This is a genomic window from Nonomuraea composti (assembly GCF_012034275.1).
Classification (GTDB): Bacteria; Actinomycetota; Actinomycetes; order Streptosporangiales; family Streptosporangiaceae; genus Nonomuraea; species Nonomuraea composti.
The window spans coordinates 340,084-397,489 of sequence record NZ_JAATEP010000001.1; the positions used below are offsets into that span (position 1 = coordinate 340,084).

Genomic DNA, 57,406 nt, shown 5'->3' on the forward strand with positions numbered 1-57,406 from the left:
GTCGCGCTCAAGGCCACGCTGGAGTCGATGCGCATCCACGGCGGGTACGGGTACTCGCAGGAGTACGTGGTCGAGCGGCTCTACCGCGACGCGCCGCTGATGGCGATCGGGGAGGGGACCAACGACGTGCAGCGCATGGTCATCGCCCGCGCGCTCGTCTCCGGCAAGGGCAAGGTGGGCTGGTAGGCCCTCCGTTCAGTCGTGGCGGGGCAGGCCCGAGACCTCGTGGTCGGCGTGGAACAGCGCCTCGGCGATCAGCGCCCGCACGTGCGCGTCGCGGGCGCGGTAGAGCACGCGGCGGCCCTGCCTGCGGGCTTCCACCAGACCGGCCAGCCTGAGCTTGGCGAGGTGCTGGGAGACCGACGGGCGGGGCACGCCGATCGCCTCGGCAAGTGAGTTCACATCGCGCTCCTCCGACGACAGCAGCCACATGAGTCGCAGGCGGGTGCCGTCGCTCAGCATGCGGAAGGCGTCCACCGCCGCGTTCACCTGCGCCGGGGTGGGCTCTGGGGCGCCGGAGGTGTTGTCGCGTGCGTACATGACTACATATCCTGGCCAAAAGGGACATAGTGCGCAAGTGAGGGATGCCATGTCTGACCAGCGAGATCCCGCTTCGACCCCTTCCCACAGCCACGGCCACGGTCACGGGCACGGGCACGGGCACGGGCACGGTGACCACCGGCCCGCGCACGGGATCAAGGCGGCGCTGGGCCGGATCACGCACGCCGTCAAGCCCCACAGCCACGACACCAACGACAAGACGGACAGCGCGCTGGAGGCCAGCAGCCGGGGCATGCGCGTGCTGGCCATCTCCTTCGCCGCCCTCATGGTCACCGCCGCCGTCCAGGCCGTCATCGTCGTCGCCTCGGGCTCCGTCGCGCTGCTCGGCGACACGCTGCACAACCTCGCCGACGCCCTCACCGCCGTGCCGCTGGCCATCGCGTTCTCGCTCGGCCGCCGCGCCGCCACCCGCCGCTTCACCTACGGGTACGGCCGCGCCGAGGACCTGGCCGGCATCGTCATCGTGCTGCTCATCACCGCCTCGGCCGCCCTGGCCGGGTACGAGGCCGTCCAGCGGCTGCTCGACCCCCAGGAGATGCGGGCCGTCGGGTGGGTGGCCGCGGCGGCGGTAGTCGGGTTCGCCGGGAACGAGTGGGTGGCCCGCTACCGGATCAAGGTGGGCAAGGAGATCGGCTCGGCCGCGCTCGTCGCCGACGGCCTGCATGCCAGGACGGACGGCTTCACCTCGCTGGCCGTGCTCCTCGGCGCGGGCGGCGCCGCCCTCGGCTTCCCCCAGGCCGACCCCATCGTCGGGCTGCTGATCACGGTGGCCATCTGCTTCGTGCTGCGCGACGCGGCCCGCGAGATCTACCACCGCCTCATGGACGCCGTGGACCCCGGCCTCGTGGACGACGCCGAGCGCATCCTGGCCACGGTGGAGGGGGTGCGGCGGGTGGGGTCCGTACGGCTGCGGTGGATCGGGCACACGCTGCACGCCGAGGTGGAGATCCTCGTCGATCACGACATGTCCGTCGTGGCGGCTCACAAGGTCGCCGTCGAGGCCGAGCACCGCCTCATCCACGACCTGCCCCGCCTGCGCGCCGCCACCGTCCACACCGACCCGGACGGCCCGGACGGCGCCGACCACCACGCCACCCTCACCGCCCACCGCACCCCCTGACCCCTTTCACGGAGGCATCACCACGGCCGGAAAGGGTAAGTTGAGGCGAGTGTCCGCAGCCGCCCTTCCCGCCGCCGCCCCCTCCGCCGCGCCCGCCGCGCGGCTCGCCTGGCTGGACGCCCTGCGCGGCATCGGCGCGCTCGCCGTCGTGGCCGAGCACCTCCTGCCGTGGTTCCTGCCCGCCCTGCGGCCCTACTGGTTCAGCCTGGGCGTCTACGGCATCCTCGTCTTCTTCCTGGTCAGCGGCTACATCATCCCGACGTCCCTGGAGCGGCACGGCGACGTCAGAGCGTTCTGGATCAGCCGCTTCTTCCGCCTCTACCCCCTCTACCTCGGCGTCATCGCCCTCGTCCTGGCCCTGGCCTGGTGGGTGCCGGTGCGCGGGGAGGTGCCGCGCGACGGCAGCGCGGTGGCGGCGCACGCGACCATGCTGCTCGACGTCGTCAGCGTCGGCGGCGTCGCCGACACCATGTGGACGCTGTCGTACGAGATGGTGTTCTACCTGCTGGTCACGGCGCTGTTCCTGACGCGCGGGCACGGCCGCAGCGGGCTGCTGTCGATGGCGTTCGCGGCCGGCGCCGTGGTGGTGGGGCTGGTGGCGTCGGGCGCGGTGGTCAAGGGCGGCTGGCCGGCGTACGTGTCGTGCGCGGTGTTCGTCGTCGGGCTGGCCGGGGTGCTGCTGGGCCGGCTCCGCACGGTCGCGGCCTGCGTGCTCGGCCTCATGGCGGTGACCCTGCTGGTGCTGAGCAGCCGGGTGCCGTGGCTGGGGGTGGCGGTGCTGGCGGTGATGTTCGCGGGCACGGCGATCCACCGGTGGGAGCGCGGCACCGGCGGCCTGTGGCCGGTCGCGGTGACGGCGGCGCTGGTCGCGATCGCGCCCCTGTGGGCCATCGAGAGCGGCTGGTGGTGGGTGGAGGCCGACGTGTGGATCACCACGATCGCGCTGGCGGCGGCCACGTTCGCGGGCGGGATGGCGCTGCGCGGGCGGCGGCTGCCCCGGGCGCTGGTGTGGTTCGGGCTGATCAGCTACTCGCTCTACCTGGTGCACCACCCGCTGCTGAAGTACTTCGTGCAGCTCTCAGGCGACCTGCGGCGGGCCGACCTGCCGGTCCAGCTCGGCATGGCGGCGCTGGCCGTGGCCGCCGTCGTCGGCGTCAGCGCGCTGACCTACCGCTACGTCGAGCGGCCCATGCAAGCGCTGGGCCGGCGCGTGTCACGCCGATGCCGTCGCGGGCTCCAGGGCGGCGGCGACCAGCGGGTGGCGGGCCAGCACACCCGACACGACCGGGTCCTCGGCCATCAGGAACGCCAGGTGCCTGACCGCGTGCGCGACCACGTTGGCCAGGGCGATCCGCTCGGGTGACGGCGTCGCCGGAGCCTGGCCCCGGGCGATCTCCAGCACCGGCACCTCGACGGCGGCCCGCCAGGGCTCGGGGTCGGGGCAGATCGCGTACGTCAGCACGATCCTCCCGTCCGGCTCGTGCCGCCAGCTCGTGGAGTGCACCACGACGCCGGGGTCGCCGGCCGTGACGCCGGCCAGCCTGCGGGCGGCCGCGTCGGGGCTCTCCCCGCGTAGTGGCTGGGTAATGGCATGGCGGTACGCCCACCGGCGGCCGGTGCTCACCCGTAGCATGAGCGTCTCAACCGAGACCACGTGTCTCCCCGTCACCGACGACAACTTACTGCCAATCATATGCAACTGCATCTGTGAGGCATGTCTGTCCTGCTCTTGAAAGTTCATGGCGGGCCGGGGTGTAGTCGAGGGCGTGCGAGAGAGAGGCTCACACTCATGCCCGGTTTGCTGGTGCTGATGGGGTCGGGCGAGACGAGCCCGACCATGGTCGAGATCCACCGCGCCGCCGCGCGGACGCTGCGCGCGGGGGCGCGAGCCGTGCTGCTCGACACGCCCTACGCCTTCCAGGAGAACCGGGCCGACATCTCAGCCCGCGCCCGCGGGTACTTCGCCCAGAGCGTCGGCCTGGATGTCGAGGTGGGCTCCGCGATCGCGGGCGCCGACTGGGTGTTCTCCGGGCCCGGCAGCCCCACGTACGCGCTCGACCGGTGGGCCGCCTCCGGCCTGGCCGGCGACCTGCGCGCCAGGATCCGCGCCCGGGAGGGCGTCACCGTGCTGGCCTCGGCCGCCGCCTGCACCGCCGGCCTGGCCACCGTGCCGGTCTACGAGATCTACAAGGTCGGCGCCGAGCCCCACTGGCGCGAGGGCCTCGACCTGCTGGAGCCGCTCGGCCTGCGGGCGGTGCTCATCCCGCACTTCGACAACGCCGAGGGCGGCACCCACGACACCCGCTACTGCTACCTCGGCGAGCGCCGGCTGTCCCGCATGGAGCGCGAGCTGCCGCCCGGCACGGCGGTCCTCGGGCTCGACGAGCACACGGCCCTGGTCATCGACCTGGAGAGCGAGTCCGTACGGGTCGCCGGGCGCGGCGGCCTGACCGTCCGCCTGCCCGGCTCGCACACCGTCCTGCCCACCGGCACCCGCACCAGCCTCGACGAGCTGCGCCGCCTCGCCGAGGGCCGCGCCGGCACCCCCGTCCCGCCCCCGCCCGCCGACCCCCGGCTCGGCGCGCCCGCCGAGGTCACGCTGGAGGAGTCGATCCGCTCGTGCGAGGAGCTCTTCAAGACCGCCGCCGACCGCCCCGACCTGGTGGCCGCCGCGCAGGCCGTCCTCGACCTGGAGGCCGAGATCGTCAAGTGGGCCGCCGACACCGAAGAGGACGCGGGCGGGGTCGAGCAGGCCAGGGAGCTGATGCGGCTGCTCATCGCCCGCCTCGGCGAGCTCGCCCAGACCGCCACCCGCCGCGCCGAGGGCCTGCCCGCCCTGGTGGAGCCGCTGGTGGAGCTGCGGGCCGAGCTGCGCGGCAAGGGCTGCTACGACGTGGCGGACGCCCTGCGCGAGGCGATGGCACGCGGTGGGGTCTCGGTGGAGGACACCCCGACCGGCCCCCGCTGGTCGGCGCTCTCCTGACCGTCGGCGTCGCTAGAACGTCCGGGCGATCTCGCGGGCGCGCTCGTCCGCCTGCTTGCGCTCGTGCTCGTACGAGCCCGTCAGCGTCGGGTGATGCCGGACGGACTGGACGTCGGCGATGCCCGCCCACCTCAGCCACTCCTCGAAGAACGTGGACTGGAAGTCGAGCCCGAACTCCGGCCCCAGCCCCGGCCCCCACACGGCGCTGGTGTAGACGACGGCGGCCCGCTTGCCCGTGACGAGGCCGCGGTAGCCGGTCTCGGGGTGCACGTCGAAGACCATCGCGGGCTGGCTGACGACGTCGATGAACTGCTTCAGCTTGTACGGCACGCCCGAGTTCCACATGGGGACGCTGAACAGGTAGCGGTCGTAGGAGTCGAAGCGCTCGAAGGTGCGCACCGCCGCCGCCCACGCCTGCGCCTGCTCGCCCTGCGGGGTGCCGCCGCCGAACACGGTCATCTTGGCGTGCGCGGCGGCCGGGCCGAACTCGGGGAGGGTGCCGTCCCACAGGTCGAAGTGGTCGACGGTGGAGCCGGGGTGGGTGGCGAGGTACTCGTCGGTGAAGGTGCGGGCGATGGCCAGGGAGATGGACTCCGCTCCGCGCGGTGAGGCGGAGATGTGCAGCAGGCGGCTCATGGTGCCGGGTTCCTTTCGCGTCACGTACGGACTGTGGTCCGTTTATGTGAGAGACGATACGGACTGTGGTCCGATTACGCAAGCGAAAGAAGGGCCGGGCACCGTCGAGGGTGCCCGGCCCGAAGAGATCAGGGGGTCAGCGGCGGGGTGGGTCGATGCGGGCGCCGTCCAGCGTGAAGATCATGATCCGGGACAGGTCCACCCCGACCTTGGCCGCGTCGCCGGCCCGCCAGATGGGCCGGTTGCCGAGCCGGACGATCAGGTCGGAGCGGCGGTGGATGCCGCTGCCGGCGTGCGCCCCCACCTGCTCCTGGTCCTGCCACTCCTGGTCGTGGCGCGGGAACAGCCGCCGCACCAGGCCCGACAGCTTGCCCGAGCCGTTCTTGTCGCCGCCCGCGCGCCGGGTGCGCGGGTCCGGCGGCTCGGGCACCGGCACGGCCGGCATCCCGCACTCCAGGTACGCCAGCCACTCATGCCCGTGGTACTCCAGCGCCCGCACCCGCCCGAAGAACGACGGCCCCTCGTACGACTCCGGCACCGGGGCGAGCCCGTCCGGCCGCATGCCCACGAGGACCTGCCCGCCGGTGTGCTGGGAGATGGCGTACGCCCTGGGATCGCTCCACGGCATCGTGAGCCGGTGCGGGCCGAAGTCGAGCATGACGTACTGGTTCTGAGGCGTCCTGACATGCGCGGCCAACAGGTTCAACTGCTGGGAGTTGAGGAAGGCCGCGACGAAGGCCGTCGCTGGATCGTTGTAAATCTGGGCCGGAGTTCCGACGTCCTGGAGGACGCCGCGGTTGAGTATCGCGATCCGGTCGGCCAGGGTCAGCGCCTCGACCTGGTCGTGCGTGACGTAGATGGTGGTGACGCCGAGCGACCTGACCAGCGCGGAGATCTCCATCCGCAGCTCGGTGCGCATGCCGGCGTCGAGGTTGGACAGCGGCTCGTCCATGAGGAACAGCTTGGGCTGCCGCACGATCGCCCGCCCCATCGCCACCCGCTGCCGCTGCCCGCCGGACAGCGTGCCGGGGCGGCGGTCGAGGGTCTCGTCGATGTGCAGCACCTTCGACAGCTCGGTGACGCGCTCGCGCACCAGCGCCGGGTCCGACTTGGCGATCTCCAGCGGGAAGGCGATGTTCCCGCGCACCGTCCGGTGCGGGTAGAGGGCGCCGTTCTGGAAGACCATGGCCACGTCGCGGTCACGTGGCGCCAGGTGGTTGGCCAGCTCGCCGTCTAACCAGAGCTCGCCTTCGGTGATCTCCTCCAGCCCTGCGATCATGCGCAGCAGCGTCGACTTGCCGCATCCGGAAGGGCCGAGGAGGACGAGGAACTCGCCGTCTTCCGCCCGCAGGCTCAGCCGGTCGACTGCGAGGTAGTCGCCCGGATACACCTTGGTCACTTTATCGAGAACGACCGAGCTCATGGGCCCACACCTTGCGCGCGTGTCACCTGTGACGAGGCTGATTGAAGAGGTAGTACATCGCGCCTTAACGCCGCATGTCCACCCTTGACATAAAGAATCTCCTTCGTGGGTGTTTCGGCTGGGGGTTTTGGGCATCCGAACGCCTAAATTTCCGGATCTGAGTGGCGTGGAAGGACTTGCGTAAAGTTGCGGAAAGGGCTTTCATAGTCGAGACCTACGGGGGATGAACACGGGGGAGCCCATGACCGCTTGGTGGCGGAACGCCGCGATCTACCAGGTCTACGTGCGCAGTTTCGCCGACGGCAACGGCGACGGGATCGGTGACCTGATCGGCGTTCGCGATCGCCTGCCGTACCTGGCCGGCCTGGGGGTGGATGCGATCTGGCTGACGCCGTTCTACCCCTCGCCCATGGCGGACTTCGGCTACGACGTGGCCGACCACCGGGACGTCGACCCGCTCTTCGGCACGCTCGCCGACGCCAAGGCCCTCATCGACGAGGCCCACGAGCACGGCCTGCGGGTCATCGTGGACATCGTGCCCAACCACACCTCCTCCGCCCACCCCTGGTTCCAGCAGGCGCTGCGCGGCGAGCGACGCGATCGGTACATCTTCCGCGACCGGCCGAACGACTGGGAGTCCATCTTCGGCGGGCCCGCCTGGACCCAGGTCGAGGACGGGCAGTGGTACCTGCACCTGTTCGACCCCGCCCAGCCCGACCTCAACTGGGACAGCGAGGAGGTGCGCGGCGAGTTCCTGTCGATCCTGCGCTTCTGGCTCGACCTGGGCGTGGACGGCTTCCGCGTGGACGTCGCGCACGGCATGGTCAAGCCGGCCGGCCTGCCCGACATCGGCCGCGGCGACCAGGCCAGGATGGTCGGCAGGGAGCCGGTGCCGTTCTTCGACAACGACGGCGTGCACGAGATCCACCGCGCCTGGCGGCGCGTGCTCGACTCCTACCCCGGCGAGCGCATCGGCGTGGCCGAGGCGTGGGCGCCGACACCCGAGCGGCTGGCCAGGTACGTCCGCCCCGACGAGCTGCACCAGGCGTTCAACTTCCACTACCTGTTCGCCCCCTGGGACGCCGCCGAGCTGCGTACCGTCATCGACTCCTCGCTCGCCACGGCCGGCTCGGTCGGCGCGCCGACCACCTGGGTGCTGTCGAACCACGACGTCAAGCGGCACGTCACCCGCTACGGCAGCCTGGCGCGCGCCCGCGCCGCCGCGCTGCTCACGCTCGCCCTGCCCGGCTCCGTGTACGTCTACAACGGCGAGGAACTGGGCCTGCCCGAGGTGCTCGACCTGCCCGAGGAGCTGTGCCAGGACCCGCAGCGGCTGCGCGACCCCGACAGCGGCCGCGACGGCTGCCGCGTGCCCATGCCGTGGACGCGCGACGGCGGCTGGACCGACCCGTGGCTGCCCATCCCGGACTCCTGGGCCGAGCTGAGCGTGCAGGCCCAGCAGGGCGTGCCCGGCTCGACGCTGGAGCTGTACCGCGCGGCGCTGCGGCTGCGCCGCGCGCTCGACGGCGACCTGGCATGGCACGACTCGCCGGAGGGCACGCTCGTCTTCTCCCGCGGCCCGTTCGTCTGTACGGTCAACCTGACCGGCGAGCCCGTGGACTTCGGCGTCGCCGGAGAGCTCCTGATCGCCTCCGATGTCCCTGGAGCAGCGGATTCGGCGGCCTGGTGGAAAGTAAAGTAAGTGCCATGAACGGTCACGCTCGCCTAGCCGACATCGCCGCCCAGGCCGGGGTGAGCGAGGCCACGGTCAGCCGGGTTCTCAACGGGAAACCCGGTGTCTCGGCCGCCACCCGCCAAGCGGTCATGACCGCGCTCGACCTCATGGGCTACGAACGCCCGCCCCGCCTGCGGCAACGCAGCAACGGCCTGGTCGGCCTGGTCACGCCCGAGCTCGACAACCCGATCTTCCCCGCGTTCGCGCAGGCCATCGAGAAGGCGCTGACCCAGCACGGCTACACGCCCGTGCTGTGCACCCAGCTTCCCGGCGGCGCGCCCGAGGACGAGTTCACCGAGCTGCTCGTCGATCGCGGCGTCAGCGGCATCGTGTTCGTCTCCGGGCTGCACGCCGACACCACCGCCCGGATGGACCGCTACACCCGCCTGACCGACCGTGGCCTGCCGATCGTGCTGGTCGACGGCTACAGCGAGCACATCGACGCGCCCTTCATCTCGCCCGACGACCGCATGGCCGCGCGGCTGGCCGTGCAGCACCTCGTCGACCTCGGCCACGAGCGCATCGGGCTCGCGCTGGGGCCGCGCCGGTTCGTCCCCGTGATCAGGAAGATCGAGGGCTACCGGCAGACGATGGCCCAGCTCCTCGGCGCGACCGACGTCGACGACCTCGTCGCCCACTCGCTGTTCTCCGTGGAGGGCGGGCAGGCCGCCGCCGCGCAACTGCTCGCCCGCGGCTGCACCGGCATCGTGTGCGCCAGCGACCTGATGGCGCTCGGCGCGATCCGCGCCTGCCGGGAGAAAGGGCTCGCCGTGCCCGGGGAGGTGTCGGTGGTCGGGTTCGACGACTCGCCGCTGATCGCGTTCACCGACCCGCCGCTGACCACGGTGCGCAAGCCGATAGGAGCGATGGCGTCGGCCGCCGTGCAGACCCTGCTGGAAGAGGTCAACGGCGCGCCCGCCAAGCACGTCGAGCTGATCTTCCAGCCGGAGCTCGTCGTCCGCGGCTCCACCGGCTCCGGCCCGCTGGTCAACCGGTGAGCGCCCGCCTTCTCGCGCCCGGAAGATCCGGCTCACGGGCCGGCCGGTGCGTCTGGCGGGCCGGCCGGTGCGCCTCCTGGGGCGGCCGGTGAGCGCCGACGTTCTCGTGCTCGGCGGGTCCGGGGTCGACACCACCGTGTACGTGCCCGAGCTGCCCCTGCCGTACCGCGACACCTACCACGTGCCGCCGGTCGTCGACCGGATCGGCAACACCGGCTCCGGCGTCGCCCTCGGCTGCCACGCGCTCGGCCTCGGCGTCGTCTTCGCCGACCTCATCGGCGACGACCCGCAGGGCGCGCTGATCCGCCACGCGCTGCGCGACCTCGACTGCCGCTGGGGCACGGCCGCGGCCGGCACCACGCGCAGCGTCCTGCTCGTCGGCCCCGACGGGCGCCGGCTGTCGCTGCACGACCCGAAGGCCACGCCCGGCGAGCGCCTGCCCAGGCACCTGTACGCCGACGTCGACGCAGCCCACGTGCACGTGTCGATCAGCGACCGCTGCCGCGACGCCTACCCCGACCTGGAGGGCAGGTCCGTCTCCACCGACCTGCACGACTGGGACGGCGTCAACGACTACCACAAAGACTTCGCCTACCGCTCCGACCTGGTGTTCCTGTCGTCCACCGCCCTCCCCGCCCCGGCCGCGACGATGCGCGACATCATCGCGCGCGGGCGCGCCCGCACGGTCGTGTGCATGCGCGGCGCCGACGGCTGCCTCGTCCTGACCCGCGACGGCGGCGACGTGCGCGCCTTCCCGGCCGAGCCGCTGCCCGGCCCGGTGGCCGACAGCAACGGCGCGGGCGACGCGTTCGTGTCGGGCTTCCTGTACGGCATGCTGCGCGGTCGCCCGCTGGAGGAGTCGGTACGGCTGGGCGCGATCGCGGGGGCGCACGCGTGCACAGTCGCCGGCACGCACGAGTCACCGATCACCGAGCCGCTGCTCCTGGCCAGAGCCGAGACACCGGCGGGGTGAGGGCTCAGGCGCAGGCCGGGTGACGGGGCCTGGGGCGCCCGACCGCGGGACCTCAGGCGTCGGCTCGCTGGGACCGGTCCAGCTCGCGCCAGGCCCGGCCGACGAAGGGCGGCAGCGAGATCAGCAGGTAGACGCAGGTGAAGGCGAACAGGGTGGGGCCCAGGCCGACGACCTCGGTGAGCGCCCCGGCCGCCAGCCCGCCGAGCGGCATCCCCGCGTACGCGGCGGCCGTCATCGCGCCGATCACCCGGGCCCGCAGCGGCGCGGGGATCCGGCCGTACTGGAGGATGGCCAGGATCGGGTTGATCGCCCCGGCCGCGAAGCCGGACACCGCCGTGACGGCGAGCGCCACGGGGAACGGCGCGCCCATGGCCAGCACCAGCACGCGCGGCACCCCGGCCATGAGGAAGGCCCACCCGTAGGTCAGGCGCATCGGCAACCGGCCGCCGGCCGTCCCGTACACGATGGTCCCGGCCACCGCGCCCGCGCCGAGCGCGCCGGTGAGCAGCCCGAACGCGCGGGGATCGCCGGCCACCTCGCGCGCGTACAGCGCCAGCAGCACCTGGGTGACGCCGGTGTCGAGCAGGTTGACCACCACGATCATGGTGGTGGCGCTGAGCTGCAGCCGGTCGCCCCACAGGAAGGTCAGCCCGGCCCGCAGCCCGTCCAGGTACCCGCCGGGCTCGCGCCGCCCCCGACGCACGCGCGGCACCCCGGCGGCGATCAGCGTCGCCGACAGCAGGAACGTCACCCCGTCCACGAGCAGCAGCATGCTCGGCCCGAGCCACAGGATCAGCACCCCGGCCAGCGGTGCCCCCACCATCGCGGCGCCCCGGTAGACGCCGTCGTAGGCGGAGGTGGCCCGCTCGATCCGCACGCCGGCCGCCGTGGACAGGTCGGGCAGCATGGCCTTGCGCGCGGTCTCGCCGGGGGTGGCCGCCAGCCAGCGCAGGAACAGCAGCACGAGCAGCAGCGGGTAGCTCAGCCCGGTCGTCAGGAACAGCACCGGCACGGCCAGCACGATCAGCCCGCTGGCCAGGTCCGACAGCACGCTCGCCGCGCGGAACCCGAGCCGGTCCACGATCGAGCCGCCGAACGCGGCGGAGATGACGGTGGGGAACGTCGTGGCGAACGAGGCCACCCCCGTGAGCACGGCGCTGCCGGTGGTCTCCAGGACGAACCAGGGGACGGCGAGGATGGACAGGATGTTCCCGGTGACGGAAAGGGCGTTGGCGGCCAGCAAGGTGATGAATGGACGCCTCACGCGTAATGCCCCCGGGGCCACGATCTCCAAGTGTCAGCGTTCCTCATGGGCGGCTTGTGGTCAAGAGAGCCTATTTGATGGCCGTTCTAACGGCATGTCGTAAATAAGGTGATTTAATAGTACGATTCCGGACGTGAAGAGTCCTCTGTACCGGTGGGAGCTCGTCCAGGCCGTCACCGGGCAACGGGTGTTCGGGATCGTCAGGAGCGCCGGCCCGCAGGAGGCGGTGGCCGCCGCCGAGGCCATGCTGGACGCCGGCCTCAATGCCGTCGAGGTGGCGCTCACCACGCCCCGCGCCCTCACCGCCGTCGCGCGGCTGGCCGAGCAGCGGCCCGACGCCCTCATCGGCGCCGGCACCGTGCTCGACGAGGCCGCCGCCCGCGCCGCCGTCGAGGCCGGGGCGCGCTTCCTGGTCTCACCCCACCTCAACCCCGGCGTGATCCGCACCGGCCACCGCTACGGCGTGCCCGTCTTCCCCGGCGCCGCCACGCCGACGGAGATCGTACGGGCCCTGGAGGAGGGCGCCGACGCCGTGAAGCTCTTCCCCGCCTCGGCCGTGACGCCGTCCTGGCTGCAAGCCGTGCGAGCCGCGATCCCGCAGCTGCCCGCCATCCCGACGGGCGGCGTCACCATCGACGACGCCCCCGGCTGGATCGCCGCCGGCGCCATCGCCTGCGGCATGGGCTCCGCGCTGACCTCCGGCGGCGCCCAGGCAGCCGAGCGACGCGTCACGACCCTGCTCACCCGCCTCGCGCAGGCGAGCTCCCCGGCATGACGCCGCAGAGACCGCAGGGGCGGGTGGCGGGGTGAAGCTCCAGGGCCTGCACGGGCAGGTGGTGGACGGGCTCGGGCGTTCGCTGGCCGCCGGTGAGCTGGGCGCGGGGGAGGTGCTGCGGCTGGAGGACGTCCAGGAGCGGTTCGGCGTCTCCCGCACGGTCGCCCGTGAGGCCGTACGCGTGCTGGAGTCGAAGCGGCTGGTCAGCAGCCGCCCCCGGGTCGGTGTCACCGTGCGCCCGATGAGCGCCTGGAACCTCTACGACCCCCAGGTGATCCGCTGGCGCCTCACCTCGCCGGGACGCGAGACTCAACTGCGCGAGCTGGCCGAGCTGCGGGCCGCCGTCGAGCCCGCCGCCGCCGCGCTGGCCGCCCGGCACGCCGATCCCGCCGCACGACAGGACCTGCTGGCCGCCGCCCACGCCCTGATCGCCGCCGCGCGGGCCGGCGACAGGCACGGCTTCGTGACCGCCGACGCCGCCTTCCACCGGGTGCTGCTGGGCGCGTCGGGCAACGGCATGTTCGCCCAGCTAGCCTCGGTCACCGAGGAGCTGCTGGTGGCCCGCCGCGACCTGCTCCTCCTGCCCGAACGCCTGGACAACCCGGCCGTCCGCCGCCACCTCGACGTCGCCGCCGCCGTCACCGAGGGCCGCGCCGAGGACGCCGCCCTGGCGACGGCCAGGATCGTGGCGGCGGCCCACGACGAGGTCAAAAGCCTCCTGGAGGGTACGGCCTGCCCGCTCGTGACGTGAGCCGACGAGCGCCCGGCCCCGGCCTGGCCCCGGTCGCGGGTCAGAGTCCGGTTCCCGCTGCGGTCGCGCGTCCGGCCAGTGCCGCCAGCTCGTTCGCGATCGACGGCCAGAGCCCCGGCGGCAGGTCGTGGCCCATGCCCGGATACACGACCAGGCGCGCGTCCGGGATGGCGGCGGCCAGCTCCCTGGCCGAGCGGAGGCGCACCATGGGGTCCGCCTCGCCGTGCAGGACGAGCGCCGGGGCCGTGATGCCGCCCAGGCGCGGGAGCAGGTCGCCGGTCGCGTTCAGGGCGGCGGCCTGGCGCATCGTGCCCGGCCCCGGCTCCGGGCACCGGTCGAACATCGTCAGGGCGATCCGCCGCCACAGCTCCTCCTCCAGCGGGTACTCGGCGGTGGTGAGCGGCCGGACGGCCTCGACGAACCTCCGCGCGTAACCGTCCCGGCCGGGCGCGGGGCGCCGCAGTCCCTTGGCGAGCATGCGCAGCAGCGCGGCCGGCCGCATCCGGCTCAGGCGCCAGCCCGCGTACGAGGCGGCCAGGCCGAGCGTGCGGACCCGGTGCGGGTAGCGCAGCGCGGTGAGCTGCGCGATGACCCCGCCCGCCGCCGCGCCGAAGAGGTGGGCGCTGTCCCAGCCGAGCGCGTCCATGACCGCGACGGCGTCGTCGGCCAGGTCATCCAGCGTGTACGCCGGCTTCCTCCGCCTCCCGAACCGGCCCGGGGCCTCCGCCTGCCCGATCTGTGACGAGAGCCCGGAGTCGCGGTTGTCGTACCTGACCACCGCGAACCCCCTGGCCCCCAGCTCGGCGCACAGCCCGTCCGCCCAGGCGACCATCTGCAGGCCCGTGCCGACGACGAGCAGCAGCGGCTCCCCGTCCGGTGCGCCCACCCGCTCGTAGGCGAGGCGCACCCCGCCGTTGTGCGCGAACTCGATCCGCATGCGCTGCCCTCCGTTTCAATGCACTTGCATTGTAAAGGAGAAAGGCCGTTTTACAATGCGGTCGCATGAAAAAAGAGTCCCGTGCTATCCGGACATCGCGGCCGATATATGCTCACTCGTGATCAACGTGCTATGACCGGGAGGCTGCCCCGATGACCGTCGCCGTCCACGTCGGCCCCGAGCCCGTGCCCGCGCTCATCGACGCCGTCCGCCGCGCCGGCGCCCGCGTCGTGCCCCTGGCGGAGGCCGAGGCGATCGTCTACTACGGCAACGACGACCCCGGCGAGGTGCGCTCCATGCTCCACGAAGGCATCCGCTGGGTGCAGCTCCCGCACGCCGGCGTCGAGCGATGGGCCGACGCCGGCGTCATCACCGGGCATCCCGTCTTCACCGCCGCCACCGGCTCGTACGGCCGGCCCGTCGCCGAGCACGCGCTGGCCCTCATGCTCGCCGCCGCCCGCAACCTGCACCGGCTGGCCAGGGCCACCACGTGGCTGCCCAACACGTCCAGGGAGCTGACCGGCTCGACCGTCGCGATCGTGGGCTGCGGCGGCATCGGCCGGGCGCTGATCGGGATGCTGGAGCCGTTCGGCTGCCGGATCGTCGCCGTCAGCGACCGCGGCGCGGTGCCGGGCGCGGACGTCGTGCTGCCGCGCGCCCGCTACCGCGAGGCGCTGCCCGAGGCGGACTACGTGGTCGTCGCCGCGCCCGCCACGCCCGGCACCAGGGGGATGTTCGGCACGCACGAGTTCGGGCTCATGCGGCAGGACGCGTGGCTGGTGAACGTCGCCAGAGGCGGCCTCGTCGTCACCGCCGACCTGGTCGAAGCGCTGCGCTCGGGCCGCATCGGCGGGGCGGCGCTCGACGTCACCGACCCGGAGCCGCTGCCCGACGGCCACCCGCTCTGGACGCTGGAGAACGTGCTCATCACCCCGCACTCCGCCAACCCGCGCCCCGCCTACTGGCGCGGCCTGGCCGAACGCGTCACCGAGAACGTGCGCCGCTTCCGCGACGGCGAACCCCTGGAAGGCGTGGTCTCCCCGGCACAGGGCTTCTGACCCCTCAAAGCTGCTCGGCCGCTACGGGAGGTTGAGCCGGGCTCCGGTGCTCAGACCCGAGTCGTGCACCTCGAGCCCGACCGGGTCGAGCCCCTTCGGCAGCTCGAACACCAGCGCGCCCACGAACGACGCGCCCGCCTCGATCCGGATCGGCGTGATCTCCTTGCCGCCCTTGTCGAGCAGCTTGGTGCCGCCGTGCAGCTCGTCGTCCTCGTCGATGAGCTTCTGCTGGCCGGGGTAGAGCACCCTGGCCTCCGCGCCGACGTTCCTGACCTGCACGCCGATCTGGCACGTGCGCTCGTCCGCGTCCTTGGCCGGCTTGGCGCACTTGGCGCTGGTCACGGCGAAGCGCAGCTTGCCGTCCTGGACCGGGCCGTCCTCGCCGACGGCGGGGGAGCGGAACACCCACGCCAGCACCGCGAGCAGCACCACCATGAGCACGACGGCGATCACCAGCGCCGTCAGGCAGCCGGCGAGCAAGCCCCGCTTGGGCCGGGCGGCGCCGTAGCCGGGCAGCGGCGCCTGACCGGTGGCCGTGTGGTCGGGCAGCGGCCCCTGACCGGTGGTCGAGTGGTGCGGCAGCGGCGGCTGCCCCGCCGGGGGTTGCAGCGGGAACTGGCCGGTCTGGTGCGGTAACGGCATCCGGCCACCACCGGGCTGCCGCCCCCGCGACGAGCCGGGCGTCGGCCCCGTGCGCTCGGCGGGCGGCGGCTGCGGCGCCACGTGCCCGGTGCCCGGCACGCCCTGCGGCCCCCGCGCGGACCCGGGCGTGGGGCCGGTGCGCTCGGCAGGGGAGGGCGCCCGGCTCGCCCCGGGCGTGGGGCCCGTGCGCTCGGCCGGATGCGGCTGCTGCGCCATGCCGTGCGGAGGCCCCGTGCGCTCCGCCGGGTGCGGCTGCGCGACCCCCGCCGGGGGCCCGGTGCGTTCGGATGGAGGCACCGGCTGGGGCCCGCGCGACGAGCCGGGCGTCGGCCCGGTGCGCTCGGCGGGTGGTGGCTGCGGGGCGCGGGAGGAGCCTGGCGTCGGGCCCGTGCGCTCGGCCGGAGGCGGCTGAGGCGGCCGGTGCTGCTCCCCGTGCCGGTGCTGCTCCCCATGACGGGGCGGCATCGGAACGTGGCCGGTGCGGTCGGGCGGCGGCATCAGGGGGCCGAACTCCGACGGGTTCCACGCGTTCGTCAGATGCTTGGTGGCGGCGAGCTGCGCGGCCGGCTCGTCGGACGCCTCCACGAGCTCCAGCAGGAGCTGCCGGGCCGTGGGCCGGCGCGCCGGGTCGGGGTGGATGGCGGCGGCGACCAGCCGGTCGAGCGGCGTGGGCAGCCCGCGCAGGTCGGGCGGCGCCTGCCGGGCCCTGGCCGCCATGACGTACGCGTCGCCCTCGCCGAACGGATGCCCGCCGAGCCCCGCGTACGCGATCAGCGACCCCCACGCGAACACGTCGCCCGCCGGGCTGGAGACGCCTTCGAAGACCTGCTCGGGAGCGATCCAGCCAGGGGTGCCCATGACCATGCCGGCGTTGGTGTGCCGGGAGTGCACGTGCGTCGAGCGCGCCAGCCCGAAGTCGATCACGCGGGGGCCGGCCAGCGTCAGCATGACGTTGGCGGGCTTGAGGTCGCGGTGGACCAGCCCGGCGGCGTGGATGGCGGTGAGCGCGGCGGCGACGCCGACGGCGGCGGCGTGCAGCACGGACGGCGACAGCGCCCCGTGCTCGATGAGGTGGTCCTCCAGGGAGATGCCGTCGATGTACTCGGTGACGAGGTAGAGGACGCCCCGGTCTTCACCGTGGTCGAGCACGCGCGCGGTGCAGAACGAGGCGACCTTGCGCGCGTTGGACACCTCTTCGTGGAAGCGGGCCCGGTAGACGGGGTCGGCGGTGTAGTCGCGCCGGATCGCCTTCAGTGCCACCCGTGAGCCGTCGGCGGCCTTGTCGATGGGCACGGCGAGGTAGACGACGCCCATGCCGCCGGAGCCGAGACGGCCGATCAGCTCGTAGGGGCCGATCGCCGGCGGATCTTCCGGCTGCAGAGGAGTGCCTGTGGAGCGCCCCAACGTCGCCGTCCTCTCGCCGTCGTCATCCCGTCTCAATCCGAACCGATCCTCCCGCCGGTTCGTCCTCTGGCAACCCCGAATGGCAACCCGAACCGTTCCGCCGCCCGGCATCCCGTTTGTACCCCAGACTCTAACGGAGGAAGGGCCTGCCCGTTGGCCACTAGCCCCCAGGAGGGTCGCGCCGGAGCGGCCTCATGGTGACCCGCAGCCGCGACAGGTCGATCGCGTGGGGGAGCGGCCGGTGCTGGGAGATGAGCCGCCCGACGGGCTTGGGACGGGCCGCGCCGAGCACGGCCGCGAGGAAGGCGGTGCCGACGGCGAGCGTCAGGTGCACGCCGCCGCAGCCGGGCCGCGCCCACCACTCGTCGGCGGCGGTGCCGTCGAGCCAGATCTCGGGGGCGAACGTGTTCGCGTACGGCAGGCGCGGGCTGCGCTGGTGCGCCGCGATCGGCACGAGCACGGTGGTGCCGGCGGGCAGCGGGCTGCCGTACCACTCGGTCTCGGTCGTGGTGATGCGGGCCAGGGCGGGCACGGGCGGCCACAGGCGCAGCCCTTCGCGCAGGCAGGCGCGCAGGTGCTCGGGGTTCTTGCGGGCCGCCTTGCGGTGGGCGGGGTGGGCGGCGAGCAGGGCCAGGGTCTGCGTCAGGCCGGCCGCGCTGGCGCCCAGCCCCATCAGCCAGAACGCGGCCTGCATCAGCGCCCGCGACTCGCTCTCCGGTGTCTCGGCGATCAGCCCGGCCAGGCTGCCGGGCTCGGCGCGGCGCAGGTGGTCGATGATGCGGGCGTCGTAGCGGCCGGACAGGATCTCCTGGCGCCGCCTGGCCCGCCACCGGCCGGCCCGGGTGACGCCTTCGAGCAGCCGGGTGAGCTCCTCGTCGTCGGCCGCGCCGTCGCCGTAGACGCAGCGCCTGGCCACGCGCTGCCAGCAGGCGTTGAGGCGGGCGTGGTCGACCACGCCCTCGGTGAGCGCGGCGGCCTCCTCCCTGGCGATCTCGATGAAGCGCGGGCGCAGCACGTCGGTGGGCAGGCCGAAGGGGCGCTCGTCGAGGGTGGGGGCGTAGGCGTCGTCCTCGGTCAGGACGCGCACGGCGTCCCGCTTGGACAGGATCAGCAGGACGCGGCCGCGCAGGCCGCGCACGAGCACGGGCCGGCCGCCGTAGCGGGTCTCCAGGGTGGCCAGCAGCGCGCGGGCCCGCAGCGGGTCGCGCCCGCGTGTCACGTGCGGCGTGCCCGGGGGGACGAGCGTGGCCGCCAGGCGCAGGCTCTCCAGCAGGGTGGCCCTGGGCAGTCCCCTAGGCACGTGTGACCTTCCGCGCTCTCATGCGTCGATGTGATCGCTCGCGGGGCCGCGTTCGCAATGCGGGGTTTCGGTCAGTGGAACACTTCCGGTCGCAAGATCGGTAGGCGTTCCGTTGACCGGAACGGAGTCACGCGGCAAGCGGCGCGGCCGGGCACGGAGTCACGCGCCGAGCAGCACGGCGGAGAACGGGATCACGCGCCGAGCAGCGCGGCCGAGATCGCCTGGGCGGCGCCGCGTACCGAGATGCCCAGCTTGGCCAGCGGCGCCAGGTGGGCGGGCGCCGCCACCCCGACCGCCATGCAGATCCGCCCGCCGGGGCCGAACACCGGGGCCGCCACGCACGCCACCCCCTCGGTGAACTCCTCCTGCGAGTAGGCGATGCCGTGCCGGCGGACCTGCGCCAGCTCCCGCTCCAGCCCGGCCAGGCTGGTGATCGTGCGGCGGGTCAGCCGCTCGAACGTGCCCCGCGCCAGCAGCTCCTGGCGCAGCTTCGGATCGAAGGCCAGCAGCGCCTTGCCGGTGGCCGTGCAGTGCAGCGGCGCCCGGTCGAGGCCGTCGGAGCGCGAGCCGACCCGGTTGTGGCCGTACAGGCGCTCGACGTAGCGGATCTCCAGGCCGGACGGCACGGCCAGGTTCACCGTCTGCCGGGTCGTCTCGAACAGGTACAGCAGGTACGGCAGGACGACCCGGCGGGTGCCGGGCACGCGCGCCCGGGTGATGCCGGCCATCGACTCCAGCAGCTCGCCGGGCAGGTACGCGTTGCCCACCCGGCGGGCCAGCTCGCGCGAGCAGAGCACGCCGAGGATCCGGTGCGCGGTCGACTTGGGCAGGCCCGTGCTGCGGCACAGCTGCGACAGCGTGACGGGGCGGGAGGCGGCGCTGAGCGCGAGCAGGAGGTCGATCCCGCGCTCCAGGCTGCCGGGCTGCGACGCCGGACGCTCGTCCGGCGCCGCCTGCGCGGGGCCGACCGTCGTCGCCGCGTTCGCCGGCCCGCGGCTGGTCGTGGTCGCGTTCGCCTGCGCGGGGCTGGTCGTGGTCGCGTTCGCCGGCGCCTGGCTGACCGTCGTCCTCGCCTGCTCTTGGCTGACCGTTTCCGTGCTGACCGTTTCCGTCGGCATTGACATCCCTCTCGCTCGCCGGACAGCGGAAGGGGCTCCCGGGGCTGCGGCTTTACATGTCCTGGCCTACCCGGTCACCGCTCGCCGATACCTCCGTCCGGCGCAGCCCGACGATCTCCGCGTACACGGATACGGCCACCTCACCGGGCGTTCTGGCCCCGATGTCCAGACCTGCGGGCACGTGGACGCGTTCGCCTCCCTCCACCCGCGCCAGCACCGCCGCGCCCCGCCTGCGGCTGGCGATCAACCCGACGTACGGGACGCCGGCCGCCAGCGCCTCGCGCAGCACCGGCTCCTCGCCCACGCCGTGCGAGGCCACCAGCACGGCCGTCGTGTCGGCCGCGATGGGGCCGGGGCCCGGCTCGACCGCGTACCCCATCGCCTGCCCCACGGCGGTGAAGGCGCGGGCGATGGGGCTGTCGCCGTGCACCCGCACCAGCGCCGGCGGCGAGACGGCCTCCAGGAAGATCTCCAGCGTGCCGCCCGACAGGCACGGCTGGCCCACGGCGACCAGGCCCTCCTCCTCGCGCGGCGCGTCTTGCTCCGGGGTGATCCGCAGCAGCGTGGCCCCGCCGGTGCCCAGCAGGCGCAGGCCCTGCGCGCGTACGGTGTCGGTGGCGCACACGCCGCCCACGAACCCCTCGATCGTCCCGTCGGCCAGCACCAGCGCGCGATCGCCGGCCTTCGCGCTGGTCGGGCGCTGCGCCCGCACGACGGTGGCCAGCACGTACGGCTCCCGCCCCGACCGCAGCCGCGCCACCCTCGTGTCGAGGTCGGCGGCCGGCCGGGGCCGGGCGGCGGGCATGCCCAGGAACTCGGTCATGGCACGGCCAGGTCCGTGCGGAACGGGTTTCCGTTGACGACCCGCCACACGTTCGCGGGGGTCAGCGGCATGTCGGCGTGCCGTACCCCGTACGGCGCGAGCGCGTCCACGACGGCGTTGACCACGGCGGCGGGGGAGCCGACCGTGGCCGACTCGCCGACGCCCTTGGCCCCGATCGGGTGCGTCGGCGAGGGCGTGACGGTCTCGCCGAGCTCCCACGACGGGCACTCCATCGAGGTCGGCAGCAGGTAGTCCATGAACGAGGCCCCGAGGTGGTTGCCGTCCTCGTCGAACGCCATCACCTGCATGAGCGCCATGCCGACCCCGTCGGCCAGCCCGCCGTGGATCTGCCCCTCGACGATCATCGGGTTGATCCGCACGCCGCAGTCGTCCACGGCCACGAACCTGCGCACCTTCACCTGCCCGGTGCCGGGGTCGACGTCCACGACGCAGATGTAGGCGCCGAAGGGGTAGGTGAGGTTCGGCGGGTTGTAGACGGTGACCGCGTCGAGGTGGCCCTCGACGCCTTCGGGCAGCTCCAGGTTCGAGTGGGCGGCCAGCGCGATCTCCGCCAGCGACTTGCCCGCGGACGGGTCGCCCACCACCGACCACCTGCCGTCGGCCCACTCCAGGTCGTCCGGGGAGGCCTCCAGCATGGCCGCTGCGACGATCTTGGCCCGGTCGCGCACCTTCCTGGCCACGATGGCCGTGGCGGCGCCCGAGACGGGAGTGGAGCGCGAGCCGTACGTGCCGAGGCCGAACGGCGTCTGGTCGGTGTCGCCGTGCACCACCTCCACGTCGTCGGCCGGGATGCCCAGCTCCTGCCCGACGATCTGCGCGAACGTCGTCTCGTGCCCCTGCCCCTGCGACTGGCACGACACCCGCAACACCGCCTTGCCCGTCGGGTGCACGCGCAGCTCGGCGCCGTCGGCCATGCCGAGGCCGAGGATGTCCATGTGCTTGCGCGGGCCCGCGCCGACCGCCTCGGTGAAGAAGCTGACGCCGATGCCCATCAGCTCGCCCCTGGCCCGCTTGTCGGCCTGCTCGGCGCGCAGCTTGTCGTAGCCGGCCATGTCCATGGCCAGGCGCAGCGCCTTCGGGTAGTCGCCCGAGTCGTACTCCCAGCCGGTGGGGGAGGTGTAGGGGAACTGCTCGGGTTTGAGCAGGTTGCGCAGGCGCAGCTCGGCCGGGTCCATGCCGAGCTCGGCGGCCAGCACGTCCACCATGCGCTCGACCAGGTAGACGGCCTCGGTGACGCGGAAGGAGCAGGCGTAGGCGACGCCGCCGGGCGCCTTGTTCGTGTAGACGCCGGTGACCTCGCAGTGGGCGGTCTCGATGTCGTACGAGCCGGAGAAGACGTGGAAGAACCCGGCGGGGAACTTGGTCGGCTGCGCGGTGCCGTTGAAGGCCCCGTGGTCGGCCAGCACCTTGACGCGGATGCCCTGGATCCTGCCGTCGCGGGTCGCGGCGATCTCGCCGCGCATGTGGTAGTCGCGGGCGAAGGCGGTGCTCATCAGGTTCTCGGAGCGGTCCTCCATCCACTTGACGGGCTTGCCGGTGACGATCGAGCCGACGATCGCACACACATATCCCGGATATATCCCGACCTTGCCGCCGAAGCCGCCGCCGATGTCCGGCGAGATCACCCGGATCTTGTGCTCGGGCAGCCCGGCCACCATCGCGTACAGCGTCCGGTGGGCGTGCGGCGCCTGCGTCGGGCACCAGACGGTCAGCTTGCCCGTGACCTTGTCGAAGTCCGCCACCGCCCCGCACGTCTCCAGCGGCGCCGGATGCACGCGCGGGTACAGCATGTCCTGCGCGACCGTCACCTCGGCCCGCTCGAACACGGCGTCCGTGCGCGCCCTGTCCCCGGCCTCCCAGTCGAAGATGTGGTTGCCGGTACGCCCCTCCAGGTCGTCCCTGATCACCGGGGCGCCCGGGGCGAGCGCCTTCCGCGCGTCGATGACCGCGTCCAATGGCTCGTAGTCGACGTCGATCAGCTCCAGCGCGTCCCGCGCCGAGTACGGGTCCTCCGCCACCACGAACGCCACTTCCTGCCCCTGGAAGCGCACCTTGTCCGTGGCCAGCACCGCCTGGATGTCGTTGGACAGCGTGGGCATCCAGGCCAGGTTCAGCCCGGCCAGCGTCTGCCCGGTGATGACCGCCCTGACCTTCGGATGCGCCTCGGCCGCGCTGGTGTCGACGGAGACGATCCGCGCGTGGGCGTGCGGGCTGCGCAGGATCGCCCCGTACAGCATGCCGGGCAGGCGCACGTCGTCGGTGTAGGTGCCGCGCCCGCGGATGAACCGGGCGTCCTCCTTGCGATGCATCCGGCCGAAACTCATCTGCTCGCCTCCGCGGCCCATCTGATCGAACGCACGATGTTCTCGTAGCCGGTGCACCGGCACAGCTGCCCCGAGATCGCCTCCCGGATCCGCGCCTCGTCGGGGTCGGGGTCGCGGTCGAGCAGCGCGCGGGCGGTCAGCAGCATGCCCGGCGTGCAGAAGCCGCACTGCAGCCCGTGGCACTCCACGAACCCCTTCTGCACCACGTCCAGCTCGCCGTCCCGCTCCAGCCCCTCCACGGTGGTGACCTCGTGCCCGTCGGCCATGACGGCCAGCACCGTGCACGACTTGACCGGCACGCCGTCCAACCGCACCGTGCACACCCCGCAGTTGGAGGTGTCGCAGCCCCAGTGGGTGCCCGTCAGGCCCAGCTCGTCGCGCAGGAAGTGCACGAGCAGCAACCTCGGCTCGACGTCCCTGGTGTACGCCTGCCCGTTCACGGAGACCGTGATCCGCATCCTCAGCTCCTCCCCGCCGCCCTGACCAGCGCGCGCCGGGTCAGCTCGGCGGCCAGGTGACGCTTGTAGTCGGCCGGGCCGCGCTGGTCGGCGTGCGGCGCGCAGCCCTCGGCCGCGATCCGGCCGGCCTCGGCGAACGCCTCCTCGCCCGGCGCCCGTCCTTCCAGGTAGGTCTCGGCCTCGGGCGCGCAGAAGTGCGGCGCGCCGACCGCCGTCAGGCCGATGCCGGCCTGGACGATCGTGCCGCCCTCGATCCGCAGCACCGCCCCGGCCGCCGCCACCGGCCAGTCGCCGGCGCGCCGCTCGACCTTCTCGTACGCGCTGCCCGTGCCGGCCGCGACGGGCACGCGGAGCTGGATCAGCAGCTCGTTCGGCGCGACCGCCGTCTCGTACGGACCCTGGTGGAACCGCCTGACCGGCACCGTACGGACCCCGCCCGGCCCCTGGACGACCGCGGTCGCGCGCAGGGCGGCGAACACCGCGGCCAAATCCTCGGAAGGATCCCCCTGACAGAGAGAACCGCCAACGGTCCCCCGATTTCGCACAATTGGGTCGGCAATAACACGCTCCGCATCCCGAAATATCGGGAAAAGGTCGGTGGCGGTCACACTCTCCAGCAGCTCCGTGTGCCGCACCATCGCCCCGATCGCCAGCTCGTCGCCCTCCACGGCGATCCGCCCCAGCTCGCCGGCCAGGCCGTTGATGTCGATCAGGGCCTCCGGCTGGGCCAGCCGGAGCTTCATCATCGGGATGAGGCTGTGCCCGCCGGCGACGACCCTCGCCTCGGGCCCGTAGCGCTCCAGCAGCTCGAGCGCGTGCGGAACGCTGTCCGCTCTCTCGTATGCGAATGTCGCGGGAACTTGCATGAGAGCACATAAGCGGTTACCGATTTGTCGCGACAATCCGCAAATAAGACTTTCCTTAACACCGGGCGGACAACTAAAAAGAGGGGTGTGACTCTCAGCCAGCTCGGCGCGTTCGTCTTCGTCGCCCGCCTCGGCTCGGTCAAGGCCGCCGCGAAGGCGCTCGGCGTCAGCGAGCCCGCCGTCTCCCAGTCACTCGCCCAGCTCCGCCGCCACCTCGGCGACGCCCTGCTGACCCGCTGCGGCGACCGCATGGTGCTCACCGAAGGCGGGCGGCGCCTGCTCGGCATCGCCTCCCAGATGGTCGCCCTCGGCGCCCAGGCCGTCGCCGCCGTCCAGCCCGGCCGCCCCTCCCGGCTGCACGTCGTCATGGACGCCGGCCTGGCCGAGTACGTCGCCGGCCCCCTGCTCTGCCTGTTCACCCAGCGCAAGCCCGCCGACGCCACCACCGGCGTGGCCGCCACCGCCGAGACCCCGCTGCTGCTCACCAGCCGCCTGGCCGACGTCGCGCTCGGCGCCCAGCTCACCGGCGAGGGCCTGGTCAGCCGCCCCGTGCTGCGTTGCCGCCTCATCGTCGTCGGCTCGCCCCGGGGCCGCCGCGACCACTGGCTCGTCGGCCCGTCCGGCACCGACCCGGCCAGCGACACCAGCCGCCTGCTGAGCCTCCTGCGCGTCCAGGAGTCCCAGGTCCGCGTCTTCGCCAACCAGACCGCCGCCTGGAAGGCCGCCGCCGAAGGCGCCGGCGTCGCCCCCGCCACCGCCCACCTGGTGTCCTCGCAGCTGCGCCGGGGCGAGCTCGTCCCCATCGAGACACCCGCCACCCCGCTGCCCGCCTACTGGTACGCCACCACCCTGGAGCCCGCCACCCGCTCCGCCGCCGCCGGCACCTTCCTCGACTTCCTCACCACCCCCGCCGCCACCCAGGTCATGCGCACCCCCGACGAGGGCATCCCGCGCAGCCGCTTCCGCCCCCCGGTGCACGTGTCGATCTGGAGCTGACAGCTCACGGGCGCCCGTAGGCGGCGTGCTCCGAGATGTCGATCTTCGACCGGTCCGGCAGCGCCAGCGTGGCCGCGAACCCCACCACCGCCCCCGCCACCATGAAGACCGCGATGGCCGGCCAGCCGTAGTCGTGCAGCAGCCACGTCGCGATCAACGGCGCCGGGCCGCCCGCCACGACCGAGGCCAGCTGGTAGCCGAGACCCGCGCCCCCGTACCGCAGGCTGGTGGGGAAGCTCTCCGCGATGAGCGAGGCCTGCGGGCCGTACTCCATCGAGTGCTGGATCTGCGTGACGATGACGGTGGCGAAGACGACGGCGACGATGCCGGTGTTGAGCAGCAGGAAGTACGGGAACGCCACCACCGCCAGCAGCGCCGCCCCGGTCGCGTACACCAGGCGGCGGCCGACCCGGTCGCTCAGGTGCCCGAAGAACGGGATGGCCGCCAGCTCCACCGCCGCCGCGCAGGTCACCGCGGCCAGCGCGACCGTGCGCGGCAGGTGGAGCTGCTGCGTCAGGTACGCGATGGCGAACGTCGTGAACAGGTAGAACGGCATCTGCTCCGACACCCGCAGCAACGCGCTCAGCACCACCTCCTTGGGATGCCGCCGGATCACCTCCAACACCGGCAGCCGCACCACGTCGCCGCGCTCCACCACCCGCGCGAACATCGGCGTCTCCAGCACCTTGAGCCGCACCCACAGCCCCACCGCGACCAGCACCAGGCTGGCCAGGAACGGCACTCGCCAGCCCCAGTCCCTGAACGCGTCGCCGGCGGTCGCGGCCAGCAGCGACATGGCGCCCGTGCCCAGAATGAGGCCGATCGGCACGCCCACCTGCGGCCAGCTCGCCATCAGCCCCCGCCGGCGCTGATCGCCCCACTCCATCGACAACAGCACCGACCCGCTCCACTCACCGCCGACCGCGATGCCCTGCACGATGCGCAGCACCACGAGGATGATCGGCGCCGCCACCCCGATGGACGCCGTGCCCGGCAGCACGCCGATCAACGCGCTGGCCACCCCCATGAGCAGCAGGGTGACGATGAGCGTCGCCTTGCGCCCGATGCGGTCACCCCAGTGCCCGAAGATCGCCGCACCGACCGGGCGGGCGGCGAACCCCACGAAGTTCGTCGCGAACGCCGCCAGCGTGCCCGCGTACGGGGTCGACTCCGGGAAGAACACCTCGGCGAAGACGACCGCGGCGGCGGTGTTGTAGAGGAAGAAGTCGTACCACTCGATGGCGGTGCCCACCACGCTCGCGGTCGCCGCCTTGCGGACCTGAGCTCTGTGCTGCGCCGACGTCGGCTCGCTCATTCGCGCCTCCCGGGAGTGCGGCCCCGGCCTCGTGGATCGTCCCTACGACTGCTCTACTCCGATCCCCGGCCGTTGACCAGCCCCGCGCCTTCGCGAGCCGCCGCTCACGCCCGCAGGACGGTGACCTGACGGCCCGACGGCGTGGTCGCCTGCTCGAAGCTCCCGCGCTCCTTCCAGGCCGGGGCTTCGGGGCGGCGATCGAAGATCACCAGCACGCCGGTGGGCAGGGTGAGCCGGTCCAGGTAGCGGTCGAGCTGGGCGAGACCCTCGGGTTCCGGGTCCTCCGCGCCGGGCCGCCACACCTTCAGCTCCATGGCCTCGCGCTGCACCAGCCGGTCCCCGTCGGGGCCGGTGTAGGGCCAGCGGACCAGCACGTCCAGGCGCTTGGTGCCGGCCGCGTACTCGCGGTCGAGCTGGCCGCCACCGTTGACGAGGCGGTGCAGGAAGGCCATGAGGATGATCTGGCAGGCGGCCTCGTGGTAGCCCTCCTGCCGGATGAGCACCTCACCGTGCTCGCGCCAGAACAGCACGAACTCCTCCAGCAGGCGCGGCAGGTCGAACCGGCCGTCCGGCAGCACGAGACTCCGTGGTGAGACCGTGACGTAATTCTCCGAAGCGGCGCCGAGCACGCGCAGGATGACCTCGCGGTAGATCGGGTTCGCGACCTCCAGCGGGGGTTTCTCCTTGATCAGGCCCAGGTCGCGTGCGTAACACAGGTCGTCGGAGAAGGTGAAGTCGATGTCGGGGAAGGTGCCGGCCAGCACGGGCTCCAGCACCCGCTTGACCCGGGGCTCGCGGAGCCGCTCCATCAGGGAGTCCAGGTGGGTGGCTCGCGCCCGGATCAGCCGTTCCTTGGCCTCTTCCACCTGGCCGACGGTGATGGAGCCGGTCACGCCCATCTTGAGGACGACCTCACGGGCGAGGGCGTTGACCAGCCACGGCTGTCCTTGGGTCAGCTCGAAGACCCGCTCCACCGCGTCCTTGGTGAACTCCTGGCCGGTCGCCTCGGTGTGCTGGCCGTACAGCTCGGCGATCTCGTCGGCGGTGAAGTCACCCAGGCGCAGAGACTCGGCGACGATGTTGAACGGGCTGGCCGGGTTCGACCCCTCGGAGGCACTGCCCGAGGCGACCTTGTAGTCACGCACGTCGCGCAGCCCGCACAGCACCACGGACGCGGGGAACGGAAGCCCGAACGGCCGCGCGTTGTGGCCATCACGGAGCTGGCTGAGGATGCTGACCATGCTGTTGCCTCGCAGGGCGTCGATCTCGTCGAGGAACAGCACCACCCGGCGCGGGCTGCGATGGCACCACTCAGACAGCGCCGAACTGAACCGGGTGCCGGCCGGGGCCTCGGGCCAGGGATCCGGCGGCAGCAGTTCCGCCGGCCATCGCGACCGACCGGCGGCCTGGCGCAGCGACTTCAGCAGGATCTCCTCTGCGGCGGCGTAGTCGTCACCGGCGGACTTGGCGCGTTCGCAGGAGAACATCAGAGCGGTGATGTCGCCCTCTGCGGTGAGTTCGGAGGCCAGGGTGCCGAGCGCGGTCGTCTTGCCGGTCTGCCGCGGAGCGTGCAGCACGAAGTAACGGTCCATCTCGATCAGCACGCGTGCCTCGGGGAGCCGTTGCGTAGGAGACAGCATGTAGTGCTGATTCCGGTCGCACGGCCCGGTGGTGTTGAAGTATCTCGCTCCGGGTGCACGCATGATGGCATTGTGTCATCGACCGGCTACGGAGACACACCGTTCCCGTCGCTCACACGCCCGATGCGACACCGGCCACGAAGCCGGGGCGTGATCGCCGCCCCGGCTCATGTCGCATGGGCTACCTGAGCGCCGCCGCCTCCGCGGCGAGCTTCTCCACGCGCCCCCAGTCCCCGGCCGCGATCGCGTCGGCCGGGGTGAGCCAGGTGCCGCCGACGCAGCCCACGTTCGGCAGGGCCAGGTAGTCGGGTGCGGTGGTGACGCGGATGCCGCCCGTCGGGCAGAAGCGGACGTCGGGCAGCGGGCCGGACAGCGACTTCAGGTACGGGACGCCGCCGGCCGCCTCGGCCGGGAAGAACTTGAGCTCCTTGATGCCGCGCTCCGCCAGCGCCATGATCTCCGAGACGGTGGCCGCGCCCGGCAGGTACGGCACGCCGCTGGAGTCGAGGGCCTCGACCAGCGACAGGGTCGTGCCGGGGGAGACGAGGAACTTGGCGCCCGCCGCCACCGACGCCGCGATGTCGTCGGTGGTGCGGATGGTGCCCGCGCCGACGGTGGCCTCCGGCACCTCCTCGGCGATCCTGGCGATGGCGTCGCGGGCGGCGGGCGTGCGCAGGGTCACCTCGATGACCGGCAGGCCGCCGGCCACGAGGGCGCGGGCCAGGGGGACGGCGGTGGCGGCGTCCTCGATCACCACGACCGGGATCACTGGGGCGAGATCGAGCAGGCTCATGGGGTCACTCTCTCCTCGTCGGCCGTCGCGACGGCCGTCGTCTTGTCTCGTACAACGTGCTCACCTGCCCAGGGCGGGCTCAGCTCACCAGCTCGGTGCGGGCGTGCTGGCTCAGCCAGGCGGCCGCGCCGGTCATGCCGGGCTGGGCGGCGACGATCAGCACGGTGCCGATGCCGGCCAGGTAGGCGGCCATGTCGGGGTTGTCCTCGAAGCGGGTGCGGAACGCGCTGGCCCGTACCCGCTCCACGATGCGCGGCAGCACCCCGCCGGCCAGGTAGACCCCGCCGCGGGCGCCGAGCGTGAGCGCGACGTTGCCGGCGAAGGTGCCGAGCATGCCGCAGAAGACGTCGACCGTCTCCGCGCACAGCGAGTCGTCGACTCTGGCGACGATGTCGGAGGCGGTCAGCTCGGGGGCGGTGACGCCGTTGACCAGGGCGAGCGCGCGGTGCAGGCGGACCAGCCCGGGGCCGGACAGCAGGTGCTCGGCCACGACGTGCGGCAGGCCGTGCGCCTGCAGGGCCTTGACGACCTCGATCTCGCGCGGCTCGAACACCGGCACGGTGGCGTGCCCGCCCTCGCCGGGGACGGCCGTCCAGCCGCGCTCGGTCGGGACGAGGCCGCCCACGCCGAGCCCGGTGCCGGGGCCCAGCACGGCCTTGACGCCGTGGCCGGGCGCCGGGCCGCCCAGGGACACCAGCTCGTCGCCCTCCAGGTGCGGCAGCGACACGGCCAGCGCCTCGAAGTCGTTGAGCAGCCGCGCGTAGGGGACGTCGAGGTCGCGGATGGAGCCGGACCAGTGCGAGTTCGTGAGCTTGTAGTGCTCACCGTCGATCGGGCCCGCCAGCGCCAGACAGGCCGCCCCCGGTCGCACTCCGCCCGCGTGCTCCGCGAGATAGGCGGCTACGGCTTCGGGGAGGGTGGGGTAGTCGGCACCGGGCAGGACCGCGACGTTCGACGGGCGCGCGCCCGGCGAGGTGACCAGGCCGAACCGGGCGTTGGTCCCCCCGATGTCGGCGACGAGCCACGGAAGGTCAAAGGCACTCACGGATACCTCCGGCATTCGGGGCGGCGTCAAGATCGCTCGCCATACACCGAAGGATCCCACGGTCGTTCACTTTTCCCCAGGCGGGGTGGTGCGGACGTACGGGCTCTGGAGCGTTCAGCGCGCGCCAAACGGACATAAAGCACCGTACCGGCAAATAGCCCGTCACCGGACCAGCGCACCGACCGGTGCGCCCGTCTCAAGGTGGGAGTTGCCCGCCTCCGCGGGGAAGCCCAGGCCGGGGCCGTGGTGCGGCGACTCGGCGCCGCTCACCCCGAAGATGCCCGCGCCCTGCTCCGCGTGCCCCGCCATCCGGCGGAAGGCGGCGAACAGCTCGCGCCCCGTGCCGACCCACTGCGCGTCGCTCAGCGGCCGGCCCTCCGGCGTGCGCCGGGCCAGCTCCTCGGCCGGCACCAGCAGCTCCAGCGTGCCCGCCGCAGAATCCAGCCGGATCACGTCGCCCTCGCGCACCAGCGCGATCGGCCCGCCGTCGGCCGCCTCCGGCGACAGGTGGATGGCCGCCGGCACCTTGCCCGACGCGCCCGACATGCGGCCGTCGGTGACGATCGCCACCCGCTGCCCCCGGTCGAGCAGCACCGCCAGCGGCGAGGTCAGCTTGTGCAGCTCCGGCATGCCGTTCGCGCTCGGGCCCTGGTAGCGGATGACCGCCACGAAGTCCTGCCCGTCCAGCTCGCCCGCCTCGAAGGCCTTCAGCAGGTCGAGCTGGTCGTGGAAGACCTTGGCCGGCGCCTCGATCACCAGGTGCTCCGGCTTGACCGCCGAGACCTTGCTGACCGCGCGGCCCAGGTTGCCCTCCACCATGTGGATGCCGCCGTCGGCCGAGAACGGGTCGGCGGCCGGGCGCAGCACGTCCAGGTCCTTGCTGCCGCCGGTGACCGGCGACCAGACCAGCTCGCCGTCCACCAGCTCCGGCGCCTCCCGGTAGCGGTCGAGGCCGGGGCCCGCCACGGTCAGCACGTCCGCGTGCAGCAGGCCCTCGTCCAGCAAGTCGCCGATGAGCACCTGCATGCCGCCGGCGTCGCGGAAGTGGTTCACGTCCGCCTGGCCGTTCGGGTAGATCTTGGTCAGGGACGGCACCACCCGCGACAGGCGGGCCAGGTCGTCCCAGGTCAGCACGATGCCCGCGGCGGCGGCCATGGCGACCAGGTGCAGCGTGTGGTTCGTGGAGCCGCCGGTCGCCAGCAGCGCGACGCACGCGTTCACGATGGACTTCTCGTCGACCAGCTCGCCGATCGGCGTGTACTCGGCGCCGTGCGCGGTGATCTCCACCGCCCTGCGCCCCGCCGCCTGGGTGAGCGCGTGGCGCAGCTCGGTGTGCGGGTTGACGAACGTCGAGCCCGGCAGGTGCAGGCCCATGACCTCCATCAGCGCCTGGTTGGAGTTCGCGGTGCCGTAGAAGGTGCAGGTGCCGGGCGAGTGGTACGACTTGGCCTCGGCGTCGAGCAGCTCCTCGCGGCCGACCTTGCCCTCGGCGAAGAGCTGCCGGGTGCGGGCCTTGACCTTGTTCGGCAGGCCCGACGCCATCGGGCCGGCCGGCACGAAGATCGCGGGCAGGTGCCCGAAGTGCAGCGCCCCGATGAACAGGCCCGGCACGATCTTGTCGCACACGCCCAGCAGCAGCGTCGAGTCGAACATGTCGTGCGACAGCGCGATCGCGGTCGCCATCGCGATCACGTCCCGGCTGTAGAGCGACAGCTCCATGCCCGCCCGGCCCTGCGTGATGCCGTCGCACATGGCCGGCACGCCGCCCGCCACCTGCGCGACGCCGCCCGCCTTGCGCACCGCCTGCTTCAGCTCCGGCGGGTACGTCTCGTAAGGCTGGTGCGCCGACAGCATGTCGTTGTAGCTGGTCACGATGGCCACGCCGGGCTTGGCGGAGCCGCGCAGCGCCGGCTTGTCCTCGGCCGGGGCGCCCGCGAAGCCGTGCGCGAGGTTCGCGCAGCCCAGGTGCGCCCGCGCCGGGCCCTTCTCCCTGGCGGCCGCGCCGTCGCGGCGGATCCGCTCCAGGTACGCGGCGCGGCTGGCGGCGCTGCGCTCGGCGATGCGGTCGGTGATCTCCTGGATGATCCTGTTCACATGTCCTCCTCGTGCCAGGCGCGACCGCTGCGGCCGAGCAGTTCGTGGGCTCCGGCGGGGCCGGTGGTTCCTGCGGGGTAGGGCTCGGGCAGCGCCGGGTCGGCCGCCCAGGCGTCGAGGATCGGGTCGATCCACCGCCAGGCCGCCTCGACCTCGTCGCGGCGCATGAACAGCGTCGGGTTGCCGGCCAGCACGTCCATGAGCAGCCGCTCGTACGCCTCCGGCACCCGCGCGCTGAACGTCTTGCCGAAGCTCAGCGACAGCGGCACCGGCTTCAGCGTCGTCTCACCCGCGCCCGGCTCCTTCGCCATGATGTGCAGCTCGATGCCCTCCTCCGGCTGCAGCCGCAGCACGAGCCGGTTCGGGGCGCCGCCGGGGAAGATGGAGTGCGGCACGTCCTTGAACTGCACCACGATCTCCGAGCGCCGGTACGGCATGCGCTTGCCGGTGCGCAGGTAGAACGGCACGCCCGCCCATCGCCAGTTCTTGATCTCGGCGCGGATCGCGGTGAACGTCTCCACCCGGCGCGAGGCCTCGTTCGGCGGCGTGGAGGCGGGCTCGTCGAGGTAGCCCACCATGCCGCCGGCCTCGGTGTACTGGCCGCGCACGGTGAAACGTTCCACCTCGCCGCCCACGATCGGCCGCAGGGCCTGCAGCACCTTGACCTTCTCGTCGCGGATGGCCTCGCGGTCGTTGCGGGCCGGCGGCTCCATCGCGGTCAGCGTCAGGAGCTGCAGCAGGTGGTTCTGCACCATGTCGCGCAGCGCGCCCGCGTGGTCGTAGTAGCCGCGCCGGCCCGGCGTGCCGACCGTCTCGGCGGCGGTGATCTGGACGTGGTCGATCCAGAGCGAGTTCCAGATCGGCTCCAGGAACGCGTTGGCGAAGCGCAGCACCAGCAGGTTCTGCACCGTCTCCTTGCCCAGGTAGTGGTCGATGCGGAAGATCTGGCGCTCGTCGAAGATGGCGCCGACCTCGTCGTTGATGCGCTGCGCGCTGGCCAGGTCGTGGCCGAGCGGCTTCTCCAGCACCACGCGCGAGCGCGGCGTCACCAGCCCCGCCTGCTCCAGTTCGCGGCAGAACGGGCCGAACGTCCTCGGCGGGCTGGCCAGGTAGAAGACGCGATCGCGCTCCTCGTACCCGGTCAGCAGCTCGGCCAGCGCGCCCCACCCGGAGGAGTCGGCGCGGCCGACGTCCACCGACACGTGGTGCAGGCGGGACAGGAAGCGCTGCCACTGGCTCTCGTCGTCCACGGGGAGCTGGTCGCGTACCTCGGCGTCCACCTTGCCGCGGAAGTCGGCGTCGGTCAGCCCGCCCCGGGACATGGCGATGACGCGGGTCTCCGGGGAGAGCCTGCCCTCCCTGTCGCTGTGGTACAGCGCCGGGATCAGCTTGCGCATGGACAGGTCGCCGGTGCCGCCGAACACGACGAGGTCGGCGGTGTGTGCAGGGGGGGCCGGGGTGGAGGTGGACACGGTAAGGGGCTCCGATGATCTACCAAGCAGGGACAGAACGGACACTAACGAGAGTTTGGGTCGTACACAAGCGGAGTTTTGGCATTTGAGATGAAAAAGTCGTGACTTTTCATGACACAACCGCATGTGGTTCACTTAGCCGATGCCTCGACGTACCGCTGCCGCCCTCGCCACCAGTGGCGAGGTGCTCCGCCTCATCCGCACCGGTGAGGCCGTGACGCGGGCCGACCTCGGCCGGGTGACCGGCCTGTCGCGCCCCGCGGTGCAGCTGCGCGTCGGCGAGCTGCTCGAACGCGGCCTCGTCGTCGAACGCACCGACGCCCCCTCCACCGGCGGCCGGCCACCCGTCCGGCTGGAGTTCAACGCCGCCGGCGGCGTCGTGCTCGTCGCGGCGCTCGGCGCCTCACGCACCCGGGTCGCCGTCTGCGACCTCGCCGGGGCCGAGCTGGCCGGGCGCGAGTTCGCGATGGACGTGGAGCAGGGCCCCGACATCGTGCTGCCCCTGCTCATGGACACCTGGGACGACCTGCTCGGCGACCGGCCGCGCGCCATGATCCGGGGCGTCGGCATGGGCGTGCCCGCCACCGTCGAGTTCGCCCAGGGCCGCACCGAGAGCGCCCGCGTCATGGCGTCCTGGACCGGCGTCGTGATCCCGCCCATCATCCGCGAGCGCTTCCCCGTCCCCGTCCTCGTCGACAACGACGTCAACGTGCTGGCCATCGGCGAGCACCGCGGCGCCTACCCCGACCTCGACGACCTGATGTTCGTCAAGATCTCCACCCGCATCGGCGCCGGCGTCATCGCCGGCGGCGGCATCCTGCGCGGCGCCCTCGGCGCCGCCGGCGAGATCGGGCACATCCCCGTCCTGGACGGCGGCGGCGTCCTGTGCCGCTGCGGCAACCACGACTGCGTCGACTCCGTCGCCAGCGGCACCGCCCTCCTGCGCGACCTGCGCGCCCGCGGCAAGGACGTCAAGACCATCGCCGACGTCACCGCCCTCGTCCGGGCCGGCGACGCCGAGACCATGGCCACCGTCCGCGAGGCCGGGCGCCGCATCGGTGAAGTGCTGGCCGGCGCGGTCAACATCCTCAACCCGTCCGTCGTCGTGCTCGGCGGGGACGTGGCGGAGGCGTTCGGGCCGCTGGTGTCCAGCATCCGCGAGGTCGTCTACCGCCGCTCCACCGCCCTGGCCACCCGCCGCCTCCGCATCGAGCCGAGCCGGCTGGGGGCGGGGGCCGGGATCAGCGGGTGCGCGGTGATGGTGCTGGACCACGTGCTGTCGCCGGAGGCCGTGGACGAGACCATGACGCTCACCACGCTCCGCCGCGACCGCCTGCCCGCCACCGAAGCCAGCTGAACCGATCGGATCAGGGGCCCCAGCCCCCGGCGGAGACCCCAAGCTCCGGTGAGGCGGGCTGCGTCAGAGACCGGGCCCCGGCGACGCCCGCCGGTCAGAGATCCCAGCGGGGCGTGTCGCTCTCGCGTACCAGCCCATCGGCCCCGAAGATCAGGTACCGGTCGAGGTCGTCGGCGAACCACCGGTCATGGGTCACCGCCAGCACCGTGCCCTCGAACCCCGCCAGCCCCGCCTGCAACGCCTCCGCGCTGGCCAGATCCAGATTGTCCGTCGGCTCGTCGAGCAGCAGCAGCGTCGCGCCCGACAGCTCCAGCAGCAGGATCTGCAGCCGCGCCTGCTGCCCGCCCGACAACGTCTCGAAGGGCTGCCCGCCCGCAGGCGCCAGCTCATAACGCGCCAAAGCCGCCATCGCCTCGTTGCGGGTCAACGCGTGCTCTGTCATCACCACCTCGACGGCAGGCCGCCCGTGCAGGTCGGGCCGCAGATGGGTCTGGGCGAAATGGCCCGGTGAGACGCGCGCGCCCAGGCGGGCGGCACCAGTGTGCGCGATCGGCTCGCCCGCCAGCAGGCGCAGGAAGTGGGACTTGCCGGTGCCGTTCATGCCGAGCACGCCGACGCGCTCGCCGTACCAGATCTCCGTCGAGAACGGCCGCAGCAGCCCGCTCAGCTCCAGCTCCTCGCACACGACCGCCCGCTTGCCGGTACGGCCGCCGCGCAGCCGCATGCGGACGTTCTGCTCCTTGGGGGCGCGCTGCGGCGGCCCCGCCCGCTCGAACCGGTCCAGCCGCGTCACCGCCGCCTGGTACGCGCCCGCCAGCGCGTCGTTGTTCGCCGAGCGCTGCCGCAGCAGGTGCACCAGCCGCCGCAGCCTCGCCCGCTCCTCCTCCCAGCGCTGCCGCAGCTCCTCCAGCCGCTCCTTGCGCCGCCTGCGCGCCTCCGCGTAGCCGGCGAACCCGCCGCCGTGCACCCACACCGAACGCCCCTCCACCGTGATGATCCGGTCGGCGGCCTCCGCCAGCAGCCGCCGGTCGTGCGAGACGAGCAGCACCGTCTTGGCCGAGCTCCTGATCGCCCGCTCCAGCCACTGCTTGCCGCGCACGTCGAGGAAGTTGTCGGGCTCGTCGAGCAGCAGCACCTCGTCGGGGCCGCGCAGCAGCGCCTCCAGCATCAGCCGCTTCTGCTCGCCGCCCGACAGCGTGGCCAGGCTCCGGTCCTTGATCTCCTCGTACGGCAGGCCGAGTGCCTCGGTGGCGCACACGTCCCACACCACCTCCAGCTCGTAGCCGCCGGCGTCGGCGTAGTCGGCGATCGCCTGCGCGTAGGCGAGCTGCCGCTCCTCGTCGTCGCGCGCCGCGATCGCCGCCTCCGCCCGATCCAGCGCCGCCCACGCCTCCCGGACCGGGCGCGGCGCCACACCCAGCAGCAGGTCCCGTACGGTGCCCGCGCCGAGGAACTGCCGCATCACCCCGATGCCGCCCGTGGCCGCCACCCGGCCCTCGTCCGGCGCCAGCTCGCCCGCGACGAGCCGCAGCAACGTGCTCTTGCCCGCCCCGTTCGGCCCGACCAGCGCGGCCTTCGCGCCGTCCCCCACCTTGAACGACACCTCCAGCAGGAGCGGACGCCCGTCGGGCAGCAGGTACGTCACTCCGCTCACCTCGACATGCCCCACCCGAGCCCTCCTCGCGCGCCACTCGACCACCGATCGAGCCACCGGACCAACGTTCCACCCACTAGACCATCGATCCGGTTCCCGTACAACGTATTATCCCGGGGTGGACAACGTGTGGTCGCGAACCCAGAGACCCCCCAGGCAGACCCTCACGCTGGAGCGGATCGTGTCGGAAGCGGTGGCCCTGCTGGACGAGGAGGGCGTCGGCCGCCTGACGATGCGCCGCCTCGCCGAACGCCTCGACACCGGCTCGACCACCCTGTACTGGCACGTCAAAACCAAGGACGACGTGCTCGACCTGGCCCTGGACGAGATCTTCCGCGAGGTCCGCCTGGACGACCTCACCCCGCCCGGAGGAGGCCGAGGCGTGGGACGCGCCCTCGGTGAGGGCGTAAGCGGCGGGCGCGGCCCCGGTCAGGGCACGAGCGACGGGCGCGGCCAGGGTGAGGGTCTGAGCGGCGGTCGCGGTGGTGAGGACATCCAAGGCGAGCGCGTGGGGCGCGGAGGTGCCGTCGGCGGAAGCCGAGGCCCGGGCGCGAGCGATGGTCACGGCGGCGAGGGCGCTTACCGCGAAGGTGTGGGGCGTGGGCGTGTTGTGAGCGAGGCGGTGGTGGGTGAGGAGTGGCGAGGGCCGGTGCGGGGGTTGATGCGGCGGTGGCGGGGGGCCCTGCTGCGGCATCCCTGGTCGGCGACGCTCCTCGACCGCCCGCTCATGGGCCCGCACGCGCTGGAGCGCACCGAGTTCCTGTACGAAAGCCTGACCGCCGCCGGGTTCACCGCGCCGAAGACGGCCGCCTACAGCCTCTCGAACTACGTGATGGGGTCGGTCATCATGCAGGTGACGTGGGAGCGGAGCGGCGGCACCGACACCGGCCACTTCCTGCGGGAGCGGGCCGACCGCTATCCGGCGCTGGCCGAGCACGGGCTGGAGCACGACTGGGACGCCACGTTCGACGAGGGCCTCGGCTACCTCCTGGAGGGCATGGCCCGCTCACGCCAGTAGGCCGGCCGCCCCGCTCGGAGGTGGGCCACCCCGTTCCTGGGCCGGCCACTCCGCTGGTAGGTCGGTTGCTCCGCTCGGAGGTCGGTCGCCCCGTTCCCGGGCCGGCCACTCCGCTGGTAGGCCGGTCGCCCCGTTCCCGGGCCGGCCACTCCGCTCGTAGTCGGGCACCTCGCTTCTACGTCGGCCAGTTGCGCGGAGTTCGGTCCTTCGCTTCCAGGCCAGGCCGCTTGCCGGCCGCCCGCGCTGGCCGTCCTCGGTGCCGAGCGACCACCATCAGGAGCCAGGGGTCTTGCGGCGGCGTGTGGGCGGAGGTCGCAAGCCTCGCGCCGAGGTCCGATTCGACGGCTGCGGCTGCTGGGGTGCGGTCGCCGCGTGCGGCTCGGGCGTCGGGCCGGAGCCGGGGGCCGGTTCGGGTCACCGCTTGGGGCCGTGGGTCTTGTCCTGGCCGCCTCTCTGGGGCTCCTTGGTCTGGCCGGGGGGCCTGTGGTCGGTCGCGTTCGCGGTCGGTGATGTGGTGGGCGCGACGGGGGTCGTGCTCGGTGCCGCCGTCGGGGCGGGTCTCGTCGCGGGGGTCGTGGCGGGTCTTGAGGGGCGGATCGTGCCGGAGGGGGTGACGGCGCCGGCCGGACTGGTCCTGGTGCGGGCGGGTGTCGGCGTGGCGGGGGCCGAGCGGCGTGTCTTCGGTGTGGTCGTGCGGAGGAGGCGGGCGGTCGGCGAGTTGGTCGCCGGCTCCTGGGAGGACGGCGGGGCCGTGGCGGACGCCGAGGGGGCGTCGCCGCCCGGCCGGTTGACGGCGTCGAGCCGGGTGCCGTTGAACGTGCCGCCGATCAGGACCGCCGCGCAGGCCAGCGTCAAGGTGCCGCCCAGGGCAGCGACGATCATCAGTGCCCGCCTGCGGCGGCTGTTCTGGTCGGCGAGCACGGCGGTGCCGGTCGTCCGATGCGCTCCACTCACGGGTCAGCATCGTAGGGACGGCGGCACGCTCGCCTGGCCGATGTGGCGATTTGTCCGAACAACTGTGATCAACTCGGGTTGTCACCAGCCCGGACATGGCGGGGTCAGCATGTGCGCGGCGGCCCGGACATGGCGGGGTCAGCACGTGCGCGGCGGCCCGGGCATGACGGCGTCGGCACGTGCGCGCCAGCCGGGACATGGCGGGGTCAGCACGTGCGCGGTACCCGGACGTGACGGCCTCAGCACGTGCACAGCAGTCCGCGTAGTGCCGTCTCCAGGCACAGCTCCGAGCGGGCCGGGGTGGGCCAGGGGAAGCGGACCAGCGACTCGTCCACGCGCACCGTGGCCCCGTACCGGTCCAGCTCCCACAGCCACACGTCCCCGGCCGGTTCGCCGAGCTGGCGGGCGACGCCGGCGGCGAGCTGGGCGCGGTGGGAGGAGTTGACGTGGGCGAGCACCCGCTCCGCCGTCTCGGTGAGCGGATCGGGTGCCGCCCCCAGGTAGTCGTCGGCGTCGAGGACGCCGGACTCCTGCCCGGTCAGGTACACCACCTGCCCCACGTCGAGCCGCAGCAGGCGGGGTGCGTGCGGGTGTCCGAAGCGTTCCAGGGCGTCGAACAGGCTCTCGTCCGCGAGGTGCGCGGCCACTGCCACGGCGGCGGAGCGGGCCTCGGCCTCCGGTACGGCCTCCGCCCAGCCCTGCACCTCGATCAGCCCGCGCGGGTGGGTGACGGCGCCCAGTTGGCGCATCGCGGTGAGGTTCACGGCCACGACGGCGTCGGCGCGCAGGCCGTGCAGGCTCTCGCCGGGGCGGACGAGCAGGACGGGCCGGCCGCGCTCGTCCACCCCGCCGCGCGCGGGGGAGGGGGCGCCGTCGACGGAGAGTTTGGCGACGTCGGCCGTGGCGGCGAGGGTGCGGACCCTCTCCGGGATCGGCAGCATGGCCCGTTCGGGGATCGGCAGCATGGCGCCTCCTTGAGAGCAGCAGAAGTGGTAGGTTAGGCTTACCTAAGTAAGGATTACCTAATCACATCGAGGTGAACGTGCGCTACACCGGCCCGAAGGTGCGACTGTCGCGTCGCGCGGGCGTCCCGCTGACCAGGAAAGCCGTCCGCTACTTCGAGCAGCGCCCCTACCCGCCGGGCGAGCACGGACGCAAGACGAACCGGCGCAACACCGGCGACTACGGCCTGCGCCTGATGGAGAAGCAGAAGCTGCGCTGGTACTACGACGTGTCGGAGCGGCAGCTGCGCCGCTACTGGGACCTCGCCGTGCGCAAGTCCGGCGCCTCGGGTGCCGAGCTGGTCACGATCCTGGAGAGCCGCCTGGCCTCGCTCGTGCTGCGCGCCGGCCTGGCGCCGTCGATCTACGCGGCCCGGCAGTACATCAGCCACGGGCACATCGCCGTGGACGGCCGCAAGGTGGACATCCCGAGCTACCTGGTCAAGCCGGGACAGGTCATCTCCGTGCGGGAGCGTTCGCGCAGGATGCAGCCGTTCGTGGCCGCCTCCGAGGGGGTGTACGCCGACGACCGCACCGCCGCCTACCTGTCGGTGGAGCTGCCGGAGCTGCGGTTCACGCTGGTCCACCGGCCCGAGCGCGAGCAGATCGCGATCCCGGTGGACGAGCAGCTCGTGGTGGAGTTCTACTCCCGCTGACGGGAGTCACCAAGGCCCGGGGGCAGCGGTCATGCGGACCGTGACCGCTTCCCCCGGCCCTTCTTCACGCCCGCAGCGGGGGACGGAGCGGGGGACGGAGCGGGGGACGCGGCGGGGGACGGGGACGGTTCGCGCAGCGCGCGGAGCTCCGCGACCTCCTTGCGCAGCTCGGCCAGCTCGTTGAGGATCTGCTGGGTGTGGGACCTGGTGTCCTCCATGATGTGCGCGGTGCTGTCCTCCAGCGCCGCCCGCTCCTCGGCGTTCTCCTCGTCCATCGCGCTCACCACCACCGCGAGGAAGAGGTTGAGCACGACGAACGTGCACACGAGGATGAAGATGGTGAAGAAGATCCACGCCGTCGGGTGCCGGCTCATCACCTCGCGGGCGATGTTGCCCCAGTCGTCGCCCGTCATCGTCTGGTAGAGGGTGAACAGCGAGGTCGGCAGGCTGCCGAAGCGGTCCGGCGCGGTTTGCCCGTACAGTTTGGTGGCCATGACGGCGGCGACGTAGAGCACCAGCGACAGCAGCACCACGATCGAGCTCATGCCGGGCATCGCCCGCAGCAGCGCCGAGACCACGCGGCGCAGGCTGGGCACCACCGACAGCAGGCGCAGCACGCGCAGGATGCGCAGGGCGCGCAGCACCGACAGGCCGCCGTTGGTGGAGGCGAAGGCGATGGCGACGATGAGGGTGTCGAAGACGTTCCACGGGTCGCGGACGAAGGCGGAGCGCTCGACGTACAGCTTGGCGGCCAGCTCGGCGGTGAAGATGTAGAGCGCCACGTGGTCGATGACGGTCAGGAGCGTGCCGTACTTCTCGACGACGGCGGGGAAGGTCTCCAGGCCGAGGGTGGCCGCGTTGACCAGGATGACGCCGATGATGAACCGCTGGAAGTGACGGTGGGCGAGCAGGGCTCGGGTGCGTTCACGCACGGGGGGCAGGCTCCTCGGAGGTGGATCAGGTCGCCTACCATGATGACGCATGATGATCAAGTGGGAGACTGTGGTATAAAAGCCGACTCGACGTCATCGAAGGTCAGGGGAATCGCGCGAGCATGTCCTATTCCGACTACGGTCCGGGCCCTTACGGGCCGCCGCCGCGCAGCCATCCCAACGGCACGGTCATCCTCGTGCTGGGCATCATCAGCCTGGTGGGCTGCCTGCTCACCGGCCCCTTCGCCTGGGCGATGGGCAACAAGGCGCTGCGCGAGATCGACGAGAGCGGCTACTACTACGAGAACCGCGGCATGGTCCAGGCCGGGCGCATCTGCGGCATCGTCGGCACCGCGCTGCTGATCGTCACGTTCTGCTTCACCGCGCTGGGCGTGACGCTGGCCATCATCGGGGCGGCGAACTCGTCCTGACGGCGGGGCCGTGCCCGGCCCCGCTCCGCCTGGAGACTCACGGGGTGTGCTTCGACCGCTTCTGCAGCGCCGCGATGATCCCGGCCGGGTCCACGGTCCCGTAGCCGTAGTCATAGTCGAACCCGACCTCGCTGCGGTCCTCGGCCGTCCTGCGCAGCAGGGCGCGGAGCTGGGCCGGCGACAGCTCGCTCGCCGGCCAGCGGCTGCGCACCGCCGCCACCAGCCCGGCCGCGACCGGCGCCGCCGCGGAGGTGCCCGAGTCGGGCTCGCGGGCGCCGAACGCCTTGGAGCCCAGGAAGTGCGTGTACGCGCACACGTCCGGCTTGCGCGCGGTCAGCCGTCCCGGCCCCTGCGAGGAGTAGCCGACCCGCTCGCCGTTGACGTCGACGCCGCCCACCGACAGCGCCCGCGGATGCGAGTTGGCGCCCACGATCGGCCGCCCCTGGTAGGCGCAGCGCCCGTCGGGGCAGTCGCGCCCGCAGTTGCCGGCCGCGAACAGCACGTCCGCGCCCGCCTTGTCGAGCGCGGCCACCATGAGGTTGAACGGGTGCGCGGCGTTGTCGGAGTAGTTGCCCGGATGCCCGACGGGAAAGTCCCATTCGGGGGAGAACGACCCCCACGAGTTGGTCACCACCAGGGCCCGCGACGCGGCCGGCTGGGCGTCGAGCACGGTACGCAGGTGCGCGAAGGCCGCCACGGCGTCCGACAGCAGCCCGTCCATGGCCGAGCCGCCGGGCCGGGTCGACAGCAGCAGGGGGATGTCGATCAGCGTGGCCTGCGGCGCGGCGATGAGCGCGTCGAAGGCGCACATCGTGCCGTGGTCGACCTCGAACTCGCCCGGCCTGCCGGTCACGCCGGACGGGCTCCAGCAGCGCTGGGCGTCGACCGTGACACCCCTGCCGAGCTGCCTGGCGGCGTGCGCGGCGTTGATCCCGGTGTCGAGGACGGCCAGCGTCACGCCGTCGCCGTCGAGCCCCTCAGCCTGCATGCCGGGGACGTTCAGCAGCCGCTCGACGTCGTGCCAGTCGCCGGCCGGCGGGTCGCCGCCGCACACGGGGGCGGACTCGATGACGGGGTCGGCGAAGACGCCCACCACGTCGGGCCGCAGCGCGGGCAGCAGCGCCACCCTGGCGGTCAGCTCGTCGTCCGAGATCGTGCCCCTGACCAGCACCGAGGCGTCCTCGGCGGCGAGAGAGAAGTCGAGCGGCTGGTTGAGCGAGAGCGGGTCGCCGCCCGCGGCGGGGATCGGCCGCGGCACCGCCACGGGCACGAACGCGGGATCGAGCTCGACGCCCGGCAGCCCGTCGGCGACATCGGCCGTGGTGGCGGTCCGGCCGGGGTCGGCGACGGCCGCGACGAGATCGGGGGAGGGGCGGAGCTGGATCAGGATCCGCATGTGTCACCACCGAGACGTTTGTGGAGGGAAACGAACCTCCCAACATTCCTTCATCCGCCCCCGGCGCGTCCAGTGGATCTGAGGGGTTTTGACCTGCGGAAACTCCCTATTCGGGGCGAAGCGGACGACATTTGTTCTGGGACGTCAGACTTCCTTGTTTTCGGTCTGTTCACTACGGTGAGGCGTTATGACGCTCCAGGCGCAAAAGCCGGTCGACGACGGAGAAAAAGCCCACTGGTTGGCGGTACGCCCGAGGCTCGTCCTCGCCAGCGCCTTCATGCTCTTCCTGGAGCTGGCGCTGATCCGGTGGACCGGGTCGAACATCGTCCATCTCAGCTATTTCACCAATTTCGTGCTGCTCGGCTCCTTCCTGGGGATCGGGCTGGGCTTCCTGCGCGTGGGGCGTTCGCGCCGGCAGCCGTACTACTCGCCGATCGTGCTGGCCGTGCTGACCATCGTCGTGCTGACCTTCCCGGTCACCGTCGACCGCAACACCGAGGGCGTCCTGTACTGGACCAGCCTGTCCACCACCGGGCCGCCCGCCTGGGCGATCCTGCCGGTGATCTTCTGCGCCGCCGCGGTCGTGCTGATGGGGCCCGCCGAGCTGGTCGGGCGGTGCTTCCCCGAGCTGCCGCGCCTGGAGGCCTACCGCTACGACCTGATCGGCAGCCTCACCGGCATCGCCGCGTTCACCGCGCTGTCGTTCCTCAGCGCGCCGCCGGTGTTCTGGGGCCTCATCGCCGCCATCTGCTACGGCCTGCTGCTCGTGCCCAGGCCGCGCGTGCTCTACGTGGGGCTCGTGACCGTGCCCTCCCTCGTCGTGGTCGGGCTGCTGCTGGCCGAGACGCTCACCGCCGGGGCCATCTGGTCGCCGTACTACAAGGTCACCACCAAGCAGCTCGTGCAGCTCGGCGTGCCCGTCACCGACATCGCCGTCAACGGCATCCCGCACCAGCAGGCCGTGCCGGCCTACGCGCGCCTGCAGTGGGAGGCCCAGTACGGCCTGCCGTACGAGCGGGCGAGCAAGCCGCCCAAGGACGTGCTCATCGTCGGCGCGGGCAGCGGCACCGACGTGGCGATCGCCCTGTCCAAGGGCGCCGCCCGCGTCGACGCCGTCGAGATCGACCCCAAGCTGCGCGAGCTGGGCGGCTCGGTGCACCCCGACAAGCCCTACGACGACCCGCGCGTCACCACCCACGTCACCGACGGCCGCGCCTTCCTGGAGCGCAGCGGCGACAAGTACGACCTCATCCTGTTCGCCCTGCCCGACTCGCTCACGCTCGTCTCCGGCGCCAGCTCGCTGCGCCTGGAGAGCTACCTGTTCACCGAGGAGGCCATGCGGGCGGCCCGCGCCCACCTCAAGCCGGGCGGCACGTTCTCGATGTACAACTACTACCGCGAGAGCTGGCTGGTGGACCGCCTGGCGACCACCATGCAGCGCGCCTTCGGCCACAAGCCCTGCGTGGACGTCGTCAGCACCGCCGGGCAGCAGGCCGTCATCACCGCCGGCGTGACCGCGGCCGACCAGCGCTGCGCCGCCGAATGGCCGGGCGCCGCCCCCGGCACGCCCGAGCCCGCCGGCGACGACCGGCCCTTCCTCTACCTGAAGGAGGGCACGATCCCGCCGATCTACGTCATCACGCTCGGCCTGATCCTGATCGTCAGCCTGCTGGCCGTGCGCGTCGTGGCCGGCCCCTACCGGCGGATGCGCCCGTACGCGGACCTGTTCCTGCTGGGCGTGGCCTTCATGCTGCTGGAGACCAAGAGCGTGACCGGGTTCGCGCTGCTGTTCGGCACCACGTGGGTGGTCAACGCGATCGTCTTCGCCGGCGTGCTCGTCGCGGTGCTCGCCGCCGTCGAGGTGACCCGCCGCTTCCGCGTCCCGCCGCTGCCGGTCATGTACGGCGTGCTGCTCGCCGGCCTTCTGCTGGCCTGGCTCGTGCCCAATGAATGGCTGCTGTCGCTCCCGGTACCGTTGCGCGCGGTGGCCGCCGTGACGGTGGCATTCCTGCCGATCTTCGCCGCGAACGTGGTCTTCGCCAAACGTTTCGCCGACACCGCCGACGCCACCACCTCTTTCGGCGCGAATCTGCTGGGCGCCATGGTCGGCGGCTGCCTCGAGTACGTCGCCCTGGTGATCGGTTACAAGGGCCTGCTCATCGTGGCGGCCCTGCTGTACCTCGGCGCCCTGGCCCTGCTGCCCAGGAAGAACTCCGCGCTGGTGTGACCGCTGTCGGAAAATACCGCCGGGCATTTCCGGAATGGTCTTCGTAATTCCTTGACCGCCGGTCAGATGAACGGTTTCCGGCACGGGTTGCTTTGTCGGGGAACGCGAGGTGAGGTAGAGATACCAGCCATGCCTTGATCGCGATGATCGTTTGTCTGTTGAAAGGGAAACTCGTCTTTTCGAAAGGGAGGTACGAGATCGGGGGTGACGTCCGGTAAACCCACGAGCAAAGGTGTAATCATGGCGACACAAGGGGCAGCAAGGATAGATGTCGAGCTCGCCCTGCGGCAGGAAACCGACCCGGTGCCCGCCGGGCGTGCCGAGCAGATCGCCGCGGTGCTCCCGAAAGGGGTGCTGTTCGCGACCACGGCGCCGCCGCCACCCGCAGCCGAGACGCGGGTGCCGCAGACGGAGTGGACCCTCACCTCCGCCTGGCCCTACCAGGGGCGCACCGCCACCGGCAGCGCGGCCGTGCACTACGCGGCCGGCCACGACCGGCTCGTCCGGCCGATGATCCTCGCCGACGGCTTCGGCTACGGAGCCAGCGACGTACGTGCCCTCTGGCACCACCTCAACACGCCCTACCCGCCCCACCAGCAACGCCTGCTCGACCAGCTCCTCGCCCAGGGCATCGACGTCGTGCTGCTCGGCTTCGGCGCCCGCCACACCCACATCCAGGCCAACGCCGGCGTGGCCGCCACCTGCATCCGCCGCGCCATCAGCGAGCGCTCCGGCAACGCGCCACTGATCGTCGGCGGCATCGGCATGGGCGGCCTCGTCACCCGCTACGCCCTCGCCGAGATGGAGAACCGCCGCGAGGATCACCAGACCGCCACCTACCTGTCCTACGACACGCCGCACAACGGCGCCTGGATCCCGCTGATACTCCAGCAGCTCGCCTACTTCGCCCAGACCCTCGCCCCCACCGAGCCCGGCCAGGCGGCCCTGATCGGCAGCCCCGCCGCGCAGCAGCTCCTGTGGGCGTGGGTCGAGAGCGGCCACTACTCGGGGCCCGTCGCCACCTCCAGCCCGCTGCGCACCGAGTTCCTGGAGGACCTGCGCCGCGTCGGCTGGTTCCCGGTCCGGCCGCGCAAGCTCGGCGTCTCCAACGGGGCCGCCGACGGCACCGGCAGGAACGTGCCACCCGACCACCTCGTGTTCGAGTGGAGCGAGCTCGGCGGCCTCGTCGGCGCCACCGTGCGCACCCAGCCGGAGCGCGGCGTCAACCGCCTCGTCGGCGGCATGCGCGCGGTGCCGATGTGGGCCAGTAAGAGCTACACCAGCGACGTCGCCTCCTTCGACGGCGTGCCGGGCGGCACGCTGCCCCTGTACGGCATGCTCGCCGACCGGCTGGGCGTGCCCATCGAGGGCCGGTACCGATCGGCCTGCTTCGTGCCCTCGGTCAGCGCCGTCGCCCTCCAGTACGACCCGCTGGAGTGGCCGATCGACCTCTACACCGACATCACGTCCCTGTCGCCCGAGCACAGCCAGCTCGACGACTACCAGTGCGACGCGCACAACTCCGAGCACGGGCAGGTGACCGGCGTGCTCGCCGACTGGATCCTGGGACAGCTCGGCAAGTAGCGTCGGCCCGGCGGGCGCGCGGAGCGGGCACGACCGGCCCTCTCGGCGCGCCCGCCCGCCCACCTGCCCGCGCCCGCCCACCTGTCCGCGCACCCACCTGCCCGCGCCCGCTCGTCCGCCCTCACTGGAGTCCTCACGCATGCTGAACGAGATGCTGCCCGGCTATCCCGGACTGGTGGCCGACCCGTACCCGGCCTACGCCGACCTGCGGGCGGCCGGCGCCCCCCACCTGGTCACCATGCGCAGCGGCCTGTACGGCTGGCTCGTCACCCGCTACGACGACGCCCGCGCCGCGCTCGCCGACCCCCGGCTGAGCAAGGACCCGCGCCACGCCCCGGCCGACTGGCAGGCGGCGGGGCGCGGGCGGCCGCTGGAGGACCGGTCGGGGCTGGGCACGCACCTACTCACCACCGACCCGCCCGAGCACACCCGGCTGCGCCGCGTCGTGTCGGGCTACTTCACGCCGCGCCGGCTCGCCCGGCTGCGACCGGGCATCGAGTCCGCCGCCCGCGCGCTCGCCGCCGGGCTGTCCCCCGGGGACGACCTGGTGAGCGGCTTCGCCTCCCCGCTCCAGTCGGGGGTGATCGGCGACGTGCTCGGCGTGCCGGCAGGCGATCGTACGGACTTCCGGCGCTGGACGGCGGCCGTGGTGTCGTCGCAGCCGGGGGAGCCGGACGCCAGACCGACGGCGCTGCGGGCGCTCGGCACGTACGTGAGCGGGCTGGTCGAGGCCAAGCGGCGGGCGCCCGGGGACGACGTGATCAGCGCGATGATCACCGCCGCCGAGGAGGGGGACCGGCTGAGCGGGGACGAGCTGCTGTCGATGATCTTCCTGCTGCTCGTGGCCGGGTACGAGACCACGGTCGGGCTGGTGGCGCTGGGGACGTACACGCTGCTGCGCCACCCCGAAGCGCTGGAGCTGCTGCGCGAGCGGCCCGAGCTGATCGAGCCGGCCGTGGAGGAGCTGCTGCGCCACGACAGCCCGGTCGAGCTGGCCACCTGGCGCTTCGCCCTGGAGCCGGTCGAGATCGGCGGGGTCGTGCTGCCGGCCGGGCAGCCGATCCTGGTGGCGCCGGCCGCGGCCAACCGCGACCCGCGCCGCTTCCCCGAGCCCGACCGGCTCGACCTCACCCGCCGCGACAACGCCCACCTGAGCTTCGGGCACGGGCCGCACTACTGCCTGGGCGCCCTCCTGGCCCGTCTCGTGGGGCGGGCGGCGCTGGCGGAGGTCGTCCGGCTGCCCGGCCTCGCGCTCGCCGTTCCGGCCGAGCGGCTGCGCTGGCGCGCCAGCCTCACGGTCAGGGGGCCGGTCGCGCTGCCCGTGACGTTCGGGCCCGCCTGATCACCGGCCGCACGGCTTCCGGCCGTGAACCGCACGGCTTCCGGCGACGCTTCCCGTCATGGACCGCGCGGCTACCGGCCACGGACCGCGCGGTTACTGGCCGCGGAGCGCTCGGCCTTCGGCGGTTACCGGCCGCGGAGCGCTCGGCCTTGGGCGGTTACCGGCCGCGGAGCGCGCGGCCCTTGGCGGCTTACCGGCCACTGCTCTTCGCTACAGGCCGCACAGCTCGTCCAGGGACTGCGCCCCCGCCTTCTGGGTGTTGCGGGTGGGCGTCTGCGTGGGCGTGGCCGTGCGGGTCCTGGCGGGCGTGGCGCCGGTGACGCTCGGGGAGGCGCTGACGTTGGCCGTCTGGGCCCGGCGCGCGGGCCGCAGGGAGTCGTTGAGCGCCTTCTTCGTCGCCGTACGGATCTTCGCCCAGTCGGGGCGGCCCGAGTAGAACTCCGGCGGCACGAACTGCAGGCTCGTGATCCTGGCGTCCTTGACCTTGACCGCCAGCTCCACCAGCGGCTGCACCAGGGACCGCGGGATGTTGGTCTGGGCCAGGCGCTTGGCCGCGCCCGCGATCTTCTCGAACCGGGCGAGGATCACGGCGGGCGTGGCCTGCTGGGCGAAGGCGCCGATGACGCAGCGCTGGCGGGACATGCGGGAGAAGTCGTCGCTGCCGACGCGGGAGCGGCCGTACCACAGGGCCTCCTCGCCGGAGAGCTTGCGGTAGCCGGCCTTGATCGTGCCGGCGGTGCCGTAGAGGCCGCCCCACTTGACGTCCTGCTCGACCCGGATCTTGAGGCCGCCGATGGCGTCCACGAGGTCGGCGAAGCCGTACATGTTCATCAGCATGTAGTAGTCGATCTTCAGGCCGAGCGTGTAGCCGATGGCGTCCATGAGGGCGCGGGGGCCCCGGTTCTTGCCGCCCATGAGCTGCGGGTTGTCGTTGGCGTACTGCCAGACCTCGTTGAGCAGGCCGCCGTTGGGCAGCTCGGCCATGAACCCGTTCGGGAACTGCTTGTGCAGCGGCGAGGAGGCGGGGAAGCGCACGTGCTGCAGGTTGCGCGGCAGGCTGAACAGCACGGTGGCGCCGGTCTTGAGGTCGACGCTGGCCACGTTCATGCTGTCGGTGCGCACGCCGGTCCTGTTGCCGGCCGCGTCGCCGCCGATCAGCAGGAAGTTGACGCGGTCCCGGTCGCCCCACGGGTTCTCGGGGTTGTGGGTGACCTGCGGCTCGCCGGGCTCCGGGGTGTCCTTGAAGATCGAGCCGACGGCGTCGCGGGCGGCGAGGACATAGTTGGCGGTCAGCGCGAACGGCGACATGACCGCCACGCACAGCACGCCCACGACGATGCCGGTCAGCACCTGGCCCTGCTGGTGCAGCCGGTTCGGGCGCAGCGCCACGTACGAGGTGACCACCACCGCGAACCAGGCCAGCGCGAGCACCGAGGCGATGACGACCACGACGACCATGCTCGTGTCGTCGGCGAGGAAGGAGGCGTTGGTCAGGTCGCCGGCCACGGTCAGGCCGAAGGCGATGGCGCCGAGCAGCAGCACCGCGTACAGGCTGAGCAGCACCAGCCCGGTACGGCGGCGCCCGGCCCGCAGGTGCGCGGCGCCGGGCGCGACGGCGGACAGCGCGGTCCAGCCGAGCATGGAGGCGGGGGTCAGCGGCTTGGCGAAGCGCGGCGCGCCCGAGCCGGAGCGCGCCTTGGCGGGACGGGAGGCGCCCTTACCAGGCTTGCCAGGCTTACCGGGTTTGCCGGGTTTCGCCGTCCGGCCGGAGGGGGTTCCGGCGACGAGCTTGCCGGGAGCGGCGGGCGCGTCCGGAGCCGGAGCGCCGGCCGGCTCGGGACCCGGCCTGCCCGGCCTGTCCGCCTTGCCCGGCTTGCCTGAGGTGGGGCCGCCGGGCTTACCGCCGGCGGGCGCGCCTGGGCCGGCGGGCGTACCTGGGCCGGCGGGCGCGCCGGCGTCGGCGGTGGGGGTGGCGTTCGGGCCGGCATCCGGGCGCGGTCGTCGCGTGGGGCGCCGTTTCCTGCCTTCCGGCGCGGTGTCTACCCCATCGCGATTAGTCACACCTGGCTCCTTACACGCCTACCAGGCAAAACCCTCGTTTTGCCCCCCGATCGGCACAAGATTGCCAGGATTCTAGTCCCCATACCTGGACAACAGAGACATGTGCCCAACCTGAGATGAACGCCACGGGTCCCTCAGGAGACCGTCGAGGACGGCGCCATCCACGTGTTGCACTGGTACGCCTTGTTCCGCTCCCACCCCTGCCGGAACCACCGCCCGCTGTTCACCGGCTTGCCGTGGTCGCGAGGATAGCCCGGATGGTCGCCCACGTTGCTGAAGAACCAGAACAGCCGGCTGCGGTTGGCCGTGCTCACCGGATATGACGAGGCGACCGACCGCATCCACATGGCGCCGAAGCAGTTGGCCTGCAGCTCCAGCCGCCGGCTGAGCGCCAGCTTGCCGCTCTGGCTGCCGGAGTCGAGCGTCGCCGACCACCAGGAGTTCATCAGGCCCGTGAGGTTCTGGACGTGGTGGCCGTACTCGTGGGCCATCATGCCGATGATGCCGCCGTGCCAGGTGATCATCTGGCCGTAGCCCACGGCGTTCCCGCGGCCCCTGGCCATGGCCGAGGTGGAGGCGTAGATGGTGTTGTTCTGCGGGCAGTAGTACGGCACCGTGCTGCCCGGCGACGGGTAGTCGCCGCAGGCGCCCCGCCCGCCCTGCGCGGCGATGGCGTACCGGGGCGGGCTGAACCGGAAGCCCTGCTTCTCCAGCACCGGCTTCCAGGCCCGGTCCATGCACCGGCCGGTCTTGATGATCAGCGCCTTGAGCTGGCTGTGGCTGAAGATGCTGGCGTTGCCAGCGGGGCAGCTCAGCCGGGGCAGGACACCCGCCCGGTAGACGCTGTTGTTCTTCAGGCTCGTGTTGACCGTGACCTGGGCGGGCGGCGTGACCGTGGTGTCCGGCTCGTCGTCCTGGGTCGGGGTCGGCTGCTGGGTGGGCTCCTCGCTGTGCGTCGGGGTCGGCGACGGCTCATCGTCCTCGGTGAACCGGGTGGTGGGCTCGTCCGACGGCTCGTACGTCGGGATCGCCACCGGCGTGGAGGTGTCCGAGCTGGAGGAGCTGGACAGCATCACCGCGCCGATGACGATCAGCACGAACAGCGCCGCCAGCGAGCCGAACACGGCGCCGAGCACGCCGAGGACCCCCATCCCCGACTTCCTCGGCTGCGGCGGCCGGTGCCACTGCTGCGGCGGCATGGGCGGTGGCGGCGGCGGGGGAGGAGGAGGCGGCGGCGCCTGCCGGTACGGCTGCTGCCCGTACGGAGGCTGCCCGTAGGGCGGCTGCCCGTGCTGGGGCTGTCCGTACGGAGGCTGCCCATACTGAGGTTGCCCGTACGGTGGCCCCTGAGGGGGTCCCTGAGGGGGTCCCTGAGGGGGTCCCTGAGGGGGCGGCGGCGGTGGGGGCGGCGGCTGGGGCGGGCGCGGGTACGCCCCGCCCTGAGGTTGCGGCTGCCGGTATCCGGGCGGCGGCCAGGGCAAGGAGGGGGGGCGCTGGGGCTGTCCTGGCCCCTGTGGCGGGGGTGGATATTGCCCGTTCCCTGTCACCGTGTCTCCCCGATTGCCCCGTCGTCCGGAATGCAGGCTTTTGCCGTGCGACTTGTCGGACCCTTGCCAAATTTGGGGCAAAAGCATACTGATTTATCACCCGTCACGGATGTAGCGGTGCTCGGTTACAGTCCGAAATCATTCGAGGTGATCTCCGCTATCTCCCGGTCCGGGCGGCGGGCGTTGTCCTAGCTTCTTTTGCATGAATCTCCAGCAGCTCCGCTATGTGGTCGCGACTGCGGAGCACCGCACCATGACCGACGCGGCCAGGTCGCTCTACATCGCGCAGCCTGCGCTGTCCCGCGCGATCCGCGATCTCGAGCGCGAGCTCGGCATGACGTTGTTCGCCCGTTCCGGGCGCGGGGTGGTCGTCACCGCGCAAGGACGCCGGGTGGTCAAGCTGGCGAGGGAGGCACTCGACGCGGTTCACGAGATCGAGGGCCTGGCCAACCAGACCGTACCCACCGACGCGGAGCTCCGTATCGCGTCCACCCCCAGCCTCGAGCCCGGTCTCGCGGGGCGGCTGCTGCCCGCCTACGCGGCCGAGCACCCAGGTGTGCGCGTGCACATCGTGCGCTGCGACGGCCGAGACGGCGTCGTCAGCGCCATCAGGGACCAGCGGGCCGACCTCGGCCTCACGGACCTGCCCGTGCCCACCGACCTCATCACCCACCCCCTCGAACGCCAGGAGATCGTCCTGATCTCCCCGCCCGGCCTCGAGCTGCCCAACCCCGTACCGATGGGCAGGCTGCACGGCATGCGCCTGGCACTCCCCGCCCGCGGCAGCATGCGGCGCAGGGAGCTCGACGCGATGTTCGGCAAGTACGCGGTCACCCCGGTGGTCGTGCTCGAGACCGACGAACGCAACGGCTGGCTCAACGCGGTCCGCGCCGGGCAGGCGTCGCTGCTGTGGTACCGCGGCATGGCCGAGCAGGCCGGACGCGCGGGCCTGGTGGTGCGCTCGCTCGACCCCGCCGTGCGGCGCGTCATCGCCGTCGTGCACGCCCGCCGCCGCCTGCCGCTCATCGCCCAGGACTTCCTGGCCACCGCGGAGAAGGGAACCGCCGCCTGACCTTTTGGGAACGATCCATTTCCTGTCTCATGCCGAACGATCCATTCCCCTCGCACGCATGATCCGGGGTAAGGGGGTCAGCCGGCCGCCGGAAGGCGGACGACGGCCCGCAGCCCCGGCTCCGCGTCCTCCAGCACCACCGTCCCCCCGTGGGCCCGCACGGTCTCGCGGACGATGGCCAGCCCCAGCCCCGCCCCGCCCTCGTCGCGGCTGCGCCCGGAGTCGAGCCGGGTGAAGCGGTTGAAGACCCGCTCGCGATCCTGCTCGGGAATGCCGGGGCCGTCGTCGGTGACGGTCAGCACGCCGTCGGCGGTCAGCGCCACCTCCACCTTCGAGGAGGTGTGGCGGACCGCGTTGTCCATGAGGTTCGTCAGCACCCGGCTCAGGTCGAGCGCGTCGCCGCGGACCACCACCGGGTCGCAGACGGTGAGCCGGGCCTCGGCGTAACGGTCCACCGTCTGGCGCACCACCTCGTCGAGGTCGACGGGCTCGCGCCGGGCGGGCACGCCGCCGCGCTCGTCCAGCCTGGCCAGCGCGAGCAGGTCCTCGGCCAGCCGGGACAACCGCATGGTGTCCTCCAGGACGCCCTCGGCCGTCTCCTGCCAGTCCTGCCCGTCGGGGTGGCCCAGCGCCACTTCGAGCTGCAGCCTGATGCTGGCCAGCGGGCTGCGCAGCTCGTGCGCGGCGTCGGAGACCAGCGCGCGCTGGCGCTGCTCGGCCTCCTCCAGGCGGGCCAGCATGTCGTTGAGCGTGAGGGCCAGCGCGTGCACCTCGTCGCGCGACTGCGGCACCGGCAGCCGCCGCGACCTGGCGGTATGCGTGATCTCGGCCGCGCCCCTGCGCAGCGCCGCGATCGGGTGCAGGGTACGGCCGATCATCAGCCAGCTCGCCACCGCCAGCAGCACGACCAGCGCGGGCGTGCCCACCAGCAGCACCCGCCCGGCCGTGACGAGGCTGGTCTGGATCTCGCTGATGGGCCGCGCCGCCACCACCGTCTGCCCGTGGTCCGCGCTGAGCACGACGACGCGCAGGAACCCCGGGACCGCGTACGGCCGGCCGTCCATCAGCGTCGCCTGCCCGCTCTTCAGCACGCGGGCCCGGGCCCCGGCGTCCAGCAGCGGCACGAGCCGGTCGGCGCCGTAGGTGACGTGCGTGATGCGCCCCCGCTCGTCGATGACCTGCACGATCGTGCCGTCGTGCGTGGTGATCGGGCTGGTCAGCGTGCCCGCGTCGGCCGCGACCCGGACCGCCTGGGCCTGCGCCCTGGTGGACTCGTCGACGGTGTCCATCAGGGCCCGCTCCAGCACCGTCACCAGCACCGCCGCCGACAGGGCCAGCGCCAGCGCCAGCACCGCGGCGGCCGCCGCCGTGAGCCGGAAACGCAGCCCCTGCCGCCGCCACCAGACCAGCGGCGACTCAGCCACCGTCGCCCGCCAGCCGGTAGCCGGCGCCGCGCACGGTCTGCAACGCGTTCCTGCCGAACGGGGCGTCGATCTTGCGCCGCAGGTAGCCGACGTACACCTCGACCACGTTCGGATCGGTGTCGAAGGTGTCCCACACGTGCTCCAGGATCTCCGACTTCGACACCACCTCGTCCCGCCGCCGCATCAGGTACTCCAGCAGCGCGAACTCCCGCGGCGTCAGCTCGATCGCGCTCTGCCCGCGCTCCACCCGGCGCCTGGCCGGGTCCAGCGACAGGTCCCCCGCCACGAGCACCGACGGCCGACGGCCCGCGTCGCGCCGCATCAGCGCCCGCAGCCTGGCCACGAGCACCACGTACGAGAACGGCTTGGTCAGGTAGTCGTCGGCGCCCAGGTCGAGCCCGTCGGCCATGTCGTACTCGCCGTCCTTGGCCGACAGCATCAGGATCGGCACCCAGTTCTCCTCGGCCCGCAACTGCTTGCACACGTTGTAGCCGGACAGCCTGGGCAGCATGATGTCCAGGACCACCACGTCGTAGTCGCCCTGCCGGGCGGCGTGCAGCCCCTCCTCGCCGTCGTGCGCGAGATCCACGGCGAACCCCTCCGCCTGCAGCCCCCGCTGCAACGCGGCCGCCATCCGCCGCTCGTCCTCGACGACAAGTACTCTCATGCGGCAATTCTCCCGTCCTCGCGCTGAGACAACGCTGAGAGAGCTGAGAGTCATCTCAGTGAGCCGCGTCCACCACCCCCGAGGCAGCCCCATCATGCCTCGGGGGTGATGCGCATCCCATGAGCCCCTGCCCGCACGCCGGTGCTCGCCCCGGCCCGGGGCCGCCGCGCGCGGAAGACTCTAACGAGGCCGCGCGGGGCGGTCATTGACGCTCGGCGCGCACCCGGTTGACCCTCAGCGCACCCGGCGTGCGGCGTCGCGCCGGTACTCGCCGGGCGGCATCCCGTACGCCGACCTGAACACCCGGCTGAAGGTGGCCGGGTCCTCGAAGCCCCAGCGCGCGCCCAGCTCGGCGACGGGCGTGCCGGCCAGCAGCGGGTCCTCCAGGTCGGCGCGGCACCGCTCCAGCCGCTCGTGGCGGACGTACTCGCCGATCGTGCGGCCCTCCGGCTCGAAGACCCGGTGCAGGTAGCGCACCGAGATGTTGCAGGCCGCCGCGATGGATGACGGGGTCAGCCCCGGCCGGCCGAGGTGCCGCCGCACGTGCTCCTTGACCTCGCGGACCAGCGCCTGCCTGCGCGTCTCCGCCGGCACCGCGCCGCCCGCCCCGGCCAGCCAGATCGTGGCCAGCTCCACCGCCACCGCGCCCAGCGAGCCGCTCTCGTCCGGTCTCAGGGCCCGGCCCTCCCGCACGAGGCCGCGCATGTACCCGGCGAGCAGCGCCGCCGAGCCCCGGTCGGCGGGCAGCGGCCGGACCACGTGATCGCGCAACCGCTGCTCGGGCAGGGGCAGCGCGCCCCGCGGGAACTGCAGCATGATCATGTGGGTGAGGCCGCGCCCGCTGCGGGAGCCGACGTCGAACGGCCGCGACGTGTCCGTCAGCACCAGGTCGCCCGGCGAGACGTGCGCGTACGAGCGCCCCTGCTCCACCTGCAACGAGCCCGAGCACACCAGCGTCACCCACCACTGCTCCGGGTCCGAGCGGCGGATCAGCGGCGCGGTGCGCACCGAGCGCTGCTCGGCGTAGCTCGTCGCGGCGACCGTCACCTCGCCCAGCGGCGCGATCGTGATGGCCGCGCGGAAGTCGCCGGCCTGCTCGCTGCTGAGCTCGGTGGGAACGAGCTGCCGCGCCGTCAGGTCGCACCACCACTGGAAACGCTCGGCGGCCGGGACGTCGGTGCTGCGTAACTCGATCACTTTCGCCACCAGGGGAAACGAGGCCGGGCTGAGAGCTGTCTCAGATTGTCTCAGGGTTGCCACAGGAACGATGACGCAGGCTCTGAGCATCGACATACCGTTAAGGAGTGAAATGCGCAGAGGCACGTTCGTGAGGTGGGGAGTCCCGATCGCGGCAGCCGCCGTGATCGGAGCCGCGATCGGCGCCGGCCCCGTCATCGCCGCGGTCAGCGGCGACCCCGTGCTGCCGGAGCGTTCGGCCGAGCAGTTGCTCGCCGACGCCGTGGCGGCCACCAGCAAGCAGGCCGGCCCGCCGCCGATGTCCGGCACGGTGCAGCAGACGGCCTCGCTCGGCCTGCCGGCGCTGCCGCAGCTGGGCGGCGGCACCACGCCGCTGAGCCTGCTGTCCGGCTCGCACGAGGTGAAGGTCTGGTACGGCGCGAGCGACAAGCTCCGCGTGGCCATGCCGACCCAGCTGAACGAGACCAACCTGATCGTGAACGGCGGCCAGGCCTGGTACTGGGACAGCGCCACCAACACCGCCACCAAGCTGACCATCAAGGAGGGCGCCCGCGGCCCGGCGCACGCCACGCCGCTGCCGCAGGAGACCGAGCTGACGCCGCAGCAGCTCGCCCAGCGGCTGCTGGCCGGCGCCGACGAGCACACCGCCGTCCGCGTGATCAACACGGCGGAGGTGGCGGGCCGCCCGGTCTACCAGCTCGTGCTGGCCCCCAAGGAGGAGAGCTCCCTGGTGCAGGAGATCCGGATCGCCCTCGACGGCGAGACGTACGTCCCGCTCCAGGTCCAGGTGTACGCCAAGGGCTCGGCCGAGCCGGCGTACCAGGTCGGGTTCACGCAGGTGACGTTCACGCCACCGGCGGCGGAGAACTTCACCTTCACCCCGCCCGCGGGCGCCAAGGTGGAGGAGCGCACGATCGGGCTGAACGACGACAAGGGGGAGCAGCGCGCCGAGCACGCCCGGCAGGTCGCGGGCGACGTGAAGGTGGTCGGCGAGGGCTGGTCGGCCGTCGCCGTCGTGCCGTTCTCCCCGGCGGACCTGGCCAAGGCCCAGCAGCCCGGCGCGTCCGAGGGCGACGGTGACCGGCCTGGCGACCGGGGCGGTCAGGGCGGCGACCCGGCCGCGCTGATCGACAGCGTGCTCAAGTCCGCCACCCCCGTCAGCGGCACGTGGGGCTCCGGCAAGCTGATCAGGACCAAGCTCGTCACGGCCCTGCTCACCGACGACGGCCGGCTCCTGGTCGGCGCCGTCACCCCGGAGGAGATCACCAAGGCGGCGGGCGCCAAGTGACCACCGTCACGCAGGAAGCGGGGGCGCCCTTCGGGGCGGCCCCGCCCTCCGGGGACCAGGCGGCGGACGCGGC

49 protein-coding genes (2 of these 49 running past the window's edge) are annotated in these 57,406 nt (G+C 72.7%); 21 read left to right on the forward strand and 28 right to left on the reverse strand.

Annotated elements, in window-relative coordinates:
- A protein-coding gene (locus HCN51_RS01525) for an acyl-CoA dehydrogenase family protein (RefSeq protein WP_168005896.1) crosses the window boundary here: on the forward strand, positions 1-186 show its 3' end. Its footprint begins 978 nt before the window's first position; only the last 186 of its 1,164 coding nucleotides appear in the window; the start codon falls outside the window, past its left edge; its stop codon occupies positions 184-186.
- 9 nt (positions 187-195) lie between these two features.
- On the opposite strand, the gene HCN51_RS01530 is transcribed toward HCN51_RS01525, so the two are convergent.
- The gene (locus tag HCN51_RS01530; RefSeq protein WP_080040669.1) at positions 196-540 is read right to left on the reverse strand and encodes an ArsR/SmtB family transcription factor; all 345 of its coding nucleotides are present in this window, start codon (positions 538-540) and stop codon (positions 196-198) included.
- A gap of 49 nt (positions 541-589) precedes the next feature.
- On the opposite strand from HCN51_RS01530, the gene HCN51_RS01535 reads away from it, so the two are divergent.
- The 3 genes from HCN51_RS01535 (at position 590) to HCN51_RS01545 (ending at position 4,664) form a co-directional block, all read left to right on the forward strand.
- On the forward strand, positions 590-1,681 hold the full coding sequence (locus HCN51_RS01535) for a cation diffusion facilitator family transporter (RefSeq protein ID WP_168005898.1): 1,092 nt from the start codon (positions 590-592) through the stop codon (positions 1,679-1,681).
- A 49-nt stretch (positions 1,682-1,730) separates the two neighbouring features.
- Positions 1,731-3,044, forward strand: a complete 1,314-nt coding sequence (locus tag HCN51_RS01540) for an acyltransferase family protein (protein ID WP_168005900.1) — start codon at positions 1,731-1,733, stop codon at positions 3,042-3,044.
- A gap of 426 nt (positions 3,045-3,470) precedes the next feature.
- A complete protein-coding gene (locus tag HCN51_RS01545; protein WP_168005902.1) occupies positions 3,471-4,664 on the forward strand; it encodes a hypothetical protein in 1,194 nt (397 codons plus the stop codon).
- A gap of 12 nt (positions 4,665-4,676) precedes the next feature.
- Here HCN51_RS01545 and HCN51_RS01550 read toward each other — a convergent pair whose 3' ends face one another.
- On the reverse strand, positions 4,677-5,324 hold the full coding sequence (locus HCN51_RS01550) for an FMN-dependent NADH-azoreductase (protein WP_346433488.1): 648 nt from the start codon (positions 5,322-5,324) through the stop codon (positions 4,677-4,679).
- 112 nt (positions 5,325-5,436) lie between these two features.
- Positions 5,437-6,723 carry an ABC transporter ATP-binding protein gene (locus HCN51_RS01555; protein ID WP_168005912.1) on the reverse strand — a complete coding sequence of 429 codons (1,287 nt, stop codon included), beginning with the start codon at positions 6,721-6,723 and terminating at the stop codon, positions 5,437-5,439.
- 241 nt (positions 6,724-6,964) lie between these two features.
- Here HCN51_RS01555 and HCN51_RS01560 point away from each other — a divergent pair, with 241 nt between their 5' ends.
- The 3 genes from HCN51_RS01560 to HCN51_RS62060 all read left to right on the forward strand — a co-directional run bounded on the left by HCN51_RS01560 (position 6,965) and on the right by HCN51_RS62060 (position 10,429).
- Positions 6,965-8,425: a glycoside hydrolase family 13 protein gene (locus tag HCN51_RS01560; RefSeq protein WP_240972298.1), complete on the forward strand. Its 1,461-nt coding sequence runs from the start codon at positions 6,965-6,967 to the stop codon at positions 8,423-8,425.
- A gap of 5 nt (positions 8,426-8,430) precedes the next feature.
- Entirely contained in the window at positions 8,431-9,456 is a 1,026-nt protein-coding gene (locus tag HCN51_RS01565) for a LacI family DNA-binding transcriptional regulator (RefSeq protein WP_168005916.1), read from the forward strand.
- An 88-nt stretch (positions 9,457-9,544) separates the two neighbouring features.
- On the forward strand, positions 9,545-10,429 hold the full coding sequence (locus HCN51_RS62060; RefSeq protein WP_168005918.1) for a PfkB family carbohydrate kinase: 885 nt from the start codon (positions 9,545-9,547) through the stop codon (positions 10,427-10,429).
- A gap of 52 nt (positions 10,430-10,481) precedes the next feature.
- On the opposite strand, the gene HCN51_RS01575 is transcribed toward HCN51_RS62060, so the two are convergent.
- On the reverse strand, positions 10,482-11,693 hold the full coding sequence (locus HCN51_RS01575; protein WP_168005920.1) for an MFS transporter: 1,212 nt from the start codon (positions 11,691-11,693) through the stop codon (positions 10,482-10,484).
- A 133-nt stretch (positions 11,694-11,826) separates the two neighbouring features.
- Here HCN51_RS01575 and HCN51_RS01580 point away from each other — a divergent pair, with 133 nt between their 5' ends.
- Together HCN51_RS01580 and HCN51_RS01585 are read left to right on the forward strand one after the other, a co-directional pair.
- Positions 11,827-12,468, forward strand: a complete 642-nt coding sequence (locus HCN51_RS01580) for a bifunctional 4-hydroxy-2-oxoglutarate aldolase/2-dehydro-3-deoxy-phosphogluconate aldolase (protein WP_346433489.1) — start codon at positions 11,827-11,829, stop codon at positions 12,466-12,468.
- Between the two features lie 31 nt (positions 12,469-12,499).
- Positions 12,500-13,219, forward strand: a complete 720-nt coding sequence (locus HCN51_RS01585) for an FCD domain-containing protein (protein ID WP_206066392.1) — start codon at positions 12,500-12,502, stop codon at positions 13,217-13,219.
- A gap of 40 nt (positions 13,220-13,259) precedes the next feature.
- Here the strand turns inward: HCN51_RS01585 and HCN51_RS01590 are convergent, their stop codons facing one another.
- On the reverse strand, positions 13,260-14,156 hold the full coding sequence (locus HCN51_RS01590) for an alpha/beta fold hydrolase (protein WP_168005922.1): 897 nt from the start codon (positions 14,154-14,156) through the stop codon (positions 13,260-13,262).
- 152 nt (positions 14,157-14,308) lie between these two features.
- Between HCN51_RS01590 and HCN51_RS01595 the strand changes: the two genes are divergently transcribed.
- Positions 14,309-15,214 (forward strand): D-isomer specific 2-hydroxyacid dehydrogenase family protein, encoded by a 906-nt coding sequence (locus tag HCN51_RS01595; protein WP_168005924.1) that lies wholly within the window; start codon positions 14,309-14,311, stop codon positions 15,212-15,214.
- Between the two features lie 21 nt (positions 15,215-15,235).
- On the opposite strand, the gene HCN51_RS01600 is transcribed toward HCN51_RS01595, so the two are convergent.
- From HCN51_RS01600 to HCN51_RS01630, 7 genes are all read right to left on the reverse strand, one after another.
- Positions 15,236-17,260, reverse strand: coding sequence for a serine/threonine-protein kinase (locus tag HCN51_RS01600; RefSeq protein ID WP_168005934.1), 2,025 nt, complete (start codon positions 17,258-17,260; stop codon positions 15,236-15,238).
- Positions 17,261-17,420: 160 nt separating this feature from the next.
- The gene (locus tag HCN51_RS62065; RefSeq protein ID WP_168005945.1) at positions 17,421-18,560 is read right to left on the reverse strand and encodes a cytochrome P450; all 1,140 of its coding nucleotides are present in this window, start codon (positions 18,558-18,560) and stop codon (positions 17,421-17,423) included.
- A 191-nt stretch (positions 18,561-18,751) separates the two neighbouring features.
- Entirely contained in the window at positions 18,752-19,678 is a 927-nt protein-coding gene (locus tag HCN51_RS01610; RefSeq protein ID WP_168005947.1) for an IclR family transcriptional regulator, read from the reverse strand.
- A 52-nt stretch (positions 19,679-19,730) separates the two neighbouring features.
- On the reverse strand, positions 19,731-20,501 hold the full coding sequence (locus HCN51_RS01615) for an XdhC family protein (protein WP_206066393.1): 771 nt from the start codon (positions 20,499-20,501) through the stop codon (positions 19,731-19,733).
- The gene (locus HCN51_RS01620; protein WP_240972299.1) at positions 20,498-22,831 is read right to left on the reverse strand and encodes an aerobic carbon-monoxide dehydrogenase large subunit; all 2,334 of its coding nucleotides are present in this window, start codon (positions 22,829-22,831) and stop codon (positions 20,498-20,500) included. The genes HCN51_RS01615 and HCN51_RS01620 overlap by 4 nt, the downstream gene beginning before the upstream one ends.
- An 11-nt stretch (positions 22,832-22,842) precedes the next feature.
- A complete protein-coding gene (locus HCN51_RS01625; RefSeq protein WP_080040653.1) occupies positions 22,843-23,304 on the reverse strand; it encodes a (2Fe-2S)-binding protein in 462 nt (153 codons plus the stop codon).
- A 2-nt stretch (positions 23,305-23,306) separates the two neighbouring features.
- A complete protein-coding gene (locus tag HCN51_RS01630; protein WP_168005951.1) occupies positions 23,307-24,170 on the reverse strand; it encodes an FAD binding domain-containing protein in 864 nt (287 codons plus the stop codon).
- A gap of 87 nt (positions 24,171-24,257) precedes the next feature.
- Here HCN51_RS01630 and HCN51_RS01635 point away from each other — a divergent pair, with 87 nt between their 5' ends.
- On the forward strand, positions 24,258-25,166 hold the full coding sequence (locus HCN51_RS01635; RefSeq protein ID WP_168005953.1) for a LysR family transcriptional regulator: 909 nt from the start codon (positions 24,258-24,260) through the stop codon (positions 25,164-25,166).
- A gap of 4 nt (positions 25,167-25,170) precedes the next feature.
- Here HCN51_RS01635 and HCN51_RS01640 read toward each other — a convergent pair whose 3' ends face one another.
- From HCN51_RS01640 to zwf, 6 genes are all read right to left on the reverse strand, one after another.
- On the reverse strand, positions 25,171-26,481 hold the full coding sequence (locus HCN51_RS01640; protein WP_168005955.1) for an MFS transporter: 1,311 nt from the start codon (positions 26,479-26,481) through the stop codon (positions 25,171-25,173).
- A gap of 104 nt (positions 26,482-26,585) precedes the next feature.
- On the reverse strand, positions 26,586-28,184 hold the full coding sequence (locus tag HCN51_RS01645) for an ATP-binding protein (RefSeq protein ID WP_206066396.1): 1,599 nt from the start codon (positions 28,182-28,184) through the stop codon (positions 26,586-26,588).
- A 118-nt stretch (positions 28,185-28,302) separates the two neighbouring features.
- A complete protein-coding gene (gene eda, locus HCN51_RS01650; RefSeq protein WP_168005957.1) occupies positions 28,303-28,914 on the reverse strand; it encodes a bifunctional 4-hydroxy-2-oxoglutarate aldolase/2-dehydro-3-deoxy-phosphogluconate aldolase in 612 nt (203 codons plus the stop codon).
- 79 nt (positions 28,915-28,993) lie between these two features.
- Entirely contained in the window at positions 28,994-29,959 is a 966-nt protein-coding gene (gene glk, locus HCN51_RS01655; protein ID WP_346433490.1) for a glucokinase, read from the reverse strand.
- Positions 29,960-30,121: 162 nt separating this feature from the next.
- A complete protein-coding gene (gene edd, locus HCN51_RS01660; protein ID WP_222107362.1) occupies positions 30,122-32,053 on the reverse strand; it encodes a phosphogluconate dehydratase in 1,932 nt (643 codons plus the stop codon).
- Positions 32,050-33,525 (reverse strand): glucose-6-phosphate dehydrogenase, encoded by a 1,476-nt coding sequence (gene zwf, locus HCN51_RS01665; protein ID WP_346433491.1) that lies wholly within the window; start codon positions 33,523-33,525, stop codon positions 32,050-32,052. Before zwf ends, edd begins: the two co-directional genes overlap by 4 nt.
- Before the next feature lie 142 nt (positions 33,526-33,667).
- On the opposite strand from zwf, the gene HCN51_RS01670 reads away from it, so the two are divergent.
- Positions 33,668-34,882: an ROK family transcriptional regulator gene (locus HCN51_RS01670; protein ID WP_168005963.1), complete on the forward strand. Its 1,215-nt coding sequence runs from the start codon at positions 33,668-33,670 to the stop codon at positions 34,880-34,882.
- A 94-nt stretch (positions 34,883-34,976) separates the two neighbouring features.
- On the opposite strand, the gene HCN51_RS01675 is transcribed toward HCN51_RS01670, so the two are convergent.
- Complete coding sequence (locus HCN51_RS01675) at positions 34,977-36,551, reverse strand: ATP-binding cassette domain-containing protein (RefSeq protein WP_168005965.1); 1,575 nt, start codon at positions 36,549-36,551, stop codon at positions 34,977-34,979.
- Between the two features lie 103 nt (positions 36,552-36,654).
- Between HCN51_RS01675 and HCN51_RS58855 the strand changes: the two genes are divergently transcribed.
- On the forward strand, positions 36,655-37,554 hold the full coding sequence (locus tag HCN51_RS58855; RefSeq protein ID WP_346433492.1) for a TetR/AcrR family transcriptional regulator: 900 nt from the start codon (positions 36,655-36,657) through the stop codon (positions 37,552-37,554).
- A 414-nt stretch (positions 37,555-37,968) separates the two neighbouring features.
- On the opposite strand, the gene HCN51_RS01690 is transcribed toward HCN51_RS58855, so the two are convergent.
- The gene (locus tag HCN51_RS01690) at positions 37,969-38,508 is read right to left on the reverse strand and encodes a hypothetical protein (RefSeq protein WP_168005967.1); all 540 of its coding nucleotides are present in this window, start codon (positions 38,506-38,508) and stop codon (positions 37,969-37,971) included.
- Positions 38,509-38,747: 239 nt separating this feature from the next.
- Positions 38,748-39,473, reverse strand: coding sequence for a DUF2470 domain-containing protein (locus tag HCN51_RS01695; protein WP_240972300.1), 726 nt, complete (start codon positions 39,471-39,473; stop codon positions 38,748-38,750).
- A 77-nt stretch (positions 39,474-39,550) separates the two neighbouring features.
- On the opposite strand from HCN51_RS01695, the gene rpsD reads away from it, so the two are divergent.
- Positions 39,551-40,165 carry a 30S ribosomal protein S4 gene (rpsD, locus tag HCN51_RS01700; protein ID WP_168006426.1) on the forward strand — a complete coding sequence of 205 codons (615 nt, stop codon included), beginning with the start codon at positions 39,551-39,553 and terminating at the stop codon, positions 40,163-40,165.
- Between the two features lie 29 nt (positions 40,166-40,194).
- On the opposite strand, the gene HCN51_RS01705 is transcribed toward rpsD, so the two are convergent.
- Positions 40,195-41,097: an ion transporter gene (locus HCN51_RS01705; protein WP_346433493.1), complete on the reverse strand. Its 903-nt coding sequence runs from the start codon at positions 41,095-41,097 to the stop codon at positions 40,195-40,197.
- Positions 41,098-41,219: 122 nt separating this feature from the next.
- Between HCN51_RS01705 and HCN51_RS01710 the strand changes: the two genes are divergently transcribed.
- Complete coding sequence (locus HCN51_RS01710) at positions 41,220-41,528, forward strand: DUF4190 domain-containing protein (protein ID WP_168005971.1); 309 nt, start codon at positions 41,220-41,222, stop codon at positions 41,526-41,528.
- A 37-nt stretch (positions 41,529-41,565) separates the two neighbouring features.
- Here HCN51_RS01710 and HCN51_RS01715 read toward each other — a convergent pair whose 3' ends face one another.
- Complete coding sequence (locus HCN51_RS01715; RefSeq protein WP_080040643.1) at positions 41,566-42,924, reverse strand: S8 family peptidase; 1,359 nt, start codon at positions 42,922-42,924, stop codon at positions 41,566-41,568.
- A gap of 187 nt (positions 42,925-43,111) precedes the next feature.
- Here HCN51_RS01715 and HCN51_RS01720 point away from each other — a divergent pair, with 187 nt between their 5' ends.
- From HCN51_RS01720 to HCN51_RS01730, 3 genes are all read left to right on the forward strand, one after another.
- Complete coding sequence (locus tag HCN51_RS01720) at positions 43,112-45,151, forward strand: spermine/spermidine synthase domain-containing protein (RefSeq protein ID WP_168005973.1); 2,040 nt, start codon at positions 43,112-43,114, stop codon at positions 45,149-45,151.
- Positions 45,152-45,391: 240 nt separating this feature from the next.
- Complete coding sequence (locus tag HCN51_RS01725) at positions 45,392-46,735, forward strand: lipase family protein (protein ID WP_168005975.1); 1,344 nt, start codon at positions 45,392-45,394, stop codon at positions 46,733-46,735.
- Between the two features lie 139 nt (positions 46,736-46,874).
- A complete protein-coding gene (locus tag HCN51_RS01730) occupies positions 46,875-48,077 on the forward strand; it encodes a cytochrome P450 family protein (RefSeq protein ID WP_168005977.1) in 1,203 nt (400 codons plus the stop codon).
- 210 nt (positions 48,078-48,287) lie between these two features.
- On the opposite strand, the gene HCN51_RS62070 is transcribed toward HCN51_RS01730, so the two are convergent.
- The gene (locus HCN51_RS62070) at positions 48,288-50,138 is read right to left on the reverse strand and encodes an LCP family protein (protein WP_346433494.1); all 1,851 of its coding nucleotides are present in this window, start codon (positions 50,136-50,138) and stop codon (positions 48,288-48,290) included.
- A 134-nt stretch (positions 50,139-50,272) separates the two neighbouring features.
- On the reverse strand, positions 50,273-51,289 hold the full coding sequence (locus HCN51_RS01740; protein ID WP_240972301.1) for a neutral zinc metallopeptidase: 1,017 nt from the start codon (positions 51,287-51,289) through the stop codon (positions 50,273-50,275).
- Between the two features lie 598 nt (positions 51,290-51,887).
- On the opposite strand from HCN51_RS01740, the gene HCN51_RS01745 reads away from it, so the two are divergent.
- Positions 51,888-52,757: a LysR family transcriptional regulator gene (locus tag HCN51_RS01745; protein ID WP_080040638.1), complete on the forward strand. Its 870-nt coding sequence runs from the start codon at positions 51,888-51,890 to the stop codon at positions 52,755-52,757.
- A 77-nt stretch (positions 52,758-52,834) separates the two neighbouring features.
- Here HCN51_RS01745 and HCN51_RS01750 read toward each other — a convergent pair whose 3' ends face one another.
- From HCN51_RS01750 to HCN51_RS01760, 3 genes are all read right to left on the reverse strand, one after another.
- Positions 52,835-54,181: an ATP-binding protein gene (locus HCN51_RS01750; protein WP_168005981.1), complete on the reverse strand. Its 1,347-nt coding sequence runs from the start codon at positions 54,179-54,181 to the stop codon at positions 52,835-52,837.
- Positions 54,174-54,848, reverse strand: coding sequence for a response regulator transcription factor (locus tag HCN51_RS01755; RefSeq protein ID WP_080040636.1), 675 nt, complete (start codon positions 54,846-54,848; stop codon positions 54,174-54,176). Before HCN51_RS01755 ends, HCN51_RS01750 begins: the two co-directional genes overlap by 8 nt.
- Positions 54,849-55,082: 234 nt before the next feature.
- A complete protein-coding gene (locus HCN51_RS01760) occupies positions 55,083-56,045 on the reverse strand; it encodes an AraC-like ligand-binding domain-containing protein (protein WP_168005983.1) in 963 nt (320 codons plus the stop codon).
- Positions 56,046-56,157: 112 nt separating this feature from the next.
- Here HCN51_RS01760 and HCN51_RS01765 point away from each other — a divergent pair, with 112 nt between their 5' ends.
- Both HCN51_RS01765 and HCN51_RS01770 read left to right on the forward strand, forming a co-directional pair.
- Complete coding sequence (locus HCN51_RS01765; protein WP_168005985.1) at positions 56,158-57,333, forward strand: LolA family protein; 1,176 nt, start codon at positions 56,158-56,160, stop codon at positions 57,331-57,333.
- Positions 57,330-57,406, forward strand: partial view of an ATP-binding cassette domain-containing protein gene (locus tag HCN51_RS01770; protein ID WP_168005987.1) — the 5' end (the start) only. It continues 910 nt past the right edge of the window; 77 of the gene's 987 nt are visible here — the first part of the coding sequence; the start codon lies at positions 57,330-57,332; its stop codon lies off the right edge, out of view. Before HCN51_RS01765 ends, HCN51_RS01770 begins: the two co-directional genes overlap by 4 nt.

Coding starts and splice junctions, on each gene's coding strand:
- HCN51_RS01530 (WP_080040669.1), bottom strand. CDS start 540: ATGTACGCACGCGACAACACCTCCGGCGCCCCAGAGCCCACCCCGGCG.
- HCN51_RS01535 (WP_168005898.1), top strand. CDS start 590: ATGTCTGACCAGCGAGATCCCGCTTCGACCCCTTCCCACAGCCACGGC.
- HCN51_RS01545 (WP_168005902.1), top strand. CDS start 3,471: ATGCCCGGTTTGCTGGTGCTGATGGGGTCGGGCGAGACGAGCCCGACC.
- HCN51_RS01555 (WP_168005912.1), bottom strand. CDS start 6,723: ATGAGCTCGGTCGTTCTCGATAAAGTGACCAAGGTGTATCCGGGCGAC.
- HCN51_RS01560 (WP_240972298.1), top strand. CDS start 6,965: ATGACCGCTTGGTGGCGGAACGCCGCGATCTACCAGGTCTACGTGCGC.
- HCN51_RS01565 (WP_168005916.1), top strand. CDS start 8,431: ATGAACGGTCACGCTCGCCTAGCCGACATCGCCGCCCAGGCCGGGGTG.
- HCN51_RS01590 (WP_168005922.1), bottom strand. CDS start 14,156: ATGCGGATCGAGTTCGCGCACAACGGCGGGGTGCGCCTCGCCTACGAG.
- HCN51_RS01595 (WP_168005924.1), top strand. CDS start 14,309: ATGACCGTCGCCGTCCACGTCGGCCCCGAGCCCGTGCCCGCGCTCATC.
- HCN51_RS01610 (WP_168005947.1), bottom strand. CDS start 19,678: ATGCCGACGGAAACGGTCAGCACGGAAACGGTCAGCCAAGAGCAGGCG.
- HCN51_RS01615 (WP_206066393.1), bottom strand. CDS start 20,501: ATGACCGAGTTCCTGGGCATGCCCGCCGCCCGGCCCCGGCCGGCCGCC.
- HCN51_RS01620 (WP_240972299.1), bottom strand. CDS start 22,831: ATGCATCGCAAGGAGGACGCCCGGTTCATCCGCGGGCGCGGCACCTAC.
- HCN51_RS01625 (WP_080040653.1), bottom strand. CDS start 23,304: ATGCGGATCACGGTCTCCGTGAACGGGCAGGCGTACACCAGGGACGTC.
- HCN51_RS01630 (WP_168005951.1), bottom strand. CDS start 24,170: ATGCAAGTTCCCGCGACATTCGCATACGAGAGAGCGGACAGCGTTCCG.
- HCN51_RS01640 (WP_168005955.1), bottom strand. CDS start 26,481: ATGAGCGAGCCGACGTCGGCGCAGCACAGAGCTCAGGTCCGCAAGGCG.
- HCN51_RS01645 (WP_206066396.1), bottom strand. CDS start 28,184: ATGCGTGCACCCGGAGCGAGATACTTCAACACCACCGGGCCGTGCGAC.
- eda (WP_168005957.1), bottom strand. CDS start 28,914: ATGAGCCTGCTCGATCTCGCCCCAGTGATCCCGGTCGTGGTGATCGAG.
- HCN51_RS01670 (WP_168005963.1), top strand. CDS start 33,668: ATGCCTCGACGTACCGCTGCCGCCCTCGCCACCAGTGGCGAGGTGCTC.
- HCN51_RS01695 (WP_240972300.1), bottom strand. CDS start 39,473: ATGCTGCCGATCCCCGAACGGGCCATGCTGCCGATCCCGGAGAGGGTC.
- HCN51_RS01710 (WP_168005971.1), top strand. CDS start 41,220: ATGTCCTATTCCGACTACGGTCCGGGCCCTTACGGGCCGCCGCCGCGC.
- HCN51_RS01715 (WP_080040643.1), bottom strand. CDS start 42,924: ATGCGGATCCTGATCCAGCTCCGCCCCTCCCCCGATCTCGTCGCGGCC.
- HCN51_RS01720 (WP_168005973.1), top strand. CDS start 43,112: ATGACGCTCCAGGCGCAAAAGCCGGTCGACGACGGAGAAAAAGCCCAC.
- HCN51_RS01725 (WP_168005975.1), top strand. CDS start 45,392: ATGGCGACACAAGGGGCAGCAAGGATAGATGTCGAGCTCGCCCTGCGG.
- HCN51_RS01730 (WP_168005977.1), top strand. CDS start 46,875: ATGCTGAACGAGATGCTGCCCGGCTATCCCGGACTGGTGGCCGACCCG.
- HCN51_RS01740 (WP_240972301.1), bottom strand. CDS start 51,289: ATGGGGGTCCTCGGCGTGCTCGGCGCCGTGTTCGGCTCGCTGGCGGCG.
- HCN51_RS01745 (WP_080040638.1), top strand. CDS start 51,888: ATGAATCTCCAGCAGCTCCGCTATGTGGTCGCGACTGCGGAGCACCGC.
- HCN51_RS01755 (WP_080040636.1), bottom strand. CDS start 54,848: ATGAGAGTACTTGTCGTCGAGGACGAGCGGCGGATGGCGGCCGCGTTG.
- HCN51_RS01765 (WP_168005985.1), top strand. CDS start 56,158: ATGCGCAGAGGCACGTTCGTGAGGTGGGGAGTCCCGATCGCGGCAGCC.